At 70.9% G+C, this 46,728-nt stretch carries 30 protein-coding genes, 1 rRNA gene and 1 CRISPR repeat array; of the genes, 16 read left to right on the forward strand and 15 right to left on the reverse strand.

What is annotated here, in order from left to right:
* Positions 1 to 346 precede the first annotated feature (346 nt).
* Entirely contained in the window at positions 347 to 2,287 is a 1,941-nt protein-coding gene (locus NQ707_RS09725) for a phosphatase PAP2 family protein (protein WP_404435623.1), read from the forward strand.
* Positions 2,288 to 2,317: 30 nt separating this feature from the next.
* On the opposite strand, the gene NQ707_RS09730 is transcribed toward NQ707_RS09725, so the two are convergent.
* Positions 2,318 to 4,162, reverse strand: coding sequence for a thiamine pyrophosphate-binding protein (locus NQ707_RS09730; protein ID WP_404435625.1), 1,845 nt, complete (start codon positions 4,160 to 4,162; stop codon positions 2,318 to 2,320).
* A 162-nt stretch (positions 4,163 to 4,324) separates the two neighbouring features.
* Here NQ707_RS09730 and NQ707_RS09735 point away from each other — a divergent pair, with 162 nt between their 5' ends.
* Positions 4,325 to 6,217 (forward strand): FAD-binding monooxygenase, encoded by a 1,893-nt coding sequence (locus NQ707_RS09735; RefSeq protein WP_404435627.1) that lies wholly within the window; start codon positions 4,325 to 4,327, stop codon positions 6,215 to 6,217.
* Between the two features lie 109 nt (positions 6,218 to 6,326).
* On the opposite strand, the gene NQ707_RS09740 is transcribed toward NQ707_RS09735, so the two are convergent.
* Positions 6,327 to 7,418 carry a Fic family protein gene (locus tag NQ707_RS09740; protein WP_404435628.1) on the reverse strand — a complete coding sequence of 364 codons (1,092 nt, stop codon included), beginning with the start codon at positions 7,416 to 7,418 and terminating at the stop codon, positions 6,327 to 6,329.
* Between the two features lie 304 nt (positions 7,419 to 7,722).
* Here NQ707_RS09740 and cas7u point away from each other — a divergent pair, with 304 nt between their 5' ends.
* The 9 genes from cas7u (at position 7,723) to NQ707_RS09785 (ending at position 24,430) form a co-directional block, all read left to right on the forward strand.
* Positions 7,723 to 8,946: a type I-U CRISPR-associated RAMP protein Csb1/Cas7u gene (cas7u, locus tag NQ707_RS09745; RefSeq protein ID WP_404435630.1), complete on the forward strand. Its 1,224-nt coding sequence runs from the start codon at positions 7,723 to 7,725 to the stop codon at positions 8,944 to 8,946.
* A gap of 4 nt (positions 8,947 to 8,950) precedes the next feature.
* Positions 8,951 to 10,543, forward strand: a complete 1,593-nt coding sequence (csb2, locus tag NQ707_RS09750; protein WP_404435632.1) for a type I-U CRISPR-associated protein Csb2 — start codon at positions 8,951 to 8,953, stop codon at positions 10,541 to 10,543.
* Positions 10,540 to 13,476 carry a hypothetical protein gene (locus NQ707_RS09755; RefSeq protein ID WP_404435634.1) on the forward strand — a complete coding sequence of 979 codons (2,937 nt, stop codon included), beginning with the start codon at positions 10,540 to 10,542 and terminating at the stop codon, positions 13,474 to 13,476. The genes csb2 and NQ707_RS09755 overlap by 4 nt, the downstream gene beginning before the upstream one ends.
* Positions 13,473 to 14,561 carry a hypothetical protein gene (locus NQ707_RS09760; RefSeq protein ID WP_404435636.1) on the forward strand — a complete coding sequence of 363 codons (1,089 nt, stop codon included), beginning with the start codon at positions 13,473 to 13,475 and terminating at the stop codon, positions 14,559 to 14,561. Before NQ707_RS09755 ends, NQ707_RS09760 begins: the two co-directional genes overlap by 4 nt.
* The gene (gene cas1 / locus NQ707_RS09765; protein WP_404435638.1) at positions 14,558 to 16,174 is read left to right on the forward strand and encodes a CRISPR-associated endonuclease Cas1; all 1,617 of its coding nucleotides are present in this window, start codon (positions 14,558 to 14,560) and stop codon (positions 16,172 to 16,174) included. The genes NQ707_RS09760 and cas1 overlap by 4 nt, the downstream gene beginning before the upstream one ends.
* Positions 16,171 to 16,473, forward strand: coding sequence for a CRISPR-associated endonuclease Cas2 (gene cas2, locus NQ707_RS09770; protein WP_129358099.1), 303 nt, complete (start codon positions 16,171 to 16,173; stop codon positions 16,471 to 16,473). The genes cas1 and cas2 overlap by 4 nt, the downstream gene beginning before the upstream one ends.
* A 202-nt stretch (positions 16,474 to 16,675) precedes the next feature.
* Positions 16,676 to 19,950: direct repeats of the CRISPR family, unit length 35 nt; unit sequence CTCGCCTCCCCTTCGTGGGGAGGCCTTCGTTGAGG.
* 164 nt (positions 19,951 to 20,114) lie between these two features.
* Complete coding sequence (locus NQ707_RS09775) at positions 20,115 to 20,945, forward strand: PTS sugar transporter subunit IIA (RefSeq protein ID WP_129358100.1); 831 nt, start codon at positions 20,115 to 20,117, stop codon at positions 20,943 to 20,945.
* Between the two features lie 45 nt (positions 20,946 to 20,990).
* Positions 20,991 to 22,568 (forward strand): PTS ascorbate transporter subunit IIC, encoded by a 1,578-nt coding sequence (locus NQ707_RS09780; RefSeq protein ID WP_404435640.1) that lies wholly within the window; start codon positions 20,991 to 20,993, stop codon positions 22,566 to 22,568.
* 587 nt (positions 22,569 to 23,155) lie between these two features.
* Entirely contained in the window at positions 23,156 to 24,430 is a 1,275-nt protein-coding gene (locus tag NQ707_RS09785; RefSeq protein ID WP_404435642.1) for a M20 family metallopeptidase, read from the forward strand.
* Positions 24,431 to 24,577: 147 nt separating this feature from the next.
* Here NQ707_RS09785 and NQ707_RS09790 read toward each other — a convergent pair whose 3' ends face one another.
* Positions 24,578 to 25,249, reverse strand: coding sequence for a GAP family protein (locus NQ707_RS09790; protein ID WP_196826329.1), 672 nt, complete (start codon positions 25,247 to 25,249; stop codon positions 24,578 to 24,580).
* A 64-nt stretch (positions 25,250 to 25,313) separates the two neighbouring features.
* On the reverse strand, positions 25,314 to 25,721 hold the full coding sequence (locus NQ707_RS09795) for a cupin domain-containing protein (protein ID WP_129358104.1): 408 nt from the start codon (positions 25,719 to 25,721) through the stop codon (positions 25,314 to 25,316).
* A gap of 289 nt (positions 25,722 to 26,010) precedes the next feature.
* Between NQ707_RS09795 and NQ707_RS09800 the strand changes: the two genes are divergently transcribed.
* On the forward strand, positions 26,011 to 26,862 hold the full coding sequence (locus NQ707_RS09800; protein WP_058743503.1) for a 3-hydroxyacyl-CoA dehydrogenase: 852 nt from the start codon (positions 26,011 to 26,013) through the stop codon (positions 26,860 to 26,862).
* Positions 26,863 to 26,970: 108 nt separating this feature from the next.
* Here the strand turns inward: NQ707_RS09800 and NQ707_RS09805 are convergent, their stop codons facing one another.
* Both NQ707_RS09805 and NQ707_RS09810 read right to left on the reverse strand, forming a co-directional pair.
* Entirely contained in the window at positions 26,971 to 28,743 is a 1,773-nt protein-coding gene (locus tag NQ707_RS09805; protein WP_064725760.1) for an oleate hydratase, read from the reverse strand.
* Between the two features lie 210 nt (positions 28,744 to 28,953).
* Positions 28,954 to 29,664, reverse strand: coding sequence for a TetR/AcrR family transcriptional regulator (locus NQ707_RS09810; RefSeq protein WP_058730261.1), 711 nt, complete (start codon positions 29,662 to 29,664; stop codon positions 28,954 to 28,956).
* Between the two features lie 126 nt (positions 29,665 to 29,790).
* On the opposite strand from NQ707_RS09810, the gene NQ707_RS09815 reads away from it, so the two are divergent.
* Positions 29,791 to 30,615, forward strand: coding sequence for a methyltransferase domain-containing protein (locus NQ707_RS09815; RefSeq protein ID WP_404435645.1), 825 nt, complete (start codon positions 29,791 to 29,793; stop codon positions 30,613 to 30,615).
* A 325-nt stretch (positions 30,616 to 30,940) separates the two neighbouring features.
* Positions 30,941 to 31,144, forward strand: a complete 204-nt coding sequence (locus NQ707_RS09820) for a cold-shock protein (RefSeq protein WP_058730262.1) — start codon at positions 30,941 to 30,943, stop codon at positions 31,142 to 31,144.
* A 229-nt stretch (positions 31,145 to 31,373) separates the two neighbouring features.
* Here the strand turns inward: NQ707_RS09820 and NQ707_RS09825 are convergent, their stop codons facing one another.
* Positions 31,374 to 36,443, reverse strand: coding sequence for an NAD-glutamate dehydrogenase (locus tag NQ707_RS09825; RefSeq protein WP_404435652.1), 5,070 nt, complete (start codon positions 36,441 to 36,443; stop codon positions 31,374 to 31,376).
* 308 nt (positions 36,444 to 36,751) lie between these two features.
* Here NQ707_RS09825 and NQ707_RS09830 point away from each other — a divergent pair, with 308 nt between their 5' ends.
* Both NQ707_RS09830 and gdhA read left to right on the forward strand, forming a co-directional pair.
* Entirely contained in the window at positions 36,752 to 36,922 is a 171-nt protein-coding gene (locus NQ707_RS09830; protein WP_404435646.1) for an EamA family transporter, read from the forward strand.
* Between the two features lie 57 nt (positions 36,923 to 36,979).
* Complete coding sequence (gene gdhA, locus NQ707_RS09835) at positions 36,980 to 38,329, forward strand: NADP-specific glutamate dehydrogenase (protein ID WP_100464945.1); 1,350 nt, start codon at positions 36,980 to 36,982, stop codon at positions 38,327 to 38,329.
* Here the strand turns inward: gdhA and NQ707_RS09840 are convergent.
* From NQ707_RS09840 to rrf, 8 genes are all read right to left on the reverse strand, one after another.
* The gene (locus tag NQ707_RS09840) at positions 38,322 to 39,746 is read right to left on the reverse strand and encodes an amino acid permease (protein ID WP_196826328.1); all 1,425 of its coding nucleotides are present in this window, start codon (positions 39,744 to 39,746) and stop codon (positions 38,322 to 38,324) included. The genes gdhA and NQ707_RS09840 overlap by 8 nt on opposite strands.
* A 26-nt stretch (positions 39,747 to 39,772) precedes the next feature.
* Positions 39,773 to 41,113 carry a hypothetical protein gene (locus NQ707_RS09845; RefSeq protein WP_242650397.1) on the reverse strand — a complete coding sequence of 447 codons (1,341 nt, stop codon included), beginning with the start codon at positions 41,111 to 41,113 and terminating at the stop codon, positions 39,773 to 39,775.
* 8 nt (positions 41,114 to 41,121) lie between these two features.
* Complete coding sequence (locus NQ707_RS09850; RefSeq protein ID WP_058730268.1) at positions 41,122 to 41,997, reverse strand: glycosyltransferase; 876 nt, start codon at positions 41,995 to 41,997, stop codon at positions 41,122 to 41,124.
* Complete coding sequence (locus NQ707_RS09855; RefSeq protein ID WP_064725765.1) at positions 41,994 to 42,512, reverse strand: DUF2304 domain-containing protein; 519 nt, start codon at positions 42,510 to 42,512, stop codon at positions 41,994 to 41,996. Before NQ707_RS09855 ends, NQ707_RS09850 begins: the two co-directional genes overlap by 4 nt.
* Positions 42,509 to 43,264 carry a glycosyltransferase family 2 protein gene (locus NQ707_RS09860; RefSeq protein WP_064725766.1) on the reverse strand — a complete coding sequence of 252 codons (756 nt, stop codon included), beginning with the start codon at positions 43,262 to 43,264 and terminating at the stop codon, positions 42,509 to 42,511. The genes NQ707_RS09855 and NQ707_RS09860 overlap by 4 nt, the downstream gene beginning before the upstream one ends.
* Before the next feature lie 83 nt (positions 43,265 to 43,347).
* Positions 43,348 to 45,396 carry a DUF6541 family protein gene (locus NQ707_RS09865; RefSeq protein WP_404435650.1) on the reverse strand — a complete coding sequence of 683 codons (2,049 nt, stop codon included), beginning with the start codon at positions 45,394 to 45,396 and terminating at the stop codon, positions 43,348 to 43,350.
* A 327-nt stretch (positions 45,397 to 45,723) separates the two neighbouring features.
* Complete coding sequence (locus tag NQ707_RS09870) at positions 45,724 to 46,209, reverse strand: GNAT family N-acetyltransferase (RefSeq protein WP_081046239.1); 486 nt, start codon at positions 46,207 to 46,209, stop codon at positions 45,724 to 45,726.
* Between the two features lie 114 nt (positions 46,210 to 46,323).
* Positions 46,324 to 46,441: ribosomal RNA gene (gene rrf / locus NQ707_RS09875) — 5S ribosomal RNA — on the reverse strand.
* Between the last annotated feature and the right edge of the window lie 287 nt (positions 46,442 to 46,728).

Raw genomic sequence — 46,728 nt, forward strand, 5'->3', positions numbered from 1 at the left:
CGCGAGCCGGCCCGGTGCCGGGCTCCCTGTGGGACACACAGTACGGCCTCCAATCCGGTAGTTCAAGACCCTGTATCCAAATAAATGATATGTACTTCCAAGTGCGCGGGGCCGCGCCCCCGCCCCCCCCCCCCCCCCCCCCCCCCCCCCCCCCCCCCCCCCCCCCCCGCCGGGCGCGGCGCGGGCGGCCCCCCCGCCCCCCCCCCCCCCCCCCCCCCCCCCCCCCCCCCCCCCCCGCCCCGAATACGCTTCCCGGGGGTGGGCGGGGGCCGCCGGGCGGGGGTGTTCACCCGGGCTTCACCGAGGCTGGTGATGCGGTTCACCGACCGCGCTTAATCTCATCGCTATGCAACCCATCAGCATCCGCACCGCCGCCTCCTGCCCGCGCGGTCGCCGCTTCGGCGCCGCCGGGGCGCTGGCCGTCCTCGCCCTGAGCACCGCGATCGGCCCAGCACTGGCCGCACCCGCCGACGACACGACCCAGACCACCGCGACCCCGACCGCCGTCACCGCGACCTCCGCGCCTACCCTCGCGGCCGCCGCGACCACCGCCCCGGACGGCGTCGCCCCCATGGCGGAGTTCGAGCAGTGGTGGACCCCGGTGGCCTACGACGCCGCGGACCCGGCCGGGACCGCCTTCCGCGGCAGCGTCACCGAGGCCGGGGCCTCCGTGCTGAAGACCAACGACGAGCAGTACGCGGCCATCAACCACCGCGGCGCGGCCGACACCACCCAGGCCCACCGGGCGCTGATCGACGCGGACATGGACTGGACCGAGACCCTGCCCGACGCGCTGGGCCCGGTGCTCGGCGGGTACCTGGAGGACGGCGTCGCGCAGGGGAAGCTGCCCCTGACCACCGCCGTCGTGAAGGACTCCGGCTCCGCGATCAGCACCGGGGCGGCGAAGAAGCACTACAACTACCCCCGCCCCTACATGCCCGACCGCAGCCTCGGCGGGAAGAACGACCTGCGCGGGCTGGCCCCGGACCTGCACACCACCCGGGTGCCGGACTGGCTGGACCCCGCCACCGGGAAGCTGCACACCGCCAGCTACGACGCGATGCTCGCCGGGCACTCCCAGGCCTTCCCCTCCGGGCACACCACCTACGCCTACGGCATCGGGATCGGCCTGGCGATGGTCCTGCCGGAGCTCGGCCCGGAGATCCTGACCCGCTCCTCCGAGGCCGGCAACAACCGGATCGTGCTGGGCGTGCACTACCCGCTGGATGTGATGGGCGGGCGCATCGAGGGCCACCTGGGCACCGCGGCCCTGTACTCCGGTGACTACGCCCAGACCACCCTGGCCCCGGCCCGCGCCGAGCTGACCGACTACCTCACCCAGCGCTGCCAGGCGGCAGGCCTCGGCCAGACCCTCACCGCGTGCATCGACGCGACCCAGGCCAACGACTCCGGCGGGTACCGCAACACCTTCACCGACGCCGTCTCCGCAGCACCGGTCACCGACCGCGCCTCGGCCCTGCAGGCCTACCGGGCCCGGATGACCTACGGCTTCCCGGCCGTCGGCGCCACCGGCCAGGCCCCGCGGGTGCCCGCCGGCGCGGAGTCCCTGCTGGCCACGACCTTCCCGACCCTGAGCGCCGAGCAGCGCCGTCAGGTCCTGGCCGCCACGGAGATCCCCTCCGGCTCTGCCCTGGACTCCTCCTCCGACGGCTGGCAGCGCATCGACCTGCCCGCCGCGATGAGCTCCGAGGTGACCGTGGATGCCGCCGGGACCGTGACCTCGGTGGTCCCGGGCCAGGCCCGCGCCAGCGTGGTCCGCAGCGACCCCGCCCCGAGCCCGACGCCGACCGCCGAGCCGACGGCCACACCCACCGCCGGGCCCACCGCGTCCCCGACGGCGGAGCCCACCGCGCCCCCGACGGCCGCTCCCACGGCTGAGCCCACCGCCTCGCCGAGCACCGGACCGAGCGCCGCGCCCTCCGCGAGTGCGAGCCCCTCGACCCCCGCGAGCCCGGAGCCTTCCGCGAGTGCGGCCGTGGCCCCCGTGCCGGGCGGCGGTGACGCCGGGAACCGCGGCGGCGGCAGCGGGACCGGCGACGGCTCCGGCTTCACCCTCAGCGGCACCTCCGGGAACGGCGGCGGCACCTGCGACTCCCCGGCGGGCGGCGTCGGAAGCAACGGTTCCGGCACCTACGGCTCGGGCGGCACCGGGCTGGCCTCCACCGGCGTCGATGCGGCCGGGACCCTCGGGATCGCCGGGGGGACGATCCTCGCCGGGGCGCTGCTGACCGCACTGGCGCGGCGTCGTCGGACCCGCGCTTCCTAGCCGCCCACCCCACCAGCGTTTCGGCCCGGATCAGGGGCGGCGGGTGCGGGCGCCCTTCGCCTGGGCCAGGACCTCCCGCATGTGCGGGGCCATGACCGCCCCGGAGATGCGGCAGTCCAGGGCGTAGACGCCGTCGCACCCAGCCTCGGCCCAGCGCTGGAAGTCCGCGAGGTCCTCGAGGGTGCGCACCACCCGGGAGCGGGCGCCCAGGGCCCCGAGGATCCCGGCGAAGTCGATCTCCGGGATGCGCATCGGCGCCTCCGCCAGGCCCCGGGAGCCGTACTGGTGAATCTCGGCCCCGTAGGCGCCGTCGTTCATCACCACGATGACGCCGCGCCGGGCCGTGCGGATGAAGGTCTCCGCGTCCGCGATGCCCATCAGGCCGCCGCCGTCGCCGGTGACCAGCACCGAGACCGCCTCCCCCGCGCCCGCGTTGACCCCGGCCGCGGCCGGGAAGCCCAGGCCGATGGACTGGAACTGGGTGCCGAGCATGATCATCCGGTCCGGGGCCGTGACCGGCAGGTAGGTCACGGCCCATTCGATGAAGTGCCCGCCGTCGATGCTCACGATCCGCTCGGCGGGCAGGGCCGCGTCGATGCGGCGCATCAGGCTGCGCGGGTCCAGGCGGCCGTCCGGGGCCAGCGGGTCGCCGTCCGGGCGGGCGGCCGGGTCGGCATCGGCGACGACGGGGCGGCCCGCGGATTCGGCGGGATCGGCAGGAGATGCGGCCGCGATCGCGGTCCGGACGGCCTGATCGACCTCGGCGGGCCCGGCCTCACCGCGGTCGGCGGGATCGGCGTCGGGCGCGGACCTGGAGTCGACCAGACCGCGGGCGGCGTCGTCGTCCTCCAGCAGGCTGCGCAGGGCGGCCAGGGCCGGGACGGTCTCGGCCCGCAGGTGCTCGCCCACCCGGGGGTGGGTCGCGGCGGAGGCGAGGTCGATCTGCAGCACCTGCGCCTCGGCGCCGAAGGAGCGGCCGAAGGACATCGTGAACTGGTTCAGCCCCGCGCCCACCACCAGCACGACGTCGGCCGCCCGGATCCGCTCGGCCGAGCCGGCCGCCGCGAACCCGCCGCAGATCCCCAGGTCCCGGTACCCGGTGGTCTCCCCCGCCGCGGGGGTGAAGGTGCCCTGGGCGGGGGCGGTGGTCGCGACGTCGGCGCCCAGGAGGCCGGCCACGACCCGCAGGTCGGCTTCGGCGCCGCGGGCTCCCCGCCCGGCGAGGATCAGGGGTCGCTCGGCCCCGCGCAGAGCGTCGGCGAAGCGCTCCACGGCCGCCTCCTCCGGGGCGGGCAGCGCGTGCGCGGGGAGGCCGAGCTCGGGGATCCGGGCGCCGTCGCCCTGGACGGGGGCGGCGACGAGGTCGTAGGGGATCGCCAGGACCACGGGGGTCCGCTCGGTCAGCGCCCGGTGCACGGCCCGCACGGCCGTGGCCCCGGCGTCGTCGGCGGAGACCATGAGGGTGGGGGCGCCGAGGGCGGCGGCCGCTCCCACCTGGTCCACGTCCCAGGGGCGCGGACCCGAGGTGGGGGCGTCCCCGGCCACCAGGACCAGCGGGGTGCGCGACTGCGCGGCCTCGGCCAGGGCGGTGAGGGTGTTGGTGAATCCGGCGCCGTAGGTCGCGGTGGCCACCGCCAGGCGGCGGGTGACCCGGTGGTAGGCGTCCGCCGAGGCGACGGTCGCGACCTCGTGGCGCACGGGGATGACGCCGGGGCCGAGGCGCTCGAGAGCGTCGACGAAGAAGGAGTTGCCGTTGCCCATCAGCCCGAAGAAGGCCCCGGCGTGGGGGATCAGGGCGCGGGCGATGACCTCGGAGACGGTCTGGTCCGGGCGCTCCTCCGGAGCGGAAGGGCGCAGGGCGGCGGAAGCTGGCACGGGGTCTCCTCGGTTCTCATCCTCGAGCGGGTCCTTACGGATCCGGCGGGCGGGACCTTGCCCCTCCCCGGTGGATTGTATATGATCCGAGTCATCTATGACGCACGCCACTGTCGGCGCGCCGTGGCGACGATGATGTCGGTCCAGGGAAAGAGGTCCACCATGCACTTCCACCAGCACGGATACGTCTCCGAGGACCCCCGCACCCAGCGGGCGCGCGGGCACGGGCTGGACCGCCCGACCGAGCTGCCGGAGGAGACGGACGTGCTGATCGTCGGCTCCGGGCCGGCCGGGATGATCGCCGCGGCGCAGCTGGCACAGTACCCGGAGGTGGACGTGCGGATCATCGAGCAGCGGGAGGGGCGCCTGGAGATCGGGCAGGCCGACGGCATCCAGGCCCGCTCCGTGGAGACCTTCCAGGCTTTCGGCTTCGCCGACGAGGTGATCGCCGAGGCCTACCACATCACCGAGATGTGCTTCTGGAAGCCGGATCCGGACAACCCGGAGCACATCATCCGCACCTCCCGCACCCCGGATGATCCGACGGGCGTCTCCGAGTTCCCGCACCTGATCGTCAACCAGGCGCGGGTGCTGGACTACTTCGCCGAGTTCGCCCGCCGCTCCCCCGGGCGGATCACCCCGGACTACGGGGTCCAGTTCCTCGGCCTGGAGGTGCAGGAGGAGGGCGAGCGGCCCGTCGTCGTGCGGGTGAAGCACACCGCCGGCCCGCGGGCGGGCGAGGAGCGCACGGTGCGTGCGAAGTACGTCATCGGCTGCGACGGCGCCCGCTCCGGGGTGCGCCGGGCGATCGGCCGGAAGCTCGAGGGGGACGTGGCCAACCACGCGTGGGGCGTGATGGACGTGCTGGCCAACACCGACTTCCCGGATCTGCGCACCAAGTGCGCGATCTCCTCCCGGCACGGCTCGATCCTGCACATCCCGCGGGAGGGCGGGCACCTGGTGCGCATGTACGTGGACCTCGGGGAGGTGCCGGCCGATGACGAGCACCGGGTGCGCCAGACGAGCATCGAGGAGATCATCGACCGCGCCAACCGCATCCTCACCCCGTACACCCTGGACGTGCGCTCGGTGGCCTGGCATTCGGTGTACGAGGTGGGCCACCGGCTCACGGACCACTTCGACGACGTCGACGACGCCGAGCGCGGCACCCGCTGCCCCCGGGTGTTCATCACGGGGGACGCCTGCCACACCCACTCCGCCAAGGCCGGGCAGGGGATGAACGTGTCCATGCAGGACGGGTTCAACATCGCCTGGAAGCTGGGGCAGGTGGTCTCCGGGAGGTCTCCGGCGGCGCTGCTGGACACCTACTCCGGGGAGCGGCAGGAGATCGCGAAGAACCTCATCGACTTCGACCGCGAGTGGTCCACCCTGATGGCCACCCCGGCGGATCAGCTGCCGGATGCCTCCTACCTAGAGGACTTCTACGTGAAGACCGCCGAGTTCCCCGCCGGGTTCATGACCCAGTACCGGCCCTCGCTGGTCACGGCGTCGGTCGCGTCGGGCTCCCGGCAGGAGCTGGCGGAGGGGTTCCCCGTGGGGAAGCGGTTCAAGTCCGTGCGGGCCAACCGGCGGTGCGATGCCTTCCCTGTGCACATCGGGCACGAGACCGTGGCCGACGGTCGCTGGCGGCTGTACGTGTTCGCCGACGCCGCCCACCCGGAGGCCGAGGACTCCGGGGCCCGGGCGCTGTCCGACTGGCTGGTGGGGTCCCCTGATTCTCCGTTCGTGCGGCATCGGCGGGAGGGCGAGGACTTCTCCGCGCAGATCGAGCCGGTGGTGGTGTACCAACAGGAGCACACGGAGTTCGAGATCACCGACGTCCCGGAGGCCTTCCGCCCGCGGGTGGGTGAGCTGGGCCTGGAGTACTGGGACCGGGTCCACGCGAGCCTGCCGGGCGAGGATGCGTTCTCGGAGCGGGGCATCTCCCGCGAGGGTGCCGTGGTGGTGGTGCGCCCGGACCAGTACGTGGCCGGGGTGTTCGCCCTGGACGACGTCGCCGGGATCGCGCGGTACTTCGACGGGGTGCTGGTGTAGGGGGCAGGGGCGGCCCGGCACCCGAGGACGTGTAAAGATCTCCGGGGATTTTTTACACGTCCCGGGAACGTGCCAACTCGCTTGTCATATGCCCCGGGTGCGAGCCGCCTCAGACTCCGCGCAGGATCTCCAGGAAGCCGGTGTTGACGTAGAGCTTCTCCCGCCCTGCCTGCTCGACGGCGAGCTGCCCGGCCCCCTGCAGTATCGCGAGGTACTTGGTGGCTGTGGGCCGGGAGACCTCGCACCGGGTCATGACATCGGCGATCCGGCAGTAGGGCTGCTCGAAGAGCACCTCCGCGAAGGTCGCCGGCACGTGCACGCCCAACAGGGCGCGGATGCTGTCCGAGAGGTGCAGCTGGTGCTCCTGGATGCGCTTGATCTTCCCGCGCGTGGAGCTCGCCGTGCTCCGGAAGGCTTCGATCATGAACAGGATCCACTCCTCCCACGCACCCTGCTCGGTGACCTGGTTGAGCAGCCGGTAGTAGCTGCCCTTGCGTTCGATGATCGCCCGGGAGACGTACTGGACCGGCCGGCTCAGCAACCCGGAGGCCACCAGCTGGAGGACGTTGAGGATGCGCCCGGTGCGACCGTTTCCGTCCGGGTACGGATGGATGGCCTCGAACTGGTAGTGGGCGACGGCGATGCGCACCAGGGGATCGAGGTCCAGCCCGTCCGCGCCGTTGACGAAGGCCGTCCAGTCGTCGAGCTTCTCCCGGATCACGGACTCGCCTTCCGGAGGCGTGTAGATGCGCTTCTGGGTGCTCGGGTTGCCGATGAAGGTGCCCTGGTCCGCGCGCACCTCGGTGCTGACGCCGCGGATCTGGGTGCAGATGGCGGCGGCGATGGAGGCCGTGATGAGCCCTTCCCGACGCCGCATCAGCTCCAACCCGGCGAACAGCGCCTGGCGGTAGCGCATGGCCTCGCGGGTGGCGGGGCTGGCCTCGGCCGCCAGGGTCTCGGCCCGGAAGAGCTCGTCCGTGGTGGTCACGATGTTTTCGATCTCCGAGCTCGCCTGGGCCTCCAGCAGCGCCAGGGAGTGGATGAAGACCTGGGGGTTGGGCAGCGCGGAGAGGCTCTCCTCCAACCCGGCCAGCTCGGCGCGCGCAGCGATGAGGGCGCGCAGCACCGGTGCCGTCTCCAGCTCGACGTCGGGCGGCAGTCCGGGGAGATCGTTGTGGGGATGCTCGGGAGACCAGGGCATCGGAGGCTCCTCACGGTGGGCGGGAAGCAAAGAGGCGGGACGGCGATGAAGCGGGGCCGATCGGCACCCGGAGAGCAATCCACCCCCAACGAAGGCCGCCCCACCTGGTTGGCACTCTACGCGGGGGAGGCGACCCCGCCTCCCACACCCTTCCACCGTTAATTTCATCTACTGGATTGTTCTACTGGTTCCCAGGGACTACTTCTATTGCACACAGTCGGAAAGGGTGTTACCGTTCACATCAAGCGCCGAGGCCAGCGACCCGACGCCCTCACCACCCACGCTGAGACTCCGAGGAGATCCCATGACCGAGAAGCTGACCTTCGACCACCTTCTGACAGTCTGCTCCGCCGGAGGAGCCACCGCCCTGACCATCCGGACGGACCTGGCCCCCGCCGGCGGTGAGCACGCCACTGTGGCTCCGCCACGGTACGTCTCCGGCGGAAACACCCCGACCTTCGCCTTCGAGACCCGCTTCATCGACGGAGCACCGGTGAATACGGTGATCCTGGATGCCAAGCAGTCCGTCAGCAACCGAGACGAGATGGCGGTCCTCCAGGCTCGGCAGGATGAGGACTCCCCCGCCCACGAGGTGCTCTCCCGTGTGCCGACCATCCAGGTGTCCTACGAAGGGGGGACCTACACGGACCTCGAGGTCCCGGCCCGCGCCTACGAGGGCCACTTCCGCGCCGGGACCATCGACGGAACCCCGGCCACCCACCACGAGAAGTACCTGGCGGTGCGCAACGCCTCCCCCAGCAATGCCGCGGCCGTGTTCACCACCTCCCCCACCACCGCTCTCTACGGGGGCTGGGACGCCACCCGGAAGTCGAACCAGGCTCGCTTCCGCACCGCATTCACCGGTGAGGTCATCGGAGTCACCGCGGAGCAGCGAGAGGGCTATGCCACCGCCTCTCCCACCCGCGGCGCAGGGCGCACGGACGTCATCTCCCCCAGCGTGAAGCTGGATGCCAAGACCCTCGAGAGCATCGTCGCCGGTCAGAAGGACGAGCTCTCCGCGACCAACCTCGGGAAGATCGAGGCCCAGGTCAAGAAGGCCAAGGACAAGCCGATCTCCCTGGCCGCACTGGGCCTGGGCAGCATTCCGCCGAGCGTGGATCAGAACCTCGGCGGTGTGGCGTGCTCCCGCATCATCCGCACCCGCGTGCTCTCCTTCGCCGCGCTGCGGCAGCTGCGTTTCGGCGGCACCGCGGCGGCTGATGCCGCCCACCGGGCGGTGCTGGCGGCCTACGGTCTGCTCGCCTCCGCGCTCTCCGAGAGTGAGCTGGTGCTGCGGGCCAACTGCGACCTGGTGGAGGACGACGCGCCGAACGTGGTGCTGGACCAGCGTCGGGGGAAGAAGCTCGAGCTGGCGCCCATCGAGGTGGAGGACGGCGTCGCCCTGCTGGAGCAGGCCCTGGCTCACCTGAAGGAGGTGGCCGGCGTCGAGTGGAACGGGGAGGTCCTGGAGATCACCGGGAACTCGGCGATCACCGCTTCGGCATCCACGGATGAGCCGGAGGCGTGAGCCGATGACCTCCGCCATCGCCGCCGAATTCCCGCATACGGTCTATCGGGGCCACGGGCCCAGCGGGTCCGCCGAGCCCCTGCCCACCCCGGTCCGCCTGTACTCCGCTCTGGTCCATGCCGCCTACACCGGCGCCACCGCCGTGCCGGATCCGAAGGACCCCCGCCGGCTGCGCCCGTCCGAGGACGCCCTGCGCGCCCTGGCCTGGGTGGAAGCCAACCCTCCGGACTGCCTGGAGGTCCCCGAGGTCCTGCCGGTCTCCACGGCGGATCGCGCGGCCTACCGGGACGAGGGGTGGCTGGAGAAGGAGGCGGCCTCCAAGAGCATCCGCAACAAGAAGTCGAAGAAGCCTCTCTCCGACGGCTTCACCCTCGGGGACCGCATCGCCTGGGGGTGGCAGAGCACGGACATCCCCGAGGATGTGGCCCTGGCCCTGGATGCGCTGTGCGCCGATATCGGCCACCTCGGGGAGACGGACAGCCCGGCCTTCCTCGGGGTGGTGGGCGATCTGGAGCCGACGCACCTGCTCACCCCCGCTCCCACCCCGCAGGACCTCCGCCTGGGGACGGTCCTTCCGGTGGCTGCCGAGGGGCGGCGGCACATCCTGGACGCCTGGCATGACTCCCTGAATCCCACGGGAAAGAAGGCCCTCAAACCGGAGAAGTCCGCCTGGACCGCTCCGCCCCCGCCGCCATCCGCACCGAGGGACGGGGTCCGCCGAGCGCTGTACTCGCCGGTGGACCGGGAGGTCGTGGATGCCCCGTGGGAGATCGTGCTGCTCCTCCAGGTGACGGGGCTGAATCCGGATCTTTCCCCCGCGCACCGGGTCCGACTGGCGACGGCGGCTCACCGCAGTCTCGTCCGCCTCGCGGGGCAGGGGGAGATCAGTCCGCTGCTCACCGGCGTGGGCGGTGCCGGGCGGGCGCTGGCGAACGGTCTGGCGATCCACCTGCTCGACGAGGAGCAGAGCCGCCGCACCGCAGCCGGGGTCCGTGCCAGCCATCTGGCGATCATGGTGCCGCACGGCGCTACGGGCGAGGACATCGACCAGGTGCTCTCCGCCGCGGGCAGGCTGCGCAGGATCTACGACCGGGACGCCGGGGCGCTGAGCATCGTGGAAGGGTCCGAGCGGATCCTGGACGGCGCCTCCCTCTGGGCCGAGCCGGCGGATGGAACCGTCCGCCGGTGGAAGACCCAGAGCCCGGCCGTCGCGGAGCGGCGGACCAAGCGCCTGGGGTCCCTGTCCGACCTGGACGTCACGGTGCTGTGGAGCCTGGGCAACGTCTTCCGGGACCTGCGCCGCGAGGACCTGATCGAGGACCGGACCCCGGCGGAGCGGCTCCTCGCCACCGCTGCCGCGATGAGTGACGACGAGGACACCGCCTCCCTGAGCACCCGGCACCACGTCACCACCGCCCCGTATCGCCTGGTGCACCGCACCAACGGTCGGATGCCCATCCGCCCCTATGACGCCGAGCTGCACGCTCCCGGCTTGCTCTCGCAGAGCGGCGTCGTCGCCCTCGGGCAGAGCAGACACCTCGGCGGAGGCCTGCTCCTGCCGGAGGATATTCCATCCACTGAAGGAGGAGGACGATGAGCCTCACCATCGAGCGCTTCGACGAGTTCTTCGCGGCCCTGCACGGGCAGGACCGCGTACCTTACCGCTGGCAGCGCGAGCTCCTGGAGCGGCTGCTGTCCACCGGGCGCTGGCCCCAGCAGCTGGACATCCCGACCGGCGGCGGCAAGAGCACCGCCATCGAGATCCACGTCTTCGCCAACGCCGTCGCCCAGCAGCGTACGGAGGAGGGTCGGGAAGATGCCCCTCGTGTTCCGCGGCGGCTGAGCATGATCGTGGCCCGGCGGGCCGTCGTGGATGACCACCTGACCAGAGCCTCCACCCTCATGGAGGCGCTCGATCACGCTCAGGGCGGCATCCTCGCCGAGGTCCGCGACCTCCTGGTGCGCCGCGGGTACCCCACCGACATCCGCAACGAGGAGAAGAGGGCGCTGCGGGTCCACCTGCTGCGCGGCGGGTCAGCCGCCGTCACCGGTGACGGCTCCCTGGGCAGGCGCCGCGACGAGTGGATCCACCATCCGGCGGCCGTGCAGATCCTGTGCGGCACCCCGGACATGATCGGATCGCGTCTGCTCCACCGCGGCTACGGCGTCACCTCCCGGGCCCAACCGAGGTCCGCCGGCCTGCTCGGGTACGACCACGTGGCCGTGCTGGACGAGGCGCATCTGAGCCGGCAGCTGCTGGACACGTTCCGGCGGGTCAGCCGCATGTGCGGGCGCTGGAATCCGGCCACCGCCGAGGTTCCCGCTCTGCAGGTCTGCGCCGCGACCGCCACCCACGTTCCAGCTGACCAGGGCCCGGGCGGGCGGGAGGACGCGGTACAGGAGCGCATCAGTCTGGACTGGGACCAGCTGGAGGAGCCCCTGGCCAGGATCCTCACTCAGCCCAAACCCGTGGAGTACCTGGGGCTGGAGGGCTGGAACAGCGGAACGAAGAAGGCGCTGGCTGACCACGCCTCCCTTGTCCTGGAGCAGGTGGAAGCGCTGCGCGCAGAATCCTCCGGGACCATCGGCGTCGTGGTCAATCGGGTCAAGACGGCGGTGGAGATCCAGGAGCTGGCCCACCGCAGCGGGCTGCGCACCAGGCTGCTCGTCGGCCCCCAGCGCGTCGGCGAACCCCGTGACCTGCGCTTGGAGGAGGCGGATCTGGTGGTCGCCACGCAGACCATCGAGGTCGGCGTGGACGTGGACTTCGCGGGGATGGTCACGGATCTGGCTCCCGCCTCCGCGCTCATCCAGCGTGCGGGCCGGGTGAACCGTCGAGGTGAGCGCGCGCAGGGGCGCGTCATCGTGATCGGGCCGGAGGGCTCCGGGGCGGTTCCTCCGCCCGAGGCGCTGCCTTATGAGGGAGATGACCTGCGTCAGGCTCGGGAATGGATCCGGGGGCTGTCTCAGGATCCCGCGGGGATCAGCCCCCGGGCGCTGCGGGATCGGGCCATCCCCGCTACGGCCCCGGACCGCCCGGTGCTCTCCCATCTGGGTGATGCGGACGCCCGCCTGCTCAGCCGCACCAGCGAAGACCTCTTTGCGGAACCGGATCTGACCTTCTGGCTGCGGGACAGCCTGGACAGCGATGAGCAGGAGGTGCGGGTGATCGGTCGGACGCTCCCCAGACTCGACCAGAACCTGGATCCGGGGCTGCAGGGCGAAGTCGTCGACGCCGCATATCAGCTGCTGCATCAGCTGGAGTATGAGGATCAGGAGATCTACCCCAGCACCCCCGCCTGGGTTCGAGCGGTGCTCACCAGGAAGGGCATGGACCCGGTGCATCAGGCCTGGGTCCAGCGGGACGGCGAATGGACGCTGCTCCGACCCGGCAGCAGTGAGGGTCTGCCTCACGCGGTGGCCGCAAGCGGCTTCCCGCTGCGCGGCGGGGATCTGGTGGTGCTGGATGCCGCATTCCCCTGCACACTGGGGATCTCCGCCGATGAGGCCGCCGGGGCCCAGGGTCCGGGGACCGTCCTCCTGCCTGAAGGAGATCGTCCTATCGGGGATCACAGCCACCCCGAGGCCTTGGGGGTCTGGACCTTCCTGCACCAGATTCCCGCGGTTCCCGCGGATCAGGAGACGGAGGAAACCCGCATCTGCCGTGCCGCAGGTGAGGCGGAGCCGGACGAGGACGGGCGGATCGCCGTCGAAGACCTCCCTCTCCGGGATGGCCTCCCGGAGGGTGCCTACGACGTGCTCCTCGGCCCCGTCATCGAAGCCACCGAAGGGGAACCGGCCTGGGTGACCTGCACGATCCGACGGGAAGCCGTCCAGGATGAGCGTCTGGCGCTGTCGGAGGGCGGGCAAGACCCAGAGCCGGTGCTGCTGGAGGACCATCAGGAGGATGTGGCGGTTCGCGCGAAGGCGCTGGGTGAGCTCCTCGCCCTGCCGCCGTTCGTTCGAGATGCCCTGCGCGAAGCCGGCCTGAAGCACGACGCCGGCAAGAAGACGTCGGCATTCCAGACGCGGCTGTTCCTCGGCGGCAACCATCGGGGAGAGGGTCTCAGCGCACAGGAACGCGGAGACTTCCGAAAGAAGCAGCGAAAGATGAGCTACGCGAAATCCGAGGGTCTGCTGCCGCTGTCCCGCACCCAGGCGGATCCCGTTCCGAAGGGCTGGCGCCACGAGATGGTCTCCGCCGCGATGTTCTGGGCGGACCAGACGGTGGGGAACCCCGCCGTCCTGCCGGAGACCGCCGGCCAGACGGAGCTGACGGCCTGGCTGATCGGCACCCATCATGGCTTGGGTCGGTGCGGTTTCCCCGTCGGGGTAGCCCAGCTGCTGGGCGTTCTCTCCGCCGAGGAGAGGCAGGACGGCGTCGAGGAGGCGGTGCGGCTGCTCTACGGCGTCGGCCTCTGGGAGGACCTGGCCGCTCTCATGGAGCGGACCTTCGGGCCCTGGGGCGCGAGCTACCTGGAAGCGCTGCTGCGAGCGGCGGACGTCACGATCTCCCAGGAGGGACGATGACACGGATCACCATCACCGGAGACCACCAGACCCTGCTGACCCACGCGGCGCTGTGGGGGACGGCGATGATCCTCACCGAGGACCTCGGACCGTCCCGTGTGCGTGCGGGATGGCTGGATGAGGATGGGTCGGCTGCGCTGCTCAATCCTCAGGCCGTCATCGAGGCGGACGGGGTCTCCGAGATCGAGATCGGCCGGATCATCCAGGGGCTGGCGCTGCGGGTCTCAGCCAGCGAGCACTGGGCGTCTCAGGTGGCCTGGCGCGACGCCAAGGAGCACACCGTGAGCCTGCTGACCCCTCGCACGGGTCTGCCGAAGTTCAAGGACCTCTCTGGTGAGGCTCCCGGATGGTGGCAGCAGCTGGAGGATCGTCGCGCGTCGATCATGGCGGAGCTCACCCCGCTGGAGCAGGAGCTGGTGCGCGGCCTGGGCGAACGCTCCTGGTGGCTGTCCGAGCCCTCCGGGCTCCGCCCTGATCTGGGGGCCTCACCCTGGGAGATGAAGACGCGCAACCGCGGCGAGGAGTTTCTGAAGAATCGCTTCCTGCCCCTGGCGGCCGAGGTCGCGACGTGGGATCCGGAGAAGATCATCGCCGGGCTGACTGGCGAGTCCCGGGACGACGCCGTCGGGGGGAATAAGGCCGAGTCCCGGACGGCGACGGGCTTCGCCCCTCCCGGGCCGTGTGACAACGCGCTGGCGTGGTGCGCCCTGTGGGGGATGGCCATGCAGCCGCCGTTGCATCGGACCCAGCCGAGCAATCCCCACGGCAAGGGCCTAGTACGCCCCCGCCCCTCGTCCTTCGCGGGTCGGGTGACCGGGGCGCAGGGCGAGGACGGGAAGGAGCGGCTGCTCACGGTGATGCCCGGGCAGCTGATCTCTCCGATGCGGTGGGCGAGACTCCAGCGCAGCGCGCCCCTGGTGCGATTCCCGGCGAGGAAGGATGTGGATCCGGCGGTGGCGGAGACGGCCCAGGCCCGTCTCGCTGAAGAGGGGGCGGCGGCCGTCGTGCTCTTCGAGGTGTCCCGATCGGACAACCCCAGTGCCCCCGAGCGCCGGGCGGAGACCGGGGTGGTGACGATCCTATGACCGTCGAATCCCTGGAGGAGGATGACTCGATCCCCATCGGCTGGGTGGCTCATCATCAGTTCTGTCCGCGGCGGGCGTGGTTGGAAGCCAGTGGGGAGCGCATCCGCCAGTCCTCGCAGATCGAGCAGGGGCATTTCGATCATCGACGCGCCCACGATCCGAATGCCAGCGATCACGGGACGGCGCGAGGCATCGATGTCCGCTCCCCCTCTTTGGGCATCCACGGGCGCATCGACGTGGCTGAGGGCGACCCGGAGACCGGGGTGGTGCTGGTGGAGTACAAGGCCACCCCGGTGCGGCGGATCCCCGAGGTCACCGTGGCCAACCGCATCCAGCTGACACTCCAGCGGAAGGCCCTGGAGGAGGCCGGTGTTGCGGTGCTCGATCAGGCGGTGTACTTCACCGGACACAAGCGGCGGGTCTTCGTGGAGCTGGATGATGCGGATGAGGCCGCGGCCCGGCAGGCTGTGGCGGCCACCCGCGCCACCGTCTCGTCTTCCACGGCTCCTGAACCCTTGGAGGATGATCCCCGGTGCCGCAGCTGCTCTCACGCATCGATCTGCCTTCCGGAGGAGCGGACCTTCCGGGAGATCCAGCGGAGGATCCTGGTCCCTGACCCGGAAGGAGCGGTGCTTCATGCCGCGACCTATGGGTCCAGAGTCTCGCTCTCCTCGGGGCGGGTGCTGGTGAAGAAGTGGGATGAGCAGCTGGCGTCGGTGCCGATTGAGAAGGTCCAGGCGATGGTGGTTCACGGAAATGTGGATCTGTCCGGTGCGATGATCCGCGAGTGCCTGTGGCGGAACCTGCCCATCGTCTGGTGCACAGGCTCCGGCAGGGTGGTCGGGTGGTCCCAGACGGCCCGCACGGCGAACGGCTTGGCGCGGGTGGAGCAGCATGTGGCCAGCGCTCGCGGGGACCTGGCGCTGGCGGCGCAGTTCATCACGGCCAAGATCGCCAATCAGGCGACGATCGCGCGTCGTTACGGTGCCCCGGAGACCGCCGTGAAGCGGCTCCGGGCTCTGCAGCGAGAAGCGCTTTCGGCGATCTCGCTGACCGCGCTGATGGGTGTCGAGGGTCAGGCCGCGGCGGTGTATTTCGAGCAGGTTCCGCTGTTCCTCGGCGGCTTCGAGAACCAGCCGTGGTTGGGGAGGTTCACCGGCCGGGTGGGGCGCGGCGCGGTGGATCCGGTGAATGTGGCGCTGAACTATGCCTACGGCATGCTCACTGCGGAAGCCATCCGCGCCGTGGCCGCCTGTGGCCTGGATCCCCACGCGGGTTTTCTCCACAGCAGCGGCCGCAACAAGCCTGCTTTGGCACTGGATCTGATGGAGGAGTTCCGGGCGCCGGTGGCGGACTCGGCGGTGTTCAGGGCGTTCAACAACGGGGAGCTGCGGGAGGAGTCCTTCGACGTCAGTCTGGGGTCAGCCCGGCTGACAGATCAGGGACGCAAGGCCATCATCCGGGCGGTGGAGCAGCGAATCACCGCGCAGTTCCGACATCCGCTGTTCGGCTATTCGGTGACGTGGCGACGAGCGCTGGAGATCCAGGCCCGACTCGTCCTTGGCGTGATCGACGGAACTCAGCCGACGTACCGCGGGGTGGTCACCCGATGAGCCGGGATGATGTCCGCCGGTATCTCGTCACCTATGACGTGGCTCAGGACCGGCGCCGAACCCGGCTGGCGAAGGAGTTGGAGCACTACGGGGACAGGATCCAGTACAGCGTATTCCTCTTCGACGTCTCACCGGCGGCGATGCTGCGACTGAAGACGGAGATCCTGGATCTGGTGGATACGGGGGAGGATTCCGTGCTGATCTGTGATCTGGGACTGAAGTCCGAGGTCTCCGACAAGAACTTCCAGTACCTGGGAGTGGAGCGTCCGATCACGGACGACTCCGTGATGATCTTCTGACGGCCCTGGTGCGTACTCGAGGAACCGCGAGCGCTCCGGCGGTAGCGGATCCTCGGCGAGCCGTCGCGCCACTGCTTTCCCCGGTATTCCGCGGCGGAGCGCCCCATCCCGGGGTGACACGGCCGGCTTCCGCTAGGCTGTGGAGCGAGCGCTCGCATGACCCTCGGTTTCCCATAGTCAGACCGCGTCAATTTCGGTCAGGCTCGCCTCCCCTTCGTGGGGAGGCCTTCGTTGAGGCTCCGTCGGCCTGGACGGGGACTACGGGTCCGGGCACACCTCGCCTCCCCTTCGTGGGGAGGCCTTCGTTGAGGCGATCACGCGGGCACCCAGCGGGTGCCCCGGCCACGCTCGCCTCCCCTTCGTGGGGAGGCCTTCGTTGAGGCTCGAAGCATTGGACCCATCAGAAGGAGTTGACCCAGATCTCGCCTCCCCTTCGTGGGGAGGCCTTCGTTGAGGCCAGTCCGCCCAGCGGTGGGCCGATGACCCCGATGACCTCGCCTCCCCTTCGTGGGGAGGCCTTCGTTGAGGCCAGTCCGCCCAGCGGTGGGCCGATGACCCCGATGACCTCGCCTCCCCTTCGTGGGGAGGCCTTCGTTGAGGCTCGGGGTCAGCAGGTCTACGGCCTACGCCTACGTGCGGCTCGCCTCCCCTTCGTGGGGAGGCCTTCGTTGAGGCAACTGGAAGGGGCGGGGTCTTCTGCGACGCGGCTCTCGCCTCCCCTTCGTGGGGAGGCCTTCGTTGAGGCCTGTGTGCTTTTGGTAGCGGGACCCGGGTAGCCTGCAACTCGCCTCCCCTTCGTGGGGAGGCCTTCGTTGAGGCCACCGACTCCCCCAGCCCGGCCAGGTGCGGCCCTGCTCGCCTCCCCTTCGTGGGGAGGCCTTCGTTGAGGCGTTGTGACCCCATCGAATGGTTTTATCAGGGCATCATTCTCGCCTCCCCTTCGTGGGGAGGCCTTCGTTGAGGCTGGCTCAATCGGGAAACCGAAGATTCGCCGGTCCGGACTCGCCTCCCCTTCGTGGGGAGGCCTTCGTTGAGGCTCCAGGACAAGGCAGCAGGGTCCACTGAGGAGCAGCTCGCCTCCCCTTCGTGGGGAGGCCTTCGTTGAGGCAGCATCGGAGAAGACGCCTACCTCTCCATCAACCGCCCTCGCCTCCCCTTCGTGGGGAGGCCTTCGTTGAGGCGAGCTGCCTCCGCCGCCGCCGGAGTACCCCGTGATCTCGCCTCCCCTTCGTGGGGAGGCCTTCGTTGAGGCGAAGGAGACACGAGTGGAGGCGTTCCTGATCGGCCCCTCGCCTCCCCTTCGTGGGGAGGCCTTCGTTGAGGCAGAGCCTCTCGTAGAGGTCCCTGATCCGGTCCCGGCTCGCCTCCCCTTCGTGGGGAGGCCTTCGTTGAGGCTGAACAGAGGGATGGAGATCCCTCACGGGGAGGTCGACTCGCCTCCCCTTCGTGGGGAGGCCTTCGTTGAGGCATCCCTATATGGCCTAGTCAGAGTGGTCTCCACGCGCTCGCCTCCCCTTCGTGGGGAGGCCTTCGTTGAGGCACGGCGGGCAGGGGTTCCTCGGTCATGGGGTCTCCATCTCGCCTCCCCTTCGTGGGGAGGCCTTCGTTGAGGCTGGGTGCCGTTCTGCCCGAAATCCTGGGACACGCGACTCGCCTCCCCTTCGTGGGGAGGCCTTCGTTGAGGCTCCGGGACGGAGCGGGCTGGTATATCCGGGGGACCCTCGCCTCCCCTTCGTGGGGAGGCCTTCGTTGAGGCCCCGTAGTCGATGAGCCCGTCGACGGCCCACTTCAGCTCGCCTCCCCTTCGTGGGGAGGCCTTCGTTGAGGCGCGGAGATCGTGTCCGGGTTGTCTCGCGGGCGGGCGGCTCGCCTCCCCTTCGTGGGGAGGCCTTCGTTGAGGCTGCTCGAGGGGGTCGAATTCTCCGCGGAGGGCCGCGCCTCGCCTCCCCTTCGTGGGGAGGCCTTCGTTGAGGCGATTCCCTCATGGAATCGTTCGATGATCCACCCGACTCGCCTCCCCTTCGTGGGGAGGCCTTCGTTGAGGCCGGGCATCGGTGACGTTCACCGGGGTCACCCCGAGGCTCGCCTCCCCTTCGTGGGGAGGCCTTCGTTGAGGCCCCTCATAGGGCTCTCCGGTCATGTGCGCACGGTTCCTCGCCTCCCCTTCGTGGGGAGGCCTTCGTTGAGGCGGGCCCGCAGCGCCCCACAGCGGCCTCTCTCGCACCTCGCCTCCCCTTCGTGGGGAGGCCTTCGTTGAGGCCGGCGCCCGGCAGCAGGTTAGAGACCGTCCACGGGCCTCGCCTCCCCTTCGTGGGGAGGCCTTCGTTGAGGCGCGCGAGTCTCGACGGCGGACCAGAACCTGGAGGGACTCGCCTCCCCTTCGTGGGGAGGCCTTCGTTGAGGCTCCAAGGACTTCAACGGGGTCACGCACAAGCTGGGCTCGCCTCCCCTTCGTGGGGAGGCCTTCGTTGAGGCACCCTCGAGCGGAAAGCCTACGACGCGAAGGGCAAGGGCTCGCCTCCCCTTCGTGGGGAGGCCTTCGTTGAGGCGGGGATTTCACGGCCACGGGCCCCATCGTGTGCTCCTCGCCTCCCCTTCGTGGGGAGGCCTTCGTTGAGGCGCCGGCCAGTCCGCAGCAGAGTGGGCCGATGCCTACAGCCGCTCGCCTCCCCTTCGTGGGGAGGCCTTCGTTGAGGCGTTTGGGAGGTTTCCAACGGACCCATCCCGGACGGCTCGCCTCCCCTTCGTGGGGAGGCCTTCGTTGAGGGCTGGCGGAGCGGGCGCAGGCCGGGGCTACCACGGCCCTCGCCTCCCCTTCGTGGGGAGGCCTTCGTTGAGGGGTCCACTGATAACCGCGCCTACTGAGGCGCTGAAAGCTCGCCTCCCTTTCGTGGGGAGGCCTTCGTTGAGGGACGGGGACGAGCGCCCCACCCACACGCGCCCAGCTCGCCTCCCCTTCGTGGGGAGGCCTTCGTTGAGGGATCGTGGCGTCGGCCGGGATGTTGAGGGCATGCGACTCGCCTCCCCTTCGTGGGGAGGCCTTCGTTGAGGGGTCCTGCTGTACCACTTCCCCCGCCTGGGGGACTCTCGCCTCCCCTTCGTGGGGAGGCCTTCGTTGAGGGGGCGTCGTCGGGGGTGCCGGCGCGGCCGCGGCGGCTCGCCTCCCCTTCGTGGGGAGGCCTTCGTTGAGGGCTCGGCGCGTGGGTCCACGCGCACTTCGACACGGTCTCGCCTCCCCTTCGTGGGGAGGCCTTCGTTGAGGGAGCCAGTTCCAGACCGGCGCGAGGAACGTCTGGACCTCGCCTCCCCTTCGTGGGGAGGCCTTCGTTGAGGGCGCGCGCTTTCCGAAGCCGTGTTGCGAGAAGGACTCTCGCCTCCCCTTCGTGGGGAGGCCTTCGTTGAGGGTCGGAGGGTGGCTTGGTCCGCCCGGCCCTGTTCGACCTCGCCCCCCCTTCGTGGGGAGGCCTTCGTTGAGGAAATGTCGACGCCGAGGTGCAGGTAGCACACGCGACCCACGCTCCCCTTTAGGGGGAGGCCTTCGCCCGTTCCAACAGCCGGACGCACCTCAGGCATCGTCGACGTCCGCCACAGTAGAATCGAAGCCACAACGACGTGCGCCACCGAGCAAGGAGCGATCAGCGATGGTCCGCCTCAGCGACCTCATCTCCGTCCCAGCGATCCAGTTGGAGGTCGATGCCGAGGACTGGCGCAGCGCCATCCAGCACGCCGGAGCGCTCTTGGCCGACGTCGGCGTCGCCGGGCCGTCCTACACCCAGGCCATGGTCGACGTCGTCGAGGAGCACGGGCCGTACATCGTCATCACGCCCGGCTTCGCCCTGGCTCATGCCCGACCGGACGCCTCGGTGACCGCCACCGGCCTGTCCTTCGTCCGCCTGGCCGCACCCGTGCGCTTCGGTCACGCCTCCAACGACCCCGTCACCATCGTGATGGCGCTGGCCGCACAGGACCCTGGCGCCCATCAGCAGGCTCTCGCCTCCCTCGCTCAGGTCCTGGGTGATACGCAGAAGAGAGCCGCCCTGGACGACGCCGCCACCCCGGAGGAGGTTCTCGAGGTCTTCGCCTCAGCCCCCACACGAGCTCCCAGCACCGGAGCACCGCGGCAGCACAGCGCACAGCAGAGGCCGACGCCGGATGACCCCGCCGCATCCGGCGACACCATCCCCTCCAAGAACCTGCTGCTCACGGTCTGCGGCAACGGCCTGGGCACCAGTCTCTTCCTCAAGAACACCACCGAGCAGGTCCTGGACCGCTGGGGCTGGTCCCCGTACCTCTCCGTCGAAGCCACCGACACCATCTCCGCCAAGGGCCGAGCCAAGGAAGCCGACTTCCTCCTCACCTCCGGGGCCATCGCCCAGACGCTGGGGGATGTCGGCGTGCCCGTCGAGGTGATCGAGAACTTCTCCTCCCAGGAAGAGGTCGACGCCGCCCTGCGCCGCCGCTACGCCATCTGAGGTCCCCCGGCACATCCGTACCACCCGCCAACCGGAGCACACCCCATGAACGTCCTCATCGCGATCAGCCAGTTCATCGTCAATGAGATCCTCAGCGTCCCCGCCTATCTGATCGGCATCATCACGGCAGTCGGCCTCATCGCGCTGCGGAAGAGCGCCGGCCAGGTAGTCGGAGGCGCCATCAAAGCGGTGCTCGGATTCCTCCTCATCAGCGCCGGAGCCACCCTCGTCACCGCCTCCCTGGACCCACTCGGGACCATGATCCAGGGGGCCCTGGGCGCCCAGGGAGTGGTCCCCACCAATGAGGCCATCGCGGGGATTGCTCAGCAGGAATACGGCGCCCAGGTGTCCTGGCTGATGATCCTCGGGTTCTTCGTGGCCATCCTCCTCGCCCGATTCACGCCCCTGCGCTACGTGTTCCTCACCGGACACCACCTGCTGTTCATGGCCACGCTCATCACCATCGTGATGGCCTCCGCCGGGATGCCCGGGACGCTCGTCGTCTGCCTGGGCGCGGTGCTGCTGGGCATCCTGATGGTCGCTCTGCCCGCTCTCGCGCAGCCCTGGACCCGCAAAGTCACCGGTGACGACTCCATCGCCATCGGGCACTTCGGCACCGCCGGATACATCGCCTCCGGAGCCGTGGGGCGCCTCGTGGACCCCCGTGGCAAGAGCCGCTCCACCGAGGACATCAAGGTCCCGGAAGGGCTGCGGTTCCTCCGCGATTCCATGGTCGCCACCGCGCTGTCCATGGTGGTCATGTACGTGATCGTCGCCGTCATCTACCTCGTCCGAGCCGGATCTGAGACCGCGTTCCAGGCCTTCGACGGCGGAGCGACCGACGTCGGTAATTACATGATGCTCTCGGTGACCCAGGGGCTGCAGTTCGGCATCGCCGTGGCCGTCATCCTCTTCGGGGTGCGCACCATCCTCGGTGAGCTGGTACCGGCCTTCCAGGGGATCGCCGCCAAGATCGTCCCCGGCGCCATCCCCGCCCTGGACGCCCCCATCGTGTTCCCGTACGCGCAGAACGCGGTGCTCATCGGATTCCTCTCCAGCTTCGCCGGAGGCCTGATCGGGCTGCTGCTGCTCGGCACCGTCTTCGGCCCGATGTTCGGCCTCGCCCTGATTCTGCCCGGACTGGTCCCCCACTTCTTCACCGGCGGTGCCGCCGGCGTCTACGGCAACGCCACGGGCGGACGACGCGGCGCCGTCGCCGGGGCCTTCGTCAACGGCCTGCTCCTGACCTTCCTGCCGGCGCTGCTGCTCAAGGTCCTGGGGTCCTTCGGCTCCGCCAACACGACGTTCGGAGACACCGACTTCGGGTGGTTCGGCATCCTCATCGGCTACGGAGCGAAGCCCGGGGTGGTCCTCGGATCGATCATCCTCATCATCATCGGTATGGTGCTGCTCGGCGCCGCCATCCTCGTGCAGAAGCGGCTCGTGGACCGCCCCTGGGACCCGGCACCGGCCCGCGCCTCGGCACCCGGCGGAGACACCGCCGAGATCACCGGGGATACGGCGGAGACCGGCGCACCGACCGCCCGGCCTGAAACCGACGCCGCAGATCGCTACCCCCGCATCGCCCCGCCGGCCGGTGCCCCGACACCGCCGTCGGCCTGAGCATCTCTGAACGCAGGAGATCCTTACGAATCACGGCGTTCTCCAAGGGAAGGGAGCGCGGACCTCTCTGTTCATGTACAAGCGCGTGCGCGTCTCAGAGGACCGCTAGCAGGGGAGGAGCGGGGCCTAGGAAACGAGCGACACTGCATCCAGATGCAGGATATCCCTCAACGAAGGGCCCCGCTCCACCCATACAGCCTAGAGCAGGTCGTCACCCAACCCAGGAAGGGGAGGCTGGATTCCATACTTCCCCGGATTGCCCTTCCGCATCCGTCTCACTGACTCCTCCGAGATCCCGTGCAGAAGCGCGGCTGCGACGTTGGTTGCCTTGTCCGAACGGAACAGCGGTCCGAATAGCATGCAAAATTCCACGCAACGTCCTCGCGTCGCCGAGTCGATCCGCCTCGCCATGAGCTTTCCTCCATCTTCGACCGCGAGCCGGCCCGGTGCCGGGCTCCCTGTGGGACACACAGTACGGCCTCCAATCCGGTAGTTCAAGACCCTGTATCCAAATAAATGATATGTACTTCCAAGTGCGCTCCCCCGCGCCCCGACCCCCGAAACACCAGCCCGCTACCATCACCCCCATGCCGCACATCACCCCCGCCAACGACACCACCTCCACCACCGACACAACCCACCCCTCCCCAGCCTTCCTGCCCGCCGCCGAGACCATCGGCCCCGAGCTGCGGGCCTTCCGCCGGGAGCTGCACCGCCAGCCGGAGCTGGGCACCCACCTGCCGTGGACGCAGCAGCGGGTGCTGGAGAAGCTGGAGGTCCTGCCCCTGGAGATCACCACGGGCCGATCCCTCACCTCCGTCACCGCGGTGCTGCGCGGGCAGGGTCGGCCCGCCGCCGCATCCGCTGACACCACCACCCGCCCCGCCGTCCTGCTGCGCGGGGACATGGACGGGCTGCCGGTCCTCGAGGACTCCGGGGAGGAGTTCGCCGCCGCCACCGGCACCATGCACGCCTGCGGGCACGACCTGCACACCGCCGGGCTGGTCGGGGCCGCGCGGATCCTCAGCGCCCACCGGGACACGCTGGCCGGCGACGTCGTGTTCATGTTCCAGCCGGGCGAGGAGAACCCGGGCGGCGCGCTGCCCATGATCGAGGAGGGGGTGCTCGACGCCGCGGGCCCGCGCGTCGTCGCCGCCTACGGCTTCCACGTGCACCCCGGTCGGCGGGGCACCTTCCAGTACCGACCGGGCACCTACATGGCCGCGGCCAACATCCTGGGCATCACCGTGCACGGGGCCGGCGGGCACGGCTCGCAACCGCACAACGCGCGCAACCCCGTGCCGGCCGCCGTCGAGATCGCCGCCGCCCTGCCGGCGAGGATCCAGCAGACCTTCCCGGCCACGGAGCCGGTGGTCGCGACCATCACGCAGCTGCGCGCCGGCGGGGCCGCGGAGAACGTGATCGGGGACGAGGCCTTCATCGGCGGGTCCGTGCGCACCATGGATCGGGCGGGCACCCAGCGGTTCGGGAGCATGGTGGAGGAGCTGGCGCAGGGCATCGCCGCGGCCCACGGCTGCACGGTCACGGTGGACTTCTCCGAGCTGTACCCGGCCACCATCTGCGACCCGGCGGAGGCCGACTTCGCCGCGCGGAGCCTGCGGGGTCTGCTGGGGGAGGATGCCGTGACGCAGCGGGAGCACTCCCGGATGGGGTCCGAGGACTTCTCCTACGTCCTGGAGCAGGTGCCGGGCGCGTTCCTGCACGTCGGCGCCTCCTACCCGGACGAGGACCCGGCGGCCTCGCCCACCAACCACTCCGCGCGCGTCCGGTTCGACGACGCGGTCCTGCCCGTCATGGCCGCGGGCCTGGCCCAGCTCGCCCACGACCGCCTGGCCGGGTGAGCCGGTGCGCCTGACGAGCCGAGCCAGCCGGTTTGGGAGGGGTTTCGACGTTTGGGAGCGTTCTCGAGGCTCCCACACACCAAAACCGCTCCCAAAACGCCCACCCGCCCAACCCCGGCCCCGCCCCAGAGAGCGAGCGCAGCCGACTCACCCCACCGCGGCCAGCACCAGGAAGACGACGCCGGCCGCGGCCAGCAGGATCGCCACGGCCGGGCGGATGTCCTGGCGAGCCGCCCACGCGGAGCCGGTGCGCACGGCCCGGGCGGCGCGGGGGAACGCGCCCCACGCCCAGGCGGCCAGCAGGTACGGCCCGACCACCCCGAGAAGGAACACCAGGTACAGGAGCACCTCGACCCACAGGTGATGGTGCCCGGCCCCGCGGATGGCCCGCCCGGCCACGTACATGGTGGCGGGGCCACTGAAGCCGATGAACGTGTTGGCCAGCCCGATCAGCACCATCCGGGAGGGTCGGGCGTCCCCCGGGGACGGCGGGCGGTGGGGTTTCAGGGGTCGGCGGGAGCGGTGCCACTGCCAGGCGGCCAGCAGCAGGAACACCAGGCCCGCGGCGAGGTCCACGCCGCGGCGCACCAGCAGCTCTCGGGTGCGGTCCTCCAGCAGCCGGGCCAGCACATCCGGGTCCACGGCGCGGAACGCGAACATCAGGATCGTCGCCCCCAGAACGATGCCGAGGGTCAGCCACCGGATCAGTCGGGCGGGCCGGTTCTCGGTGGTCAGCAGGTGCAGCACGACGGCGTACATGCTGGGGCTGAACCCCATGACCAGTCCCAGCCCCACCAGGGACGCTCCGGCGGCGACCATCGCCCCTCACCCCGCTCTCCTCGACGTCGCGCACCATCATGGCAGACGGGGGCGGGCACCGGGGTCAGCTCTTCGACGCCGAGCCCGGGTCCGCCTGATGCGGCACCGTCTCCGGCGCGCCGGTCAGCATGGTCAGCAGCAGCACGGCTGAGATCTCCCCGTCACGGGGGTTCGACGCGTCGTCGTCCGGGCGGTCCACACGATGCGTGACGTGTGCGGGCAGGTGCACCACCGTGCCGGGGTCCAACCGCTCGGTGCGTCCGCCCCAGGTGAAGTCCAGGGTGCCGCGCAGGCACTGCACCGTGATCGGGTGCGCGGCCCGGTGCTCGGGCAGACTCTGCCCCGGGGCGAAGGCGAACAGGATCAGATTCGCCCCGGCTCCCTGCAGCACGCGGGCCACTGCAGGGCGAGGACGGCCGGGGTCCGGAACGGGGGCGGCGTCGAGCAGGTGGACAGCGGTTCCGGAGCTCATCTGCGCCTCCTCGAGCTCAGCCCGACCCTGCGCAGAAGCTCGGCGTGGCTGTTGCGCACCGGGGCCGCGTCCTGGAATGCCCGTTCGAGCCATGACCCCTCCCAGATATTCGGTATCTTCTATACCGATTCTAGGTCAGCCGCAGCCCCCGGAAGGCACCGATCGCCGGGGATCAGCCCAGGACCCACCCACCCTGACCCCATTCCGGAGCGCACTCCGGAAGGACTATCGTGGGCGGCGAGGGGCGCGAGGATGCGCTCCCGGACCGATTCGAGGATCGAGGCACACCATGAGCGGCTTCACGCACGTCACCGTCATCGGCTCAGGGGTTCTGGGCTCCCAGATCGCCTTCCAGGCGGCGTTCTTCGGGAAGGAGGTGATGGTCTATGACATCTCCGAGGAGATCCTCGCCGAGCTCCCCACCCGGTGGGATCGGCTGGCCGGATTCTACGTTCGGGACATGGAGGCCACCGAGGACCAGCTGGAGCAGACCCGCTCCCGGCTGCACCACAGCGCCGATCTCGCGCAGGCGCTGGCCGAGGCCGACGTCGTCATCGAGGCCGTGCCGGAGAACCTGGAGCTGAAGAGGAAGGTGTGGGCGCAGATCGGGGCAGCGGCCCCGGAGCAGGCGGTGCTGTGCACCAACTCCTCGACCCTGCTGCCCAGCGACATCGCCGCGGCCACGGGACACCCGGAGCGGTTCCTTGCCCTGCACTTCGCCAACGAGGTGTGGAAGAACAACACCGGCGAGGTGATGGGCCACGCGGGCACGGACCCCCAGGCGGTGCAGCAGGTGCTGGAGTTCGCGGGACAGATCGGGCTGGTGCCCATCCACGTGGAGAAGGAACAGCCCGGCTACGTGCTGAACACGCTGCTGGTGCCGTTCCTCAACGCCGCCACGCACCTGTGGGTCCAGGACATCGCGGAGCCCGAGGAGATCGACAAGACCTGGCGCACCGCCACCGGCTCCCCGCTGGGCCCGTTCCAGATCCTCGACGTCGTCGGGATGGAGACGGTCTACCAGATCAACCTCAACGCCGGGACCGAGGAGTCGAAGAAGGTGGCTCAGCGGATCAAGACCGAGTTCATCGACCGCGGTCGCCGCGGCCGGGACGCCGGCGGCGGGTTCTACACCTACTGACCCGACGCACCCATCTGCCCGGCGGACACGACGACGCCGCCCGGCCCCTCCTCACCGGGGAGGGGCCGGGCGGCGTCGTGCTGGGCTCCCGGGACGTGCCGGCCTCGATCAGGCCTGCTTCATCACGCCGTAGCGCTCGAGCATGTCCCCGACCATGGTCTTGTCCAGCTGCTTGCGCAGCCAGCCGGGCACCGGCAGGGGCTTGCCGTCGCGCACGGCGGTGGTGGCGTGGAGCAGGTCCCGCACGTCGTAGACGGAGCCCCACACCTCGGGCACGCCGCGCTCGACGTCGAGCAGCTGGTACACGGCCTCCATCGCGGTGCGCACCGAGTACTCGGTGGTGAAGATCGTGTCCCGCACGGTCTCGGCGAACTGCCCGAGGAACGCGAAGTTGGTGACGTGCTCCGGCACCACCTGGGGACGATCACCCGCGGTGCGCGGCATGAAGAACGCGGTGACGAAGGGCATCGCGCACGGCCGGGTGATGCAGGATTCCTTGGCCAGCTGCGGGATCTGCTCCTCGGGTACGCCCAGGTGGTAGAGCCATTCCTGGCAGATCTCGTCCCCGGTGCACTCGCGCATCGGCTTCTTGATGAAGTCGCCGGGGGTGTCGATGAACAGTCCGTAGAACCAGATGGTCAGCTCGTTGGGCTTCTGCGCGGCGAAGTGCGGCTGGCGGTTGATGGTCCAGGACTGCAGCCAGGCGGAGTCCCGGGCGGTGACGATGCCACCGGTGACCACGCGCCCGGAATGCGGGTCCCGTCGGCAGATCTTCTCGATGTACGGGGTGATCTTGTCATCCAGGGTGGTGATGGTCGCGGATTCCCAGGCCGTCTCGTGCTCGGCGTGGACGTTGGGGGCGTGGATGAACTTGTCCGGGCGCCCGAAGTCCGGGTCCTGCTGGGCGATGTTCTTCCACAGGCTCCAGGCCCCGCCCTCAGGGGTGCTGTAATCCCATTCGGGGGCGGTGTCCTTGGTGCCCCAGGAGGAGTTGTCCACCAGGGAGCCGTTGGTGACGAACACGAGGGTGTCCTCGTCGATGTCGACGCCGCCCTTCTCGCCGCCGCGCAGCCATTCGATGCGCCGGGCGGTCTTCTTCTGCGCGGTGATGTCGAAGACGACGTTGGTCACCCGGGTGTCGAACTGCACCTTCACGCCCTGCTCCTGCAGCCAGGCGATCAGCGGCTTCACCAGGGATTCGTACTGGTTGTACTTGGTGAACTTCAGGGCGGAGAAGTCCGGCAGGCCGCCGATGTGGTGGATGAACCGCTGCACGTACAGCTTCATCTCCAGGGCGGAGTGCCATTCCTCGAAGGCGAACATGGTGCGCCAGTACAGCCAGAAGGTGGAGTCGAAGAAGTCCTGACCCATGACGTCGTTGATCCTCTTGTCGTAGAGGTCTTCGTCTCGGGACATGAACAGGTCCAGGAGATCCTTCTGGGCCTTGAGGCTGAGGTCGAACTTCCCGTCCGTGCCCCCGTCCTCGCCGCGGTTGCGGGTCGCGCGCATCAGGGAGTAGTTGGGGTCGTCCTTGTTCAGCCAGTAGAACTCATCCAGCACGCTGGCGCCTTCGGTCTCCAGGGAGGGCACCGAGTGGAAGAGGTCCCACAGGCATTCGAAGTGGTTCTCCATCTCGCGCCCGCCGCGGATGAGGAAGCCGTCCCGGTGGGGGTCCTCGACGCCGTCGAGGGCCCCGCCGGCGATGTCGCTGGCCTCGAGGATCGTGATGTTCTCCCCCGGCATCTGCCCGTCGCGGACGAGGAATCCGGCGGCGGCCAGGGAGGCGAGTCCGGCGCCGACGAGGTAAGCGTGCTTGTGCTCCACCCCCTCGGGCTTGCGGGGCCGGGCAAATGCTTCGTAGTTGCCGCTGCTGTAGTACATGGTTCGTCTCCTTCCGGCGAGTCGCTCCATCGGGCCCGCCCTCAATTCGGAGTGTACTCCGCTTTTTCGGCGCAGGGGTCGCCCTGAGAGCACGATGACGCCCGTCGATCTCCCCCATCACCCCGCCCGGTCGGGCCGAGCGCCATCGTCGATGACGAGCCGAGCAACGGCGCGATGCACGGGGTGTCGCACCGTCCGGACTCGCGGGCCTCAGCGCAGCAGCATCTCCACCAGCCGGGTGATCATGGTGCGGAAGCGCTCGGGCAGGCTCAGCACGTCGGAGCGGCCCAGGGAGGCGCGCACCAGCTCGATGCAGATCGAGGAGAACACGGTGTCCGCGGCGAATGCGCAGTAGTCCGCGGGGCGCTGCCCGGCCCGGTCGGCGTCGGCCGCGGCATCCGCGTGACGCAGGATCCGTTCGATCGCGAAGCGCATCCGATCGATCTGCTCCAGGGAGCCCGCGGTCAGGGTGCTGCGGGCGAAGACCACCTCGCGGATGTAGGCGGTGGCCAGCTCGGGGTGCTCCAGGGAGAGGTCCCGCAGCGGGACCATCAGGTCCAGGATCGCCTGCGTGGGGTCGGCCCCCTCCTCGAGGGAGGCCAGGGCGCGGTCGTGCCCGGTGCGCAGCTGGTCGTTGACCACCCGCACCAGCAGATCCGATTTGGAGCCGACGTGCCGGAAGAAGGCCCCGTTGGTGACCCTGGCGGCCTCGGCGATCTGCTGGGTGGTCACGGATTCATAGCCGCGGCTGCGGAACAGCTGGGTCGCGGCCTCCACGATGGCGGCCGTCTTGCGCTGGCGCTGCGCGGCCCGCTTGCCCAGGGCCGGCTCGGGGATCGCCGGCCCGGCGGCGGCATCGGCAGCGGGCTCGACGGCGACGCGAGGGGCGGAGGAGGCGGAGGCGTGGGCGGCGGTGCTCATGGCACCACGGTACCGGGGTCGCCCGAAGGGCGCGGGGGAGAACGTCACGCTCTCCCGGAGCGCACTCCGCTCGGCCTAAGCTGGAAGCGCCCCCATCAGCATCGACGCCGAGAGGAAGCCCGCACGATGACTCCCCCGGAGAGCACCGGCACTCATCCCGCCCGTGATCGGGGAGGGGCCGGCCCATCGGCCGCGGCGCGGGACCCGTGGATTCTGGCTCAGCTGGGCAAGCGCGTCCTGCGCCCCGGAGGATTGGAGACCACCCGCTGGCTGCTGACTCAGCTCGCCGTCGAAGGACGCGACGTCGTGGAGATCCTCCCCGGCCGGGGTCTGGGCACCCGGGCGATCCTGGCGGACGCGCCCGCCGGGTACACCGGGGTGGAGTCCGACGAGGAGACCCAGCAGATGATCGCGGACCTGCTGCCGGAGGGCTCCCGATACCGGGCGGTCATCGGCCGCGCCGAGCGCACCGGCCTGCCCGCCTCATCCGCCGACGTCGTGCTCATCGAGGCGGTGCTGTCCACCCTGGGAGACGAGGAGAAGGCCGCGGTGCTGGCCGAGGCCCACCGGATCCTGCGTCCGGGAGGGGTGTGCGGGGTGCACGAGCTGGCCCTGCGCCCCGGTCAGCTCTCCGCGCTGGAGCAGGAGGGCATCCGCCGCAACCTGACGCGGGAGCTGCGCCTGCCGGCCCGTCCGCTGACCGTGCCGGACTGGGAGGACCTCGCCCAGTCGCAGGGGCTGCGGCCGGAGCAGATGAAGCTGGTGCCGATGTCCATGCTGCAGCCGCGGCGGATGCTGGCGGACGAAGGTGCCGCCGGAGTCCTCCGGATCCTGGGGAACATGGCGCGTCGGCCTCGGGCGGCCCGGCGGGCGCAGCGGATGCACCGGGTGTTCTGGGATCACCGCCGCCACCTCAGCGGCATGGCCCTGGTGCTGCGTCGACCCCGGTGACACGCCGGAGGGACGAGGGACTCACCGACGCTCCCCCGCCGGCGGCCTGGAGCTGGTAGTGTTGACGGTGCACGTGATCCGGCGGTTCGGAGATCACCTTCGCACGGACCGCCCATGATCTTCATGACGACCCTGATGCGGTCTTTTCGCAGTCCCAGGCCGGTGCGCCCGGCCGGACTTCTCGATGAGTTCTCCATCTGACTTCCTGCACCTGCCGTGCGTCCCGGTGATCGGCCGCCCACGGAGCAGGACGCCCGCGCCGGCATCCCCGCCGGCGAAGCAGCACCGGCCGCTTCCGCGGCCACCCCAACGAAAGCAAGAGATTATGGCCACTGGCATCGTGAAATGGTTCAACGGCGAAAAGGGCTACGGCTTCATCGCTCCCGACGACGGCTCGGACGACCTGTTCGCCCACTACTCCGCCATCGAGGGCAACGGCTTCCGCAACCTCGAGGAGGGTCAGGCCGTGGAGTTCACTCCCGAGCGCGGCCCCAAGGGTATGCAGGCCAGCTCGATCCGCGCGATCTGATCCTCGCACCCGATGCGACGGGGGCGGCCCCGGGACTCACCAGTCCCGGGGCCGCCCCTTTTTCCGTGCGCACCGAACCGTCATCGGCGTGGCTTCCGGACCCCGGATAGCCCACGTGAGTGACGGCTCGGCGCACGTGACGGCGTCGAACCGTCACTCGCGTGCCTTCTGAGCCCCGGATGCGCCACGCCAGTGACGGTTCGGCGTGAGGGGAGGGAGGGGAGGGCGGCTACACCAGGTCGCGCAGGGCCCGGACCGCCACGGACAGGGTGGACAGGCGCGGGGCATCCGGGGAGTGCTCCAGCTGCGCGCGCACCTCCTCCATCAGCCGCTCGACCCGCGCGGTGTGCACCGGGTGGCGCTCCTCCCAGGCGGCCACGGCGCGCTCGGCCTCCTCAGGCCCGGACACCTCGTCGGCACCGGACGACGCCGCGCCGTCCTCAGCCGGCCCGCCGTCGCCACCAGCACTGCCCGCCGCGTCACCGTCACCGGCCGCAGCGCCGCCGATCTCCTCGGTCACCGCCAGGGTCAGGTCCGCGAGGGTCTCGTACAGGTCCGAGCGCAGGGAGGAGCGGGCGAGGGTCTCCCAGCGGTCCCCTCGCGGCAGATGCGTGATCGCCTCGAGCAGGAGCTCGGCGTCGAACCGGTCCGCGACCGCGTAGCGCACCAGGGCGCAGGAGCGCAGACCGACCGGGGCCTGCTCGGCCAGCCGGGCCACATCCAGCAGCGGGTAGGCCTCCAGCAGGCCGGCCCAGTCCCGGGCCAGATCCTCCGGGACCCCCCAGGAGCGGGCGTCCTCGAAGCGCTCGGTCCAGCGCCGGGCGGCCTCGGGCCCCAGCAGCTCCGGGACGTCCCCGGCCAGCTCCAGGGCCGGGCGGTACCGCCGGATCACCGCGGCGATCCGCTGGGATTCCGCCACGGACTGCGCGACCTCCCCGGCGGCCAGGGTGCCCTCGTCGATGAACCAGCGGGTGCCGCGGTCCACGAGCCGCTGGATCTCCCGGCCCACGGCCCGCCAGGCCTCCGGGGCGACGTCGGCCGGCAGGGCGCGGAAGCGCTCCATGAGCCCGCGGATCCCGAACAGCTCGCGCACCACCAGGAAGGCCGCGGCCACGCTGGCCGCGGAGGCCCCGGTCTCCTCCAGCACCCGGTAGGCGAAGGTGATGCCGGCGGTGTTGACCATCTCGTTGGCCACCCGGGTGCAGATGATCTCCCGGCGCAGCGGGTGCTCGTCCAGCTCACCGCCGAAGCGGCGGATCACCTCCTCCGGGAAGTACTCCTCGAGGATGCGCGCCAGCCACGGGTCCTCGCCGAAGCCGGCGTCGAGCAGGGCCGCGGTCACGTCGATCTTCGCGTACGCGGCGAGCACGGACAGCTCCGGCCCGGTCAGCCCCCAGCCGTCCTCGAAGCGCGCGGTCAGCTCGGCGTCGGAGGGCAGGTCCTCGATGCCCCGGTCCAGCCCGGCGTGCTCCTCGAGGTGGTGCATCAGCCGCACGGCCGAGGAGCGGGTGGGCATGGTGCCCAGGCGCTCGGCCTGCAGGAGCACGTTCTGCTCCCGGTTGGTCTCCAGCACGGCGCGGGCGACGGCGTCGGTCTGCTCCTCGATGAACCCCGCCCGCTCCTCGGCCTCCAGCAGCCCGCGGGCCACCAGCCGGTCCACGAGGATCTTCAGGTTCACCTCCCGGTCCGAGGTCTCCACCCCGGCGGAGTTGTCGATCGCGTCCGTGTTGAGGATGACCCCGGCGCGGGCGGCCTCGATGCGCCCGCGCTGGGTGAAGCCCAGGTTCCCGCCCTCCCCGACGATGCGGCAGCGCAGGTCAGCACCATCCACGCGCAGGGCGTCGTTGGCCTTGTCCCCCACCTCGGCGTGGGTCTCGCCGGAGGCCTTCACGTAGGTGCCGATGCCGCCGTTGTACAGCAGGTCCACGGGCGCCTTCAGGATCGCGGAGACCAGCTCCGGCGGGGACAGCCGCGCCACCTCCTCCTCGATGCCCAGGGCCTCCCGGATCTGCGGGGTCAGCTCGATGGACTTCTCCCGGCGGGAGAACACCCCGCCGCCGGCGGAGATCAGGGAGCGGTCGTAGTCCTGCCAGCTGGAGCGCGGGGTGGTGAACTGCCGCTGCCGCTCGGCGTAGGAGGAGGCGGGGTCCGGGTCCGGGTCGATGAAGATGTCCCGGTGGTCGAAGGCCGCCACCAGCCGGGTGTGCTCCGAGCGCAGCATCCCGTTGCCGAACACGTCCCCGGACATGTCCCCGATGCCCACGGCCGTGAACTCCTCGGCCTGGCAGTCGATGCCCAGCTCCGCGAAGTGGCGCTTGACCGACTCCCACGCGCCGCGGGCGGTGATGCCCATGGCCTTGTGGTCGTAGCCCACGGATCCGCCGGAGGCGAAGGCATCGCCCAGCCAGAACCCGTACTCCGCGGAGATGGAGTTGGCCAGGTCCGAGAAGGTCGCGGTGCCCTTGTCCGCGGCGACCACCAGGTACGTGTCTTCCGCGTCCAGGGCGATGACGCCCTCCGGGCGCCGCACGCTCTGGTGCCCGGCGTCGTCGGTGACGAGGTTGTCCGTGACGTCCAGCAGGGAGCGGATGAACAGGGAGTAGGCGGCCCGCCCCTCCGCCAGCCAGGCTTCGCGGTCCACGGCCGGGTCCGGCAGCTGCTTGGCGTAGAATCCGCCCTTGGCGCCGGTCGGGATGATGACGGCGTTCTTGACCATCTGCGCCTTGACCAGCCCGAGCACCTCGGTGCGGAAGTCCTCGCGCCGGTCGGACCAGCGCAGCCCGCCGCGGGCGATCTCCCCGAAGCGCAGGTGCACGCCCTCCACGCGCGGGGAGTGCACCCAGATCTCGAAGGCCGGGCGCGGCAGCGGCGCGAAGGAGATCTCCCGGGGCCGCACCTTCAAGGCGATGCTCACCCGGTCCTGGTACGCGTTGGTGCGCACCGTGGCCGCGACGACCTCCGCGAGCGCGCGCAGCATCCGGTCCGCGTCCAGGGTGGGCACCTCGTCCAGAGCCCGCCCGATGCGCTCCCGGATCTCCTCCCGGGCGGCGCGCCGGGCCGCGACGTCGTCCGCCTGCGTCGGCGCGGCGTCGGGGTCGACGTCGGCCGGGGAGGAAGCCGCGGGGGCGAAGCCGGCCTCGAACAGCTCCACCAGCAGCCGGGTCACCCGCGGGTGGGCCAGCAGGGTGTCGGCCATGAACGCCGGGGTGAACCCGGTGCCCAGCTGCACCAGGTAGCGGGTGTAGGCGCGCAGGATCGCGACGGTGCGCCACGGCAGGGCCTCGGCCAGCACCAGCCGGTCCAGGGAGTCGGATTCGGCCCGCCCGGACAGCACCGCGCACAGGGCGTCCTCGTACAGCTCGAGCACGGCCTCCGGATCCACCCCGTCGGGGAAGATCACCCCGAAGTCGTAGAGCAGCACGTCCTGCCCGCCGGGGGCCCGCAGGTCGTAGGGGCGCTGATCCACGACGGTCAGGCCCAGGTGCTGCATGAGCGGCAGCAGGGCGGTGAGGGTGCGGGGTTCGCGCAGGTAGGTCTTCAGGCGCAGCTCCCGGGTCTGGTCCGGGTGGTGCTGCCCGTGCCCGTCGGGCCGGTGCAGGCGCACCGCGGCCGGGCGGTCCGCTCCGGCGGCCAGCAGCCGGGTGAACACGGCGACGTCGGCCACCGCGTCCTCGATCTCGTAGTCCGCGCGGTAGGTGGCCGGGGCGGCGTCGGCCCAGGAGGCGGCGTCGGCGGTGCCCTGCGCATGCAGCGCGGTCTCCAGGGCCTCGGGCCAGGAGCGGGTCGCGGCCTGCAGCTTCCGCTCGATCGCGGCGACGTCCAGGTCCGGGACCTGATCCGGGTCCGCCAGGCGCAGCCGGAAGAAGATCCGGGCCAGGGCGGAGACGGACAGGTGCACCTCGAAGTCGCTGGAGGCCAGGTCGATCTCCCGGTGCAGCACGGCCTCGATGCGCTGGCGCACCCCGGTGTTGTACCGGTCCCGCGGCAGGAACACGACGGCGGAGACGAACCGCCCGAACTCGTCCGGGCGCAGGAACAGCCGGGTGCGCCGCCGCTCCTCCAGGCCCATGATCCCCGCGAAGGTGTCCGTGAGGGTGTCCTGGTCCGCCTGCAGCAGCTCCAGGCGCGGGTACTCCTCGATCATGCCGGTGAGGGTCTTGTCCGAGTGGGAGCCGGGCTGGAATCCCAGCCGGTTGCGCACCACCCGCACCCGCTCGCGCATCAGCGGCGTCTCGGTGGCGGGCAGGGAGTAGGCCCGCAGGGAGAACAGTCCCAGGATCACGTACTCCCCGATCACCCGCCCGGAGGCGTCGAGGTCCCGCAGCCCGATGTAGTCCAGGAACTCGTGCCGGTGGATCGTGGAGCGGGAGTTGGCCTTGGTGATGTAGACGATCTTCCGGTCGGCGGCGTTGTCCCGGGAGCGTCCGGTGAGCAGGCGCGGCTCGGGGTCGACGTCGTGCCCGCCCTCCTCGGCGAGGATGCCCAGGCCGGTGCCGGGCCGGTCGGAGATGCTCAGCCCGTCGGGGCCCTCGCGCAGGTCCCGCTCCTTGTACCCGAAGAACAGGAAGTTCTCCCGGGCCAGCCACGCCAGGAACTCCCGCACCACCTGCGGATGCTCGGCGGCGTCCGGGGCGGCGTCCTGGACCCGCAGGGGCCCGGTGCCCTGCTCCGGGTCGGCGAGGGTCCCGACCCGCTCGGAGAGGTCCAGGACCTTCTCCCGCACGGCCTCGGCGTCGCGGTGGGCCCGGCGCACATCGGCCAGGACCCGGTGGATCGCCGCGGTGAGGTGCTGGGCGGAGCGCTCGTCGTCGACGTCGGACAGGTCCATGCTGATCCAGGACTCGATCGCGGAGGCCTTGCCGACGGCCGGCCCCAGGGACGGGATCGCGGCGGTGTCCCCGCTGGCCACCGGCTGCTTGGTCTCCAGTCCGCGCAGGGATTCCAGGGCGCCGGTGTCCGGGTCCCGGTGCACGAGGAAGACGGGGTGGAACAGGGCGTCGGAGCCGCCGTGGTTCCCGGCGACCTCCGCGGTCACGGAGGAGACGAGGAAGGGCATGTCGTCGGTGACGATCATCAGGGTCCAGCCGCGCCCGGTGCGCACCACCTGCACGGAGGCCTCCTGCGGCCGGCGATGCTCGGCGAGGTCCCGGTGCAGGCGGGCCCGCTCCAGCAGCTCCTCCCGGGTGCTCTCGGCCAGGTCCTCGGCGGTGGAGTGCTGGTAGTACCGCCGGATCCAGGGGTCGATCTGGGGATCGCGGGGATCGGCGAGGGGCTCGGTGGACTCGGTGCTCGGGTTCAGAGGCACGGTGGCGGATACCTTCCTGGAAGACTGGACACGTCGTTGTGGTCGTCTCGGCCTCGTCCCAGGATAGCCTCCGCCGGGTGACGGTCCGAGCGCGAGCTCCTAGACTCGACCCATGACACCCGCAGCCCTCGGCCTCGTCCTGACGGCCGCCGTGTTCCACGCGATCTGGAACCTCGCGGCGAAGGCGAAGACGGGGGATTCCTTCGTGTTCATCTGGTGGTACGTGCTGGGCCGGACCCTCCGGGAGAACGTGTGGCCGATCCTGGCGATCGCGGCGTTCTCCCCCCTCCGCGTACGTGCTGGTGCTGATCGCGATGCAGACCCAGCCGGTGTCCCTGGTGGCCCCGCTGCGGGAGACGAGCATCGTCATCGGCTCGCTGCTGGGGTGGCTGATCTTCAAGGAGGCGAACCCGGGCCGGCGTCTGCTGGGGGCCGCGGTGGTGCTCGGCGGGGTCGCCCTGATCTCCGGATGATCCGGCTGTCCCCGTAGAGTGGGCGGCGGACGGCAGCCGAGAGATGAGGAGCACACCGTGGCATCGGACGTGAGCGAGAAGATCGACGGCTTCTACCGGGAGGTGCTGCGGCGCAACCCGGGTGAGCCGGAGTTCCATCAGGCCGTGGCCGAGGTGTTCGGCAGCCTGAGCCTGCTCCTGGAGAAGGACCCCGCCTACGGGGACCACGGGCTGATCGAGCGCCTGGTGGAGCCGGAGCGGCAGCTGATCTTCCGGGTGCCGTGGGTGGATGATCACGGCCGGGTGCAGGTCAACCGGGGGTTCCGCGTGCAGTTCAACTCCGCGCTGGGCCCGTACAAGGGCGGGCTGCGCTTCCACCCGTCCGTGAACCTGGGCGTGGTGAAGTTCCTGGGCTTCGAGCAGATCTTCAAGAACTCCCTGACCGGTCTGCCCATCGGCGGCGGCAAGGGCGGCTCGGACTTCGACCCCAAGGGCAAGTCCGATGCCGAGGTGATGCGCTTCTGCCAGGCGTTCATGACCGAGCTGCACCGGCACCTCGGGGAGTACACGGACGTGCCCGCCGGGGACATCGGGGTGGGCGCCCGGGAGATCGGGTACCTGTTCGGCCAGTATCGGCGCCTGTCCAACCGCCACGAGTCCGGGGTGCTCACGGGCAAGGGCCTGGCCTGGGGCGGGTCTCTGGTGCGCACCGAGGCCACCGGCTACGGGCTGGTGTACTTCACCGCGGAGATGCTGCGCGCCCACGGGGCGTCGTTCGACGGCGCGAAGGTGCTGGTCTCCGGGTCCGGGAACGTCGCGATCTACGCGATCGAGAAGGCTCAGCAGCTGGGCGCCACCGTCGTCGGCTTCTCGGACTCCTCCGGGTACGTGCACACCCCGGACGGGGTGGACGTGGACCTGCTGCGCCGGGTCAAGGAGCAGCGCCGCGAGCGCGTCTCCGCCTACGCCGAGGAGGTGGCGGGGGCCCGGTTCGTGGAGGGCGGGAACCTGTGGGAGCTGGAGTGCGACATCGCCCTGCCGTGCGCCACGCAGAACGAGCTCGACGGGGAGGCGGCCCGGCTGCTGGCCTCGCACGGGTGCCGCTTCGTGGCGGAGGGCGCGAACATGCCCTCCACGCAGGAGGCCATCGAGGTGTACCGCGAGGAGGGTATCACCTTCGCCCCGGGGAAGGCCTCGAACGCGGGCGGGGTGGCGACGTCGGCCCTGGAGATGCAGCAGAACGCCACCCGGGACACCTGGGACTTCGAGTACACGGATCAGCGGCTGCGCCAGATCATGACCAACATCTTCACGGCCTGCGAGCAGACCGCGGAGGAGTACGGGCGGACCGGGGACTACGTGACGGGCGCGAACATCGCCGGCTTCCGGAAGGTCGCGGACGCGATGCTGGCGCAGGGCGTCATCTGATCCCCTCCTCCTCTGCGGTGCGACGGCGGCGGCCCCGGTCCGCGCGCCGTCGCACCGCGTACGCCGCGAAGACCACGGCCACGGAGAGGGCGGAGAGCCAGAACTGGGCGCGGGTGGCGGGCCACACGGCCATGAACACCAGGACCGCGCAGATCCAGGCGATCACCGCGCGAGAGAGCCACGGATGGCCCCACATCCGCATCCGCACCGCGGTCCCGTCGGCCTCCGCCCGGCGCCGGACCCGCAGCTGGGCGAGCATCAGGATCAGGTAGTACACCAGGCAGATGGCGCCGGAGGAGTTGATGAGGAACAGGAACACCTGCTCCGGGAAGAAGTAGTTGGCCGCCACGGAGAGGTAGCTGAACACGGTGGCCAGGAGGATGGACCGGGCCGGCACGCCCCGGCGGGTGACCCGCACCAGCCGCTGCGGGGCGTCTCCGTGGGCGGCGAGGGAGAACATCACCCGGGAGGTCAGGTACAGGCAGGAGTTCAGGGAGCTGAGCACCGCCGTGAGCACCACGATCTGCATGATGGTCTCCGCGTGCGGGATGCCGATGATCCCGAGGACGACGGCGAAGGGGCTGCGCACCCGCTCCCCGGACATCGGCAGGTCCCAGGGGACGATGCACGCGATGACGGCGATGGAGGTCAGGTAGAACAGCACGATCCGGTAGGTGACCTGCCGGGTGGCCCGGGCCGCGTAGCGGGGCGGATCCTCGGATTCGGCGGCGGCGACGGTCGCGATCTCCGCGCCGGAGAACGAGAACAGCACCGTCACGGAGCCGACGATGGCGGCGCCCAGCCCCAGCGGGAGCAGCCCCCCGTGGTCCCGGATCACCCCGAGCCCCGGGGAGGGCCGCCCGAGCCAGCCCATGAGGAACGCGAAGCCGGCGACGACGAAGGCGATGATCGCGGTGACCTTGAGGGAGGCGAGCCAGAACTCGGCCTCGGCGTAGGCCTTCACGGAGGCGAGGTTGATGCCGGTCATCACGACGATCAGCCCCAGGCAGACCTGCCAGGTGGGCAGCTGCGGCCAGAACGCGGTGATGATGTTGGCCCCGGCGATGGCCTCCACGGCGGCGACGATCACCCAGAAGTACCAGTACATCCAGCCGACGGAGAACCCGGCCCAGTGCCCCAGGCCGATCCGGGCGTAGTCCGCCAGCCCGCGGGCCTGCGGCAGGAGCACCGCCATCTCCCCGATGGCGCGCATGACCAGGGCCATGAGCGTGCCGGAGAGGAGGTAGCTGAACCAGGCGCCGGGACCGACGCTGTTCAGGACGGCGCCCGAGGAGACGAACAGGCCGGCCCCGATCACCCCGCCCAGGGCGATCATGGTGACGTGGCGGTTGCGCAGGCTGCGCCGCAGCATCGGCGCGGGCGCCTGCGTCCGGGGCGCGGTGGGGGTCTGGTGCACCCGCACAGCCTACCCGCGCCGCCGTGTCACCGACCCGTCGGAGGCCGCACCACGCGGCGCATCCCCGCCAGGTGCACGCCGAAGCCCGCCGCCGGTCCCAGGTACAGGGCGGCGACGGCGCGCGGCACCAGGTCCAGCGGGAGGAACAGCAGCCCGATCGCGGTCAGCGCGGCCACCGCCCAGCCGCTCACGTAGAGCCGGTGGGCGTCCAGGGCCAGCACGGCGGTCCCGGAGAGCACCAGCGCGGCCATGACCGCCGAGCCGAAGGTCAGCACCGCGAGCAGCCCGCCGCGGATCACGCCGTCGTACGTCGGCCCGTAGATCAGCACGAACAGCCAGGGCCCGATGCTCCCGGCCAGCGCGGCCCCCAGCGCCCCCACCCCGAGCAGCGCTCCCACGGGCTTGGCCATCGCGGCGATCGGGCGATGCCGCTGCTTGAGGAACGCGGAGATCGCCACCCCCTGGAAGGCCTGCAGCGGGATCATGATCGGGGAGCGGGTGATGGAGATGGCGAGGATCAGCCCGCCCAGCAGCACGGACTGATCCCGGCTCAGCCCGCCGCCCTCGGTCACCCGCAGCACGAAGGGGAAGCCCACCATCAGCACGGCCGAGGAGGCGGAGGAGCCCATGGACAGCAGGATGTTGCGCACCAGGCGGGGCGCGGGGACGTCGGCCCGGGCCCGCGATGCCGCCCGCGCGCCCGGGCACGCCAGGGTGAGCAGGATCCACAGCAGCACCGCGGAGACGGCCGCGGCCTCCAGGCCCAGCACGCTCGCGGCGATCAGGGCCACGCCGAACATGGCCACCAGCCGCCACAGGGCCTCACCCCCGCCCAGCACGGCGAACAGCGTCCACTGGTCCCGGCCCGCGCTGATCCCGGACATCGCCGCGTGCCCGGCGTAGAGCAGCACCCCCGCACCCAGCAGGGCCACGGCCCAGCCGGTGCCCGTGGGCAGGAAGGAGGCGGCCCAGAGCGGGGCCCCGCCCACCAGGAGGAGGGCGGCTGCCGCCCCGAATCCGAGGGCCACCGGCAGCACCCGCGCCCCGGCGGACCCGCCGGCATCCCTCGGGCGCAGCCGCGCGGCGCCGACGGCGCGGGTGGCTTCCGGCTGCACCCCGGCCATCACCCCGAAGACCCCGAACAGCAGGGACCAGAACACGAGGAACTCGGTGGTGCCCCGCTCATCCAGGGCGCGCGCGGCCAGCACGGTGGCCACCAGCGCGGAGGCGGCGGCCAGCATCGAGGCGGCGAGGATCCCGAGGGACTCCCGCCGGGTGATGGTGCGTCCGGCCTCACCCTGCCCCGCGGCGGGGAACGGGGCTCCGGCGGCGTCGGACCCGCCGTTCGCGGGCCCCGCCCCGCTCATCGCGGCCCCTACTTCACCAGGTGCGCGGCGAGGTTCCTCACGCCGGACCACTTCCGAGCCATCGCGGCGCGCGGCAGGAGGCTCGCGGCGTGCAGGCGCGAGGACAGGTGCAGCTTCGCCACTCCGGCGGCCTTGGTCCAGCCCAGGGCCCCCATCTCATCGGCCATGGTCTGGAAGAACCGTCGCTCCTCGTCGAAGCGGGTGCCCTCCAGGGCGCGCCAGGAGGAGTCGGAGGCCTGGTGGCGGCGGTACATGAACGCGACGGTCTCGTCGTAGTACAGCGCCCCGCCGCTCATCGCCACGTCCATGACCAGCGCCATGTCCTGCACGACGTCCAGGCCCTCGCGGAAGCCGAGCTCGGTGATGGTCTCGGCCCGCCACCCCAGGGACGGGAAGTACAGCCAGTCCCCGCGCAGGATGGACACGGCCAGGTCCTCGCCCTTCAGGAGGGTGGTGCGCTTGGGCCGGTACACGGCCTTGGTCTTCTCCACGAGCGTGTTGGAAGGGGCGTTGTGCTCGTCGATCACGAACACCCCGGGCTGGAAGATCTGCGCCTCGGGCTGGGCCTGGGCGGCCGCCACCAGCCATTCGATGTAGTTGGGCAGCATGACGTCGTCGGCGCCCATGACGACGACGAGCTCGTTCTCCACGAAGGTCAGGGCCTTGCGGTAGTTGCCGTTGGCACCGAGGTTCTGCTCGTTGCGCAGGTAGGTGACGCGCTCATCCCCGAGGGAGTCGAACCAGCCGGGGATCGAGTCATCCGGGTAGCCGTCGTCGATGACGACCATGCGCCAGTCGCGTTCGGTCTGGCCGAGCACGGACTTCACGGCCTGCTTCATCAGGGCGACGTCGCCGTAGTAGGGGAAGAGGATGTCGACGGTCATGGCTTCTCCGGGGTGTCGGTGTCAGGGGTCTCGGTCGGCCCGGCCCCGGTGCGACCCGGTCGGCCGGAGGCGCCGCCGCGGGCGGCACCCGCCTCAGCGATGTCCGGGCGGGGGACGTCATCGGGGTGGATGATGGGCAGGGAGGCGGTGGGGTTGCGTCGCTGCCCGGTGCGCTCCAGCTCCCGGATCAGCAGCGAGCGCTGGATCGCGGACTCCTCGGCGAGCACCCGCGTCTCATCCTCCAGCCGGGAGATCTCCAGGGACAGGTGCAGGCAGATGCCCAGCAGCAGCAGGATCGCGATGAGGAACAGCAGGTTCACGGGCGTGGCCACCCCCACCCAGGAGGCGAGCCGGTCCAGCAGCCGGGGGAAGAGCATGAGGACCACGGTGATCAGACCGAGGAACAGCCACAGGGCGGCGTACTTCTCGCGCAGCTTGAGGTTCCGCACGAGCCTGACCACGGCGACGAGGACGATCAGGCCGAGGATGAGGAAGAAGACGGTGGAGATGCTCACGCCTGCCCTCCTTCGGTTGCATGGGGGGTGATGCGGCGCCGGGTCATGGACAGCAGGAAGGAGAACAGCGAGCGGACCAGGTACACCGCGGACTTCCAGGGGTTGTTCGACGGGGTGCCGGCCTGCCGTTCGCGCATCTCCACGGGCACCTGGGTCACGGTGAGTCCGGCGCGCAGGGCCATGGCCAGGGAGTCGATGGTGTCGCCGAGGTACTCGGCGGGGAAGTAGCGGCAGTACTGGGCGATGGCCCGGCGGTTGCCGGCCCGGAAGCCGCTGGTGACGTCGGTCAGCCGGGTCCCGGCCACGCGGGAGAACATCCGGGCGAGCAGGCTCATGGCCCACCGCCGGGGCCCGGAGGCCTTGTAGGTGCCGCGTTCGGCGAAGCGCGCCCCGATGGAGATGTCGGCGTGCTCCAGCCCGGCCAGGACGCGCTCGATATCGCGGGGGTCGTGCTGGCCGTCGGCGTCGACCTGGATCGCGCGGTCGTAGTCCAGGCGCTGGGCGTATTTGTACCCGGCGCGCATGGCCCCGCCGACCCCCATGTTGTAGGGCAGCTGGAGCACGTTGGCGCCGGCGGCACGGGCCACGCGGGCGGTGGCGTCGGTGGATCCGTCGTCGACGACGAGGAGGTCATGGCCGGGCATGGTGTCCTGCAGCTCGCGCAGGGTCGAGTCGATGACCTCTTCCTCATTCCACGCGGGCATGATGATGAGGCAGCTCGGCTGCTGCGGGGCCTCGGGAGTCTGTGCCATAGTGCCTCCAGTCTACCGGGCCGAACCCGATGGCACCGGCGCCTGCGCAGCGGGACCGGACGCGGCGCGGCGGGTACACGGGGTCAGCGGCATGCGGTGATCTCCAGCAGCTTGGCGTCTCCCGCGCGGTAGACGGTGCGGGCGACCCCGGCCTGCTCGAGACCCTCCAGGCCGCGGTACCGATCGGAGTGGTCCCCGTTGTTGACCTCCCGATCCCCGAAGTCCAGGACCCAGCGGGCGTCGGCCTCCTCCACCGCCCGGCACACGGCGGGGTCCTCGCGGGCTTCGCTCAGGGATTCGTCGATGGTCCGCTCGGCGGGGGTCGGCGTGTAGAGGGTGTGTTCGGCGGTGGTGCGCCGGTCGGCCAGGGCGTAGGCGAGGGCACCGCCGGTGAATGGGTTGACGACGACGACGTCCTCCGCGGGCACCCAGCGATCCATGGCCTCCAGCACGTCCAGCTCGTCCGCGGAGACCAGGGCCGCCCCGGGGCCAGGGTAGTAGGTCCAGTAGGAGTTGTCCATCATCTGGGTGAGGGGCCGGGCGAACTGCGTCAGGGCGGTGACCAGGATCAGGCTGACCGCACCCAGTCCGAGACCGACCCGCCCGGCGGCCCGGGGCGAGCGGCGCGCCAGCACCTGCAGGGGGCGCCAGCGGGCGAGGTCCTCCGCGATCATCTGCACCCCGAGCACGGCCAGCGGGATCGCGGCCAGGGGCAGCAGCGCGGCCAGGCGGTACGGATCGTTGTACCAGACCCCGGTCACCCACATGCGATCCTGGTCCCACTGCAGGTAGCGCACGGCCACGTAGTAGTAGATGAGCACGCCGTAGGTCAGGGGCAGCCACCGGTTGGTGCGTGCCCGGAAGGCGGCGACGACGCCGAGCACCGCCAAGATGCTCACGGTCCACTGGGCCCACACGAGGCTCAGCGGCGCGTTGAGCAGGGCCTCGCCGAAGGCCTGGCTGTCGCTGGTGGACGGGCCCCACGCGGCCGCGCTCTCCTGCGGGCGCACGACGCCCCACAGGTACCACACGAACCACAGCAGTCCCGCGATCAGCAGGACCTGCCCGAGCGCGGCCAGGGGACGGGTGGTTCCGGCGGCGGCGCGGCGGATCTGGCGCAGGGCGCGCAGCACGAGGATGGGAACGGCCATGACCAGCAGGGACATGACGGCGTTGGGGTGGGCCAGGGCGACGCCGAGGGCGGACGGCAGGCCCAGGAGCACGGCCTGGGCGGTGTCCAGTCGGCGGGCCTCCCCCAGGCGGAACAGCTCCAGGACGATTCCGAGGCCGGCCGGGATCAGGGCCAGGCCCAGGACGTTGGGGTAGAGCACCCCGAAGAAGATCAGCAGCAGGGGGAAGGCGCTGAATCCGGCCAGCAGGGGCGCGGAGCAGAGGACGGCGGGCAGCCCGAAGCGGCGCATGCTGCGCAGCAGGAAGAGCACGCTCAGCGGCCACACGAGGGCGCCGACCACGAGGATCATCGCGTTGGTGGCCGCGGGGATGGTGTCCCCTCCGGTCATGAACACGAGGGAGACGACGTCGTGCCAGGCCGCGGGGTAGAACGCGGGTGCCTCGTCCCCGGAGGTCATCGCGGTGAGGGTCATCGAGGAGGCGTCGCCGGTGTCCGCGATCCACCGCACGGCATTGAGGTGGAAGTTGTTGTCGAAGGTCTGGGAGAACCACTGGGGGCTGCCGACCGCATTGGTGAGCACCCGCAGCATGAGCCCGCCGGCCAGGACCAGGGCGACCCAGTATCGACCCTGTTCGCGGTCGAACCACCGGGACGCGGGCCGGCAGCTCCCGGCGGCAGCGGAGGCGGGGGTCTCGGCGGATCGGTCGGTGGGCCGGGGGGCGGGTCGATCGGCGAGGCCGCTGCGGGTCAGCAGCAGGTGCACGGCCCCCAGCACGAGGGCCAGGAGCAGTGCGCCCAGCAGGGGGATCCACAGCGCCCAGCGCAGACCGAGATGCGGTGCGACGATGGCGCTGACGGCGATCACGGCCACGGAGACGGCCGGGGACAGGGCCAGGGCGTCGAAGCCGCGCACCCGCACCGCCAGCGTCACGAGCAGCCCCGGGATCACCAGGATCGCGGCGCACAGGGCCAGGGAGGGGACGAGGCTCAGCCATGCCATGGGGTGCGGGCTCCGTTTCCGTGGGGTTCCTTCGGTGTGCCGACGGGTCTGCGCTGGGTGGGCGCGAGCCGCCACTCGGGCGTCGTCCGTCGACGACGGCAGCCCCGGCGCAGAACCGGAGGGCCGGCCCGTCGTCGGCGGCACGGGGCTGGGACGCGCCCGAACACGACCGGGGGCTGCCGGGGCGCGGGACCCGTCCAGTGTAGCCCGGCCCGTCGGGCCGCCGCCGTTCCCTCGGGCGGGTGAGGCCGGAGGCGGCATCGGAGGCTGCGCGACGGGCGGGAACAGCACCCCGGACAAGGGTTGGCCCCCCCGCTCGGGTCGACCTCAGTCGCCGGAGGGTTCCCGCCGCAGGGGCAGGTGCTCGATGCCGGCTTCCTGGAAGGAGGGCCCGACCGGCAGGAAGCCGTAGCGGGCGTACCAGTCGCGCAGGTGGGCCTGGGCGTGCATCGTGAGCACCCGGCCGGGGTGGTCCGCGATGACCGCGCGCAGCAGCGCCCCGGCCAGTCCGCGCCCGCGGTGGGAGGCGGCGGTGGCGACCCGGCCGATGACGACCTCCTTGGTCTCCGGATCCCCGGCGAGGGTGCGCAGGGTGGCGACGGGCCGCCCCGTCTGATCGGCGATCCAGTAGCTGACGGCCTCCGGTTCCAGGTCCCGGCCGTCCAGCTCAGGCTCCGAGGTGATGCCCTGGCCCATCACGAAGACCTCACAGCGCAGCTGCGCGAGACCGTAGGTCAGCCGGGGGTCCAGGGTGAGCCAGTTCCCGCGGTGCACGGTCGGGGTGGTCTGGGTCTGCGGAGGGGTCTGCGGCATACCGGCACTCTACCGGCCCGCGGCAGAGGGCGGAGACAGCGCGGGAGCGGGAAGGGGTTCCGGAGACGACGAAGGGGCGGGTCCTCCATCGGATCCGCCCCTTCGGGTGGTGTATCTCGGCGGCGACCTACTCTCCCACACACCTACCGGGTGCAGTACCATCGGCGCTCAGAGCCTTAACTACCGGGTTCGGAATGGGACCGGGTGTCTCCCTCTGGCTATAACCACCGAAAACCTCGAGCTCGACGCCGCGGCGTCGGCAAGTCTCGTCGTTCTCGACGCTTCCCAGTCTAGGCCGTCCCGGCCGGACGGGCAACCCCGACGCCGGGCGGTTCCTCCGCAGCCCTTCCAGGTGCCGCGTCGGTACCTGCAGGCGCGCCCCGCACATCCCGCGGGCACAAAAAAAGGGTGGGGATCCCCGACCGGGGACCCCCACCACATCAAAAAATGAATCTCGGCGGCGACCTACTCTCCCACACACCTACCGGGTGCAGTACCATCAGCGCTAAGAGCCTTAAC

The sequence above is a fragment of the Rothia sp. BD8 genome, assembly GCF_044878465.1.
Taxonomy (GTDB): domain Bacteria; phylum Actinomycetota; class Actinomycetes; order Actinomycetales; family Micrococcaceae; genus Rothia; species Rothia kristinae.

Bases quoted from the DNA above. Each gene is read 5' to 3' on its own strand.
- NQ707_RS09725 (WP_404435623.1), top strand. From the start codon at position 347: ATGCAACCCATCAGCATCCGCACCGCCGCCTCCTGCCCGCGCGGTCGC.
- NQ707_RS09735 (WP_404435627.1), top strand. From the start codon at position 4,325: ATGCACTTCCACCAGCACGGATACGTCTCCGAGGACCCCCGCACCCAG.
- NQ707_RS09740 (WP_404435628.1), bottom strand. From the start codon at position 7,418: ATGCCCTGGTCTCCCGAGCATCCCCACAACGATCTCCCCGGACTGCCG.
- cas7u (WP_404435630.1), top strand. From the start codon at position 7,723: ATGACCGAGAAGCTGACCTTCGACCACCTTCTGACAGTCTGCTCCGCC.
- csb2 (WP_404435632.1), top strand. From the start codon at position 8,951: ATGACCTCCGCCATCGCCGCCGAATTCCCGCATACGGTCTATCGGGGC.
- NQ707_RS09755 (WP_404435634.1), top strand. From the start codon at position 10,540: ATGAGCCTCACCATCGAGCGCTTCGACGAGTTCTTCGCGGCCCTGCAC.
- NQ707_RS09760 (WP_404435636.1), top strand. From the start codon at position 13,473: ATGACACGGATCACCATCACCGGAGACCACCAGACCCTGCTGACCCAC.
- cas1 (WP_404435638.1), top strand. From the start codon at position 14,558: ATGACCGTCGAATCCCTGGAGGAGGATGACTCGATCCCCATCGGCTGG.
- cas2 (WP_129358099.1), top strand. From the start codon at position 16,171: ATGAGCCGGGATGATGTCCGCCGGTATCTCGTCACCTATGACGTGGCT.
- NQ707_RS09775 (WP_129358100.1), top strand. From the start codon at position 20,115: ATGGTCCGCCTCAGCGACCTCATCTCCGTCCCAGCGATCCAGTTGGAG.
- NQ707_RS09780 (WP_404435640.1), top strand. From the start codon at position 20,991: ATGAACGTCCTCATCGCGATCAGCCAGTTCATCGTCAATGAGATCCTC.
- NQ707_RS09785 (WP_404435642.1), top strand. From the start codon at position 23,156: ATGCCGCACATCACCCCCGCCAACGACACCACCTCCACCACCGACACA.
- NQ707_RS09790 (WP_196826329.1), bottom strand. From the start codon at position 25,249: ATGGTCGCCGCCGGAGCGTCCCTGGTGGGGCTGGGACTGGTCATGGGG.
- NQ707_RS09795 (WP_129358104.1), bottom strand. From the start codon at position 25,721: ATGAGCTCCGGAACCGCTGTCCACCTGCTCGACGCCGCCCCCGTTCCG.
- NQ707_RS09800 (WP_058743503.1), top strand. From the start codon at position 26,011: ATGAGCGGCTTCACGCACGTCACCGTCATCGGCTCAGGGGTTCTGGGC.
- NQ707_RS09805 (WP_064725760.1), bottom strand. From the start codon at position 28,743: ATGTACTACAGCAGCGGCAACTACGAAGCATTTGCCCGGCCCCGCAAG.
- NQ707_RS09810 (WP_058730261.1), bottom strand. From the start codon at position 29,664: ATGAGCACCGCCGCCCACGCCTCCGCCTCCTCCGCCCCTCGCGTCGCC.
- NQ707_RS09815 (WP_404435645.1), top strand. From the start codon at position 29,791: ATGACTCCCCCGGAGAGCACCGGCACTCATCCCGCCCGTGATCGGGGA.
- NQ707_RS09820 (WP_058730262.1), top strand. From the start codon at position 30,941: ATGGCCACTGGCATCGTGAAATGGTTCAACGGCGAAAAGGGCTACGGC.
- NQ707_RS09845 (WP_242650397.1), bottom strand. From the start codon at position 41,113: ATGAGCGGGGCGGGGCCCGCGAACGGCGGGTCCGACGCCGCCGGAGCC.
- NQ707_RS09850 (WP_058730268.1), bottom strand. From the start codon at position 41,997: ATGACCGTCGACATCCTCTTCCCCTACTACGGCGACGTCGCCCTGATG.
- NQ707_RS09860 (WP_064725766.1), bottom strand. From the start codon at position 43,264: ATGGCACAGACTCCCGAGGCCCCGCAGCAGCCGAGCTGCCTCATCATC.
- NQ707_RS09865 (WP_404435650.1), bottom strand. From the start codon at position 45,396: ATGGCATGGCTGAGCCTCGTCCCCTCCCTGGCCCTGTGCGCCGCGATC.
- NQ707_RS09870 (WP_081046239.1), bottom strand. From the start codon at position 46,209: ATGCCGCAGACCCCTCCGCAGACCCAGACCACCCCGACCGTGCACCGC.